Source organism: Streptomyces sp. NPDC051738, assembly GCF_044453205.1.
In the GTDB taxonomy this organism is placed as follows: Bacteria; Actinomycetota; Actinomycetes; order Streptomycetales; family Streptomycetaceae; genus Streptomyces.
The window spans coordinates 56257-109200 of the sequence record NZ_JBITCM010000029.1 but is presented as its reverse complement, the minus strand read 5'-3'; the positions used below and the strand labels follow the sequence as shown (position 1 = coordinate 109200).

The window sequence follows — 52944 nt, the reverse complement described above, 5'->3', positions numbered from 1 at the left end:
GGCGTTGATTTTTGGCACGCTGTTGAGTTCTCAAGGAACGGACGCTTCCTTTGTACTCACCCTCTCGGGCTTTCCTCCGGGCGCTTCCCTTCGGTGTTTCCAACTCTATCAGTGTTTTTCCGGCCCTCTGACCACCGACCTGCAGACATGCAGAAGGTGACCCCGAGATAGGATCTGACAAGTTGGGTGCTGCCGGGCAAGGACGCCAGGTTGCGTCGCTCAGCCCCAAGCAGGAGTACGACTGTACACGCGGCTGCGGAGCGGGTGCAAATCGATTTGAGGTATGGTCTAGACCACTCCGCGACTCCGAAGCGGAACCGGCACTTCATGTGACATACGCTGCTGAACGGTGTGCCGTCCGGCACGGACAGCGACGGCCCATTCCGTTCTCCACCCCTGGGAGGCTTCCCATGACCACCGTGACGTCCCCACTGGCAGGACGCGCCGTCGGCCTGGCATCCGTACCGGATCCTGTCTTCTCCGGGGCCATGGTCGGCCCGGGCACTGCGATCGACCCCGTGCGCGAGCCCTCCGAGGCCGTGTCGCCTGTGGACGGAGTCATCGTCTCTCTCCATCCGCACGCCTTCGTCGTCGTCGACGAGCAGGGTCACGGTGTGCTCACTCATCTTGGGATCGACACGGTGCAACTCAATGGCGAAGGCTTCGAGCTGCTCGTGAACAAGGGCGACACCGTGACGCGTGGCCAGGGCATCGTGCGCTGGAACCCGGTAGCGGTCGAGGAAGCCGGTAAGTCCCCGGTGTGCCCGATCGTGGCCCTCGAAGCCACGGCTGAGGCCCTCTCCGATCTGCGGGACGACGGCGATGTGAAGGCCGGCGACAGTCTCTTCGTCTGGAAGTGACGTCGGCGCCGTCGCATGACGGCAAGTAGGGACGACAACCACCGCGGCGGCGGGACCCGCCGCACTTATCGGAGACGGGTGAGATGGAGACAACGCTGCGAGGCGTCGGTGTGAGCCACGGTGTGGCGATCGGCGAGGTTCGGCACATGGGAACGGCGGTCCTCGAGCCGCCTGCCAAGCAGATTCCGGCCGAGGAAGCGGAGCGTGAGCAGGGGCGCGCCCGCAAGGCCGTGGAGGCTGTTGCAGCCGACCTGATGGCGCGCGGCAATCTGGCAGGGGGCGAAGCCCAGGCGGTGCTCGAGGCGCAGGCCATGATGGCCCAGGACCCCGAGCTGATGGCGGACGTGGACCGGCGGATTGCCGTCGGCAGCACGGCCGAGCGCGCTGTGTACGACGCCTTCGCCGCGTACCGCGAGCTGCTGGCGGGTGCCGGTGAGTATCTGGCCGGCCGCGTGGCCGACCTTGATGACGTGCGGAATCGTATCGTCGCTCGTTTGCTCGGGGTCCCCATGCCGGGTGTCCCGGACAGTGACGAGCCCTATGTCCTTGTGGCTCGCGACCTCGCTCCGGCAGACACGGCGCTGCTGGATCCGGCCCTGGTTCTCGGCTTCGTCACGGAGGAGGGTGGGCCGACCAGCCACAGCGCGATTCTGGCGAGGGCGCTCGGTGTGCCGGCCGTGGTCGCGCTGCCCGGTGCCGGTGAGCTTGCCGAGGGCACGCTCATCGCTGTGGACGGGAGCACCGGTGACATCTTCGTGAACCCGAGCGACGAGAAGAAAGCCGAGCTGGAGGCTGCCGCCGCCGCACGTAAGGCCGCTCTCGCTGCGTCGACGGGGCCGGGTGCCACCGCCGACGGTCACAAGGTGCCGCTGCTGGCCAACGTCGGCGGGCCGTCCGACGTTCCGGCAGCTGTCGAGGCGGGCGCTGAGGGTGTCGGTCTGTTCCGCACAGAGTTCCTCTTCCTCGACGACAGCAAGCAGGCGCCGTCGGAGGACAAGCAGGTCGAGGCTTACCGGCAGGTGCTTGAGGCCTTTCCCGAGGGCCGTGTCGTCGTACGCGTTCTGGACGCGGGTGCGGACAAGCCGCTTGACTTCCTGACGCCGGCCGATGAGCCGAACCCGGCCCTGGGTGTGCGCGGCCTGCGGACGCTGCTGGACCACCCCGAGGTGCTGCGCACCCAGCTGACGGCACTCGCGAAGGCTGCGGAGGGGCTGCCCGTCTACCTTGAGGTCATGGCCCCGATGGTGGCGGACCGGACCGACGCAAAGGCGTTCGCGGACGCGTGTCGTGCGGCTGGGCTGCAGGCGAAGTTCGGTGCGATGGTGGAGATTCCGTCGGCCGCGCTGCGGGCGCGCTCGATTCTCCAGGAGGTCGAGTTCCTGTCGCTGGGGACGAACGACCTCGCGCAGTACACCTTCGCCGCGGACCGTCAGGTGGGTGCGGTGTCCCGTCTGCAGGATCCGTGGCAGCCCGCGCTGCTCGACCTGGTCGCGCTGTCCGCCGAGGCAGCGAAGGCCGAGGGCAAGAGTTGCGGTGTCTGCGGCGAGGCGGCGTCCGACCCGCTGCTGGCATGTGTACTGACCGGTCTGGGTGTCACCTCCCTGTCCATGGGGTCGGCGTCGATTCCCTACGTCCGGGCGACGCTGGCGAAGTACACGCTGGCGCAGTGCGAGCGTGCCGCTGCGGCGGCGCGTGCGGCGGACAGCGCCGAAGAGGCGCGCAACGCGGCTCAGGCGGTGCTGTCCGGCGAGTAGCCGCCGCGAGACGGCTACGGGCCAGGTCGTGTGGGGCGCTCCACCTGCGGGTGGGGCGCTCCTTTGCGCTAGTGGTCGTGGGCCGGAGGTGCCTCCTCGTCGCCGAGATCCGGAGGCGGGCAGTAGTCGACCCCCGATTCCGGGGCGATGAGGTCTCCCGATTCGATGTCGGTGCAGTAGGCGTCGAAGACCTCGCCGGCGGTCAGGGGTTCCAGGCCGTCTCCACGCAGGCGCCATCCGTAGATGCGGTCCGATGTGCCGGGAGCGGTGGTCCGCATGACGAGTCCGCCGGGGCTCCGGGTCGCGAGGCCGAGGGCGAGAACCGTGGTGAACTCCAGTAGTTCGGCTTCGTCGAGGTTGGTGGCGCCCTGGGCGTCCTCGTCGACGTGCAGGACGGAGACGAGTGTTTCCGGTGTTCCCGTGACGCTGCAGACGAGGTGTCGGCTGCCCGGCTGGGCCGTGTCCAGGATGCGGACCAGGAGGTTGGAGGCGCGGGTGAAGGCAGCGCGGCCGATGTCCTCGCCACAGGTGGCGCAGGTGCCGAGGCGTGCCAGGAGTGTGGCCGCGTATTCCCAGGTGGCTTGTCGGACGGCTTCGTCGACGAGGGCCGGGACGAGGTCTGTCAGCGGCTGGCCTTCGTAGCAGATGGTGGGTCCGGTGGTCGCGAGTTCGGCGGTGAAGCGTGTGCGGCTTGACGCGATGTCGGGGTCCAAGCCCCTTGCCGCGCAGAACTCGGCGTACTCCTGCGGATCGAAGAGAGCGATCGTCGTGTGGCTGCCTTGGGAGGCCCGTGTCCTGAGGAGGGCTTCCACCTGTTCCAGATAGATCTTGTGGTCGTCGAAGGTGAAGCTGCGGTAGCGCCGCATGGCACAGAAATCGTGCTCGTCGGTCAGCAGGCCGATCGTGCCGGCGATTTCGCGGCGCAGGACGCGTTGCATCGTCTGGTGGTCGGTGTGCGCCATCTTTCCCCCTGCGTGCAGTCGATCAATTCTCACTCACAGTAACCGGGGGCACTGACAACGACGTCGGGGTAAGGGGGTCTCGGACCCAAGCAGGGGCATTCGTGCAGGTCGGAGACTGGTGGCGCGGTGGCCGGCCTCGGATGTCGCCGTAGTTCACGTCCGAGGCCGGGGCGTCTCGGTCAGGCGCGCTTGCGGGCGAGTTCCTCGTAGAAGTGCAGGAGGTCGAGGTTGTCGATGGAGCCCGGATTGACCGCCCTCTCAAGGGGTGTGCCCTGGAGGAGGCGTTTGACTGGGACCTCGATGCGCTTGCCAGTGAGGGTGTGGGGGACGCCGGGCACCTCGATGATCTCGTCGGGGACGTGACGTGGAGACAACTGTTCGCGGATGGTCTGCTTGATGCGGTTCAGGAGGGCCTCGTCGAGCACCGCTCCGGGTACCAGGTGCACGAACAAGGGCATCCAGTAGCCGCCGTCGGGCTGTTCGATGCCGATGACCAGGGATTCCTTGATCTCAGGGAGGCGCTCCACGGCTTCGTAGATGTCGGCCGATCCCATGCGGACGCCCTGGCGGTTGAGGGTCGAGTCGGAGCGGCCGTGGATGACGACGGAGCCGCGTGAGGTCACGGTGATCCAGTCGCCGTGGCGCCAAACGCCGGGATAGGTGTCGAAGTAGCTGTCGTGGTACCGGCTGCCGTCGGGGTCGTTCCAGAAGTAGATCGGCATGGACGGCATGGGGTTGGTGACCACGAGCTCGCCCACCTCGTCGATGAGGGGTTGGCCGCTGGGGTCCCAGGACTGCAGGTCGGTGCCCAGGCTGGGGGCCTGGAGTTCGCCGATGTACACAGGCAGCGTGGGCACGGCTCCGGCGAAGCAGGAGCACACGTCCGTGCCGCCGCTGACGGAGGCGATCCACAGGTCGTCGCGGACTTCGTCGTGCAGCCAGCGGAATCCGTCGGGTGGCAGCGGTGATCCGGTGGTGGCGACGCACTGCACCTTGGAGAGGTCGAAGTCGCGGCCTGGGCGTACGTCGGCTTTGCGACAGGCCATGACGTACGCGGCCGAGGTGCCGTAGAGGGTGGCTTCCGTGCGTTCGGCGACGCGCCACTGGGCGCCTGTGTCGGGATAGCCGGGGCTGCCGTCGTAAAGGACGATCGTGGTGCCGGTGAGGAGGCCGGAGACAAGGAAGTTCCACATCATCCAGCCCGTCGAGGTGTACCAGAAGAAACGGTCCTCGGGGCCCAGGTCGCAGTGGAGGCCGAGCTGTTTGAGGTGCTCGACGAGGATGCCGCCCTGGGACTGGACGATGGCCTTGGGGAGGCCGGTAGTGCCGGAGGAGTAGAGCACCCAGAGGGGGTGGTCGAAGGGAACGGGCTCGAAGACCGGTTCCTGGTCGGCGGCTGTGAGGGCGGACCACTCCAGCGAGCCCTCGGGGGCCTCGGTGCCGAGGACCGGGATGTGCACCACGGCGCGCAATGTGGGCAGTTCGCTGCGGAGTTCGGCGACGATGTCGCGGCGGTCGTGCTCCTTGCCGCCGTAGCGGTAGCCGTCGACGGTGAACAGCACGACCGGCTCGATCTGCTGGAAGCGGTCCAGGACGCTGCGGGCACCGAAGTCGGGGGCGCAGGAGGTCCAGACGCCGCCTACGGCGGCCGTGGCGAGGAGAGCGACGACGGCTTGCGGGATGTTCGGGAGGTAGCCGCTGACGCGGTCTCCGGGGCGTACGCCAAGGGCGCGCAGCTCGGCGGCGAGGGAGCCGACCTGACGGCGCAGCTCGGACCAGGTCACGGGGCGGGGTTCGTGGGATTCGTCGACGTAGAGGAGAGCGGGCTCGTCGGCGCGGGTCGCGGCGGCGCGCAGGGCGTGTTCGGCGTAGTTCACGGTGGCGCCGGGGAACCATCGGGTGCCGGGCATCGAGCGATCGGCCAGCACGCGCGCGTAGGGGGTGGAGAAGCGTACGTCGAACCACTCGGTGACGGCTTTCCAGAAGGTGTCCAGTTCGTCGACCGACCAGCGGTGCAGGGCCGCGTAGCCGCCCCCTGCGGGAGCGCCGTGGTTTTCTGCCGCCCAGGCCTGGAACTTGGTGACCTGAGCCCGTGAGATGCGCTGCGGATCTGGCTGCCAGAGCGGCTGGGGATTCACGGTCGACATGGGGCGGCTCCCGGACTGTGCGCGTCGTGTGCGTCTTCCGCGCACGGCTGGGGTGTGCGCGCGACGCGGATGACACGGACGATGCCATGTGATCGACTTCTGCACCAGGGTGCGCCCCACATAGTCCGTGTCGTGAAGATGTGGTCCCGGCACGGGTGAACGGCAGTTGAACGACACGCACGTGTGGGGCGGTCAATGGCAGGCTGAGCAGCATGGACGGTCGTGACCTGGTGCGTTCGATGAAGGCGGTCGGTTCGGTGGGAGCGGCCCAGGGGTTGCGTACCGTACGAGCGGCGTGGCGCAGGAAGCGCGCCGACGCCGAGGGGCTGCCGCCCCGGGGCGCCGAGCGCGCTCGGGTGCCCGGGCCCGTGCAGGAGGTGCGGCCCGGTCCGGGCGGTGGCGTCATCCGGTTCAGCCGGTCCGAGCTGCGCGTGGTCGTCACCGTGAACGGGGCTGTCTTCTGGGGGTGGGACGGGGCCACTCCCGAGCCGTCGTACGCGCTCGCGGGCCGCTGTCCGGAACCGGATCCGCGGGCTGTGCTGGAGCCCGACAAGGACGGTGGCTGGCGTGTCGTGGCCGAGCGGGTGACGGTCGTCATCTCGCGGCACGGCGCTGTGGAGGTGCAGACGCCGGGTGGTGTGACACTGCGCCGTGACCTGCCGCCGCGTTGGTGGGAGCCGGTCGACGGTGGGTCGGCGCGCTGGATGCAGCGGTCGGAGGTGGCCGCGGACGCGCGGTTCTTCGGGCTGGGAGGCCGGGCGTCGGGCCCGCGGCTGAAGGACGGGACCTACCGGCTGTGGAACACCGACCCCGGCCGTGCGTTCGGTCCTGGCGACGACCCGCTGTACATCACCATGCCGGTGCAGTTGGTGGTGGCCGACGCGGCCACACATCTGGTGTTCCACGACACTTCGTGGGACGGCACGGTGACGCTGCGGGAGGGTGAGGAGGGCGCGGGCTCCGGGCATGACCGGGCGGGGAACAGCGAGCTGCGCATGGATGGGGGGCCGCTGCGCTGCTGGGTGATCGTGGGCACTCCCGCGCGCGTGCTGCTCGTCTGGGCCTCCCTCACGGGTGCGGCCGCGCTGCCGCCGGCTTGGGCTCTGGGCCACCATCACGCGCGGTGGGGCTTCGGCAGCGAGCAGGAGGTGCGGCGGATCGTTTCGGGCTACCAGGAGCGGGATCTGCCGCTGGACGCGGTCCATCTGGACATCGACCACTATGACGAGCACCAGGTGTTCACGGTCGACCAGGAGGGCTTCCCCAAACTGCCGCAGCTCGCCGAGGACTTGCGGCGGGACGGGATCCGACTGGTGTCGATCATCGACCCTGCCGTCAAGGCCGCCTCGGGCAATGCCGTGTACGACAGTGGGACGGCCGAGGACGCGTTTGTCAGGGGCGCCTCAGGGAGGCTTGTGCGGGGCGTGGTGTGGCCCGGGGAGGCGGTCTTTCCGGACTTCACGCACGCGCGCGTGCGGCAGTGGTGGGGGAGCCTGTATGCGGAGCGGCTGGCGCAGGGTTTCTCGGGTTTCTGGCATGACATGAACGAGCCGACGTCCTTCGCCGCCTTCGGGGAGTCGACCCTGCCGCGTTCGGCCCGGCACTCCCTGGACGGGCGCGACGGGGACCACCAGGAGGCGCACAACGTCTACGGCCTGTGCATGGCCAGGGCGGGCTACGAGGGGCTGCGCACCCTGGCTCCCGAGGAGCGGCCCTTCGTCTTCTCGCGGTCCGGATGGGCCGGCCTGCAGCGCTACGGGGGGACCTGGTCCGGCGATGTGGCCACGGGCTGGCCCGGACTGCGGGCGTCGCTGTCACTGGTCATGGGCCTGGGACTGTGCGGGGTGCCTTACTCGGGGCCGGACGTGGGCGGGTTCGACGGGAGTCCTTCGCCGGAGCTGTATCTGCGGTGGTTCCAGTTGGCCGCGTATCTGCCGCTGTTCCGTACGCATGCGAGTCTGCGGGCGGGACGCAGGGAACCTTGGGAGTTCGGTCCCGAGGTGCTGGAGCACGCGCGCGTGGCGCTCGTCGAGCGGCGGAGGCTGCTGCCGTACTTCGTGACGCTGGCCCATCTGGCCCGGCGCACGGGGGCGCCGTACGTACGTCCTCTGTGGTGGTCGGGGCCCGAGGAGCGCGCGCTGCGCGACTGCGAGGATGCGTTTCTGCTGGGCGACTGTCTGCTGGTGGCGCCCATGCTGGGTCCGGGTGTTGACCGGCGTGCCGTGCAGCTGCCGCGAGGGCGCTGGTACGACACGGCGACGGGGCGGGCGTACGAAGGGCCGGGGCAGATTCTCGTCGACGCGCCCCTGTCCCGGATCCCGGTGCTCGCGCGCGCGGGTGCCGTCGTCCCGGTACGCGGGGACGACGGCGGGCTGGAGCTGGAGGTGTGGGCGCCCGCCCGGGGGCGTACCGGGGGCGGGCTGGTGGTGCCGGACGCGGGTGATGGCTGGGACGAACCGGAGATCGAGCGCTACCTCACCCGCTGGGAGGGCGAGAAGCTGGTCGTGGAGCTGGAGCATGAGGACGGCATGATCGCGTCGCCTCGTCCGGTACGTATACGAGGGCTCGACGAGCGGTGAGCTCAGAGGTAGCGGCCCTCGAAAAATGCCCGTACGGCCAGCGTGTGCAGCGGGAAGGCGAGCTCCTCCGGCCTGCGCAGAAGGTGCCAGCCTTCGGTCTCGTCCGTGGCGGCCGACGTCGGCAGGCGGTCGACGGACCGTTCCGGAAGGAGACCGAACAGCAGCAGGTGCCCGTCCGGGGAGCTCATCGCGTCGACGAGACGTACGTCGCGGCCGGCCGCGTCGATGCCCGTTTCTTCCTTGAGTTCGCGGACGACGGCCTGCCGCCAGTCCTCGCGGTCGTCGATGTAGCCGCCGGGCAGGGCGATGCCTCCGCGCGCGGGGGCGATGGTTCGAGTGATGACGACCAGGGCTGTGCCCTTCGTGTCGTACACGGGCTGGAGCGCGATCGCTACCGGTAGCGGATTGCGGTAGGCCACGGTGCCGCACGCCGGGCAGGTGCGGGGCCAGCCGGAGACGCCCTCTCCGTAGGGCGCGCCGCAGCTCGAACAGTGGGAATCCGCTGCGGAGTTGGGGATGGAGGCTTGAGTTTCGGACACGCGGCGGACTGTATCCGATGAGTGGAAGGGCGTCTTCCGGGGGCCTGTCATTAGGGCTTGGTGAGGGATTTCCAGGACACGGGGAAGTCGAAGTAGGTGTCCGGATAGGGCTCCGGCTTGTAGGTGTAGTGCCACCACTCCTCGGCGAGGTTCACGAATCCGAGGGCTTCGAGGGTGGTCTTGAGGAGCAGCCTGTTGGCGCGCTGTTCGCCCTGGATGCGCGGGTCGAGGGTGTGCGAGAGGGTGTCGAAGCAGTCGAATCCGGTGCCCATGTCGACCGAGTTGTCGGGGAAGCGTTCGCCCTGGGGTGCGTAGCAGGGTACGAGGGGCTCTCCCGGCATGAATGGCCTGGTGGGCTTCGCCGGAAGCCGGACGATCGTCAGGTCCATGGTCGAGCCTCGGCTGTGGCCGGATTTCTCCGCGATGTAACCGTCCTCGAACAGGCGGGTCTTGTCGACGTTCGGGTAGAACTCGGTCTTCATGGCCTGGTCGTCAAGGTTCTTGGCCCAGCGCACGAAGTGGTCGACGGAGCGTTGCGGCCGGTAGCAGTCGTATACCTTGAGCGTGTAGCCCTGGCGCAGCAGCTGCTTCTGGGCCTTGTGGAGCGCTTCCGCAGAGGGTCGGGTGAGGATGCAGAGGGGCTGCCGGTAGCCGTCGATGCGCTCGCCCACGAAGTTGTGCGGGGTGAGGTACCGCATCTCCTGAACGATGGTGGGATCCACGGTTCTCAGCGCCACGAAGTCCTTCGGCGCCTTGGGCTCGGTCTTCGCCTGAGCGGTGGCGGGGACGGGGACGGCGGTCACGGCCAGCAGGGTGGCGAGCGTGGTGACCAGTCCCCGTACCGCGGTCGAGAGTCGTGTCATGTCTCCTGCGTCTATCAGGATTTCGTTCTGCCGGGGAAGCAATCGGATGCAGTTCGCCCTTCGGGCCGCTCTGCCGCTTTTCGGTTGCCCGTGGCACACTTCTGACGTTCCGTCAGATCTGTTGCCGGGAGGGACTGTGCCACGCACGCGCACACCAGTGGTCGCCGGATGGTTCACCGGCGGCGGGGACGACTTCCGACTCCTCGGCACCCGGTGCTCCGCCTGTGCCTCGGTCTTCTTTCCCCGTGAGGACGCTCACTGCCGCAACCCGGACTGCATGGGCGGCGAACTGGAGGAGACCCCGCTGTCCCGGCGCGGGCGTGTCTGGTCGTACACGGACAGCCGGTATCAGCCTCCGTCACCCTATGTGACCGATCCGGAACTTCCGTGGGAGCCGTACACGTTGATCGCTGTGGAGCTGGTGGCCGAGCGCCTCGTGGTGCTGGGACAGGCGGTTCCCGGTGTCACCGTCGCCGATCTGGCGGTGGGCATGGAGGTGGAGGTCGTCCCCGGGGTCCTTCATGAGGACGCGGAGACGATCTGGACGACGTGGCAGTGGCGACCGACGGGGGTGACGGCATGACGGAAGAGGTTGCGGTGCTCGGCGCGGGCATGCATCCCTGGGGCAAGTGGGGGCGCAGTTTCGTCGAGTACGGCGCGGTGGCGGCCCGCGCGGCACTCGCGGATGCGGGACTGAAGTGGCGGGATATCGGGTCGATCGTCGGCGCGGACACCGTGCGGGGCGGCTATCCGGGGTATGTGGCCGGGGCGACGTTCGCCAAAGCGCTGGGCTGGCAGGGCGCCCGGGTCACGAGCGTGTACGCGGCCTGCGCGTCCGGGGCTCAGGCCATCAACGCCGCGCGGACGCAGATACTTTCGGGACTGGCGGACGTCGTGCTGGTGGTGGGTGCGGATGCGGCTCCCAAGGGGTTTTTCCGGCCTGCGGGCGGCGACCGGCCCGATGATCCGGACTGGCTGCGTTTCCGTGTCCTCGGTGCGACCAATCCGACGTACTTCGGGCTGTACGCGCGCCGGCGGATGGCCGTGCACGGGGACACACCGGAGGACTTCGCCCAGGTCAAGGTGAAGAACGCCGCGGTCGGCGCACTGAATCCCTACGCGCGCTACCGCAAGCCGGTGACCGCCGAGGAGGTCGCCGCGTCCGCCGTGGTCGCCGATCCCCTGCGGCTGCTCGACATCTGCGCTACCTCCGACGGAGGGGCCGCTCTCGTGCTGGCCGGCATGGAGTTCGCACGGCGGCACGGGGCCAGGGATCCGGTGCGGATCCGGGCGGTGTCCACCGTGACGCCGCGTTACCCCAACACCGTCCTGGATCTGCCCGACATCGCGACGGACTCCGCGGTGGCGGTGCGACCGGCGGCCGAGACGTTCCGGGAGTCGATCGCGCGCGCGGCCTACGAGGAAGCGGGCGTCGGCCCGGAGGAGCTGTCCTTCGCCGAGGTCTACGACCTGTCCACCGCCCTGGAGTTGCAGTGGTACGAGGATCTGGGGCTGTGCGGCGAGGGAGAGGCCGCGAAGCTGCTGCGGGAGGGCACGACGAGGCTCAACGGCCGTATACCCGTGAACGTGAGCGGCGGCCTGGCCTCCTTCGGGGAGGCGGTGCCGGCCCAGGCGATCGCCCAAGTATGCGAACTCACCTGGCAGTTGAGAGGCGACGCGGGTGACCGGCAGGTCGCCGGGGCGCGCGTGGGGATCTCGGCGAATCAGGGGCTGTTCGGGCACGGGTCGGCGGTGATCGCCGTGCGGTGAGGTGTGGCGGTGCCTCGGGCGCACGGGGGCGGTCCCACAACCGTGGCGCCACCGCCGTAGACCGAGGCCGACCAGGCATGTCTACGGTGTGTGACCAACCCGGAATCCTGCGTGAACGTCTTATGAACTGGGCTCGGGCGTGCTCCAGCGGCGCCATCATGCTGCCGTGGACTCCTGGACGGATACTCTCCGCTTCGCATTCCAACCGGTGGTCAATCTGACGACCAGTGGGGTCGCGGGGCTGGAGATACTCGCCCGGCCGGAGACCGGCGACGTCCTGGCCGAGGCCCGCCGGGATCCCGAACTCGACGGCAGGCTGGCCGTGTTGGCGTTCCGGGCGGCAGCTCGCAGGGAGGCGTTGCTGCCGCTGTACGTCAATGTGTTCGCCGGTACCCTCGCCGACCTCGGTGGACTCACGCCGCTGCACGACGCCGTACGTGCGGCGGGGCGGCTGCCGTGGGAGGTGACGATCGACGTCGGTCCGCCGTACACGCATGTGCCTCAGCCGGCGCTGCTGGAGGCGATCGGTTCGCTGCGGGACCAGGGTTTCCGGATCAGTGCGGACGGCGTCGGCGACGGGGACGTGCCGCTACGGTTGCTCACCGACATGGCGCCCGACCTGGTGAAGCTCGACGCGTCCATGCTGGCACGCCCGGCGGCGGTACGGGCGATGCGGACGCTGTGCGACCAGTTGGCTGCGCTCCTGTGCGTCGAGGGCGTGGAGACGGAGTTGCAGTGCGGGTCCGCGCGGGCGGCGGGCGCACAGCTGGCTCAGGGCGAGCTGTTCGCCCCGCCGGCTCGGCTTCCCGCGGCGGAGGTATACGTTCCGCCGCGCTCCACCGGACTGGCGGTGACACCACGCTCGGGACCGTCGGTGCGGGAGTTCGTGCGGCCGGCCGCGCTGCTGCCGGCCACCGCGTCCGCGGGCCAGGTCCGGGCGCTGCTGACCGGGTCGCCGGAGGTGTCCGGGGTGCTGCTGGTGGACATCAACGGTGTCCCGGTGCGGTCGGTGCATCGCTCCCGGTTCCTGCTGTCGATGTCGGGCCGCTACGGCCATGCCCTGTACGCCGACCGGCCCGCGGCCAAGCTCGGGGATCCGCCGCGCACGGTGGGTGTCGACGCCACCGCGTGGGAGGTGCTGGACGTGGTCGCCATCGGCGGCCGGGACCGTACGTCGGACGATGTGGCCGTGGTCGACCGGTACGGCCGTTGCGTGGGCGTCGTACGGCTCGCCGACCTCGTGCGGGCGCTTGCCGAGACCCGGGTCGAGGAGGCCGCGGGGCTCAATCCGCTGACCCGGCTGCCCGGGTCGGACGCGATCACCGATGAGGTGGACCGGCGGATCGCGGACGGGCGGACGTTCGCATTGAGTTGGCTGGATGTGGACCATTTCAAGCAGGTCAACGACGGGGCCGGGTTCGCGGCGGGTGACGAACTGATCCGGTCGGTGGGGCGGGTGCTTCAGCACGGGGCGTCGGACAGCACCCGTGTGGGCCACATCGGCGGAGACGACTTCCTGGTGCTGGCGGATCCGGAAGGACTGAGTCCACTGGCCGTCTCCGTGCTGGACGCACCCTGGTCGGCGGGTGGGCGTCCGGTCACGTTGTCCCTGGCCACGGTGTTGTGCGAGCCCGGGAGCGTGACGGACCACCGGCAGGCGGCCTCCTGTCTTGCGCCGCTGAAGAAGGCGGCGAAGTCCCTGAGCGGGGCGAGCTGGGTGCTGGGCCGCGCGGGGCTGCCCGGGCACGAGATCCTTCGCGGAGTGGAGGCGGCCACGGCTCCGGCCGAGTGCGCGGTGGCGGAGCCCGGCAGGGGGTGAGACGCTTTCCCCACGAGGTCGGCGGTGGCCGAAAGGTGACCGTAGCCCTCAGCGCATCCATGACCTTCGGCCACTGCCGGGTCCAGCAGGAACGGGCCTGCCTGCCGGCCTCAGCAGGGCCCCGGTGTCAGTTGCACCCCACCATGGGCATGCCCGGAGCACGATCGGCGTGGGTCCGTGCCCCAACGGCACGCCCTCAACCGTTGGCGTCGGCGACCTTGACGCCCCCTGGACGCCGGTGAACACTTCCCGGTGTCAGCCGACATCGCCGTACATTCTCGGCGTATCCACGCACTGCGCCGCGCGTTTCCACCTGTACCAAGGCCCCTCCCCCACGGGTGATTCGGCTGCGACGGCACGCTCGTCACGGACGCCGGGCGGGGCGCGGGACCTTCCTGCCCTTCGGCTGATGTCGCCATGGGAAACGCACCCCGCACGGAGAACCGGGGCCGATCGTCCCGGCCAGGGCCTAGGAGCCGCAATGACAAACGGAGACATATTCCTCGGTGAGGTCATCGGTACCGCGATTCTGATCCTCTTCGGGGCCGGAGTGGTCGCCGCGGTCGTACTCAACTACTCCAAGGCGAAGGACGCGGGCTGGGTCGTCATCGCCTTCGGCTGGGGATTCGGCGTGATGGCCGGCGCGTACACCGCCGCTCCGCTGTCCGGCGGGCAAATCAACCCGGCCGTGACGGTCGGGATCGCCATCGACACCGGGGTGTGGGACAAGGTCCACATCTACATCGCCGGCCAGATGGTCGGTGCGATCCTCGGTGCGGTGCTGTGTTGGCTGGTCTACTACGCGCAGTTCCAGGCCAATGCCGAGGAGGACAAGGCACAGCCGACCCTCGGGATCTTCTCCACCGCGCCGACGATCCGCAATCCCGTGGCGAACCTCCTCACCGAGATCATCGCGACGATCGCGCTGGTGCTGCCGATCCTCGCCTTCGGCCTGACCAAGGGGCTCGGCGAGAACGGCACCGCGATCCTGATCGTCTCGTTCCTGGTGGTCGGCATCGGTCTGTCGCTCGGCGGTCCCACGGGATACGCCATCAACCCGGCCCGTGACCTGGGCCCCCGCATCGTCCACGCCCTGCTCCCGATCCCCAACAAGGGCACCTCGGACTGGAGCTACTCGTGGATTCCGGTGGTGGGACCGCTGATCGGCGCGGTGCTGTCCGGGCTCATCTTCAACGCAGCCTTCTGAAGGACCCGACGAAGGGGACGTCATGACGGACAAGTTCGTCGCCGCTATCGACCAGGGCACGACCTCGAGCCGCTGCATCATCTTCAACCAGGACGGCGCGATCGTGGCCGTCGACCAGCGGGAGCACCGCCAGATCTTCCCCAAACCCGGGTGGGTGGAGCACGACGCCACCGAGATCTGGTCGAAGGTGCAGGCGGTGGTCGCCGGCGCGATCGCCAAGGCGGGGCTGCGCACCGACCAGCTCAGTGCGCTCGGCATCACCAACCAGCGCGAGACGACGGTCCTGTGGGACCGAGCGACGGGCAAGCCGGTCCACAACGCGATCGTGTGGCAGGACACCCGTACGGCGGCACTGTGCAACCAGCTCGGTGGCTCGGACGGGCAGGATCGTTTCCGCGAGCAGACCGGGCTGCCGCTGGCCAGCTACTTCTCCGGCCCCAAGGCTGCCTGGCTGCTGGACAACGTGCCCGGCCTGAGGGCGCGCGCCGAGCGCGGGGAGATCGCCTTCGGCACCATCGACTCCTGGCTGATCTGGAACCTCACCGGCGGCACGGACGGCGGACACCACGTCACCGATGTGACCAACGCCGGCCGCACCATGCTGATGAACCTGGAGACCCTTCAGTGGGACTCCTCGATCCTGTCCGCGATGAACGTCCCCGAGGCCGTCCTTCCGGAGATCAAGTCCTCCGCCGAGGTGTACGGGACCGCCGTCGGACAGCTGGCCGGTGTGCCGGTCGCCTCGGCCCTGGGCGACCAGCAGGCGGCGGTGTTCGGACAGGCCTGCTATGACGTGGGCACGGCGAAGAACACGTACGGCACGGGCAGCTTCCTGCTGCTCAACACCGGCAACCGGCCGGTGCCGTCCAAGAGCGGGCTGCTGACGACCATGGGCTACAAGATCGGCAGCGAGGCGCCCGTGTACTGCCTGGAGGGGTCGATAGCCATAACGGGCGCGCTGGTCCAGTGGTTCCGCGACCAGCTCGGCATCATCCGCACCGCCGACGAGATCGAGCCCTTGGCGGCGAGCGTCGAGGACAACGGCGGCGCGTACATCGTGCCCGCCTTCTCCGGCCTGTTCGCGCCGTACTGGCGCTCGGACGCGCGCGGCGTCATCACCGGGCTGACGCGGTACGTCACCAAGGCGCACCTCGCCCGCGCGGTGCTGGAGGCGACCAGCTGGCAGACGCGCGAGGTCGTGGACGCGATGTTCCAGGACTCCGGGGTGCAGATCACGACCCTGAAGGTCGACGGCGGCATGACGAAGAACAACCTGCTCATGCAGCACCAGGCCGACGTGCTCGACGTGCCGGTGATCCGGCCGAAGGTCTCCGAGACGACGTGCCTGGGCGCGGCGTACGCGGCGGGGCTGGCCACCGGGGTGTGGAACGACCTGGACGAGCTCAAGGCGCACTGGGCGAAGGACGTCGAGTGGACACCCTCCATGTCCGCCCAGGACCGTGACCGCGAGTACCACAACTGGCGCAAGGCGGTGGAGAAGAGCTTCGGCTGGCAGGAGGACGGCGAGGGCTGAGACAGACGGCCGGAGCCGAAGCAGGACGGACGGCCGGAGCCGAAGAACGGTCCACGCGCGCGTGCGACCCGCGTGAGCCACGCGCGCGTGCCATGAGCCGCGGCCCGTACCCCGGTCGGCGGGGGTACGGGCCGTGCCCGTGCGCCGAGGGTCAGCCCATGCGCCGAGGATCAGGTGGTCACGGTCTGCCGGCGGTCCGCCTGGTAGGCCATCGCGTGCTGGACGACGCCGATGAGGATCTCCTTGACGGACTCCCGGTCGCGGGCGTCGCACAGCAGCAGCGGCACGCCGTCGTCGAGGTCGAGGGCCCGCCGGATGTCCTCCGCCGGGTAACGGGCGGCTCCCTCGAAGCAGTTGACGCCGACGAGGAAGGGTATGGAGCGCCGTTCGAAGTAGTCGACGGCCGCGAAGCAGTCCTCGAGCCGACGGGTGTCCGCGAGGACGACGGCACCGAGCGCGCCTTCCGAGAGCTCGTCCCACATGAACCAGAAACGCTCCTGGCCGGGTGTGCCGAAGACGTACAGCACCAGGTCCTCGCGCAGGGTGATGCGGCCGAAGTCCATGGCAACGGTGGTGGTGCGCTTGCCCTCGACACCGCTCGTGTCGTCGACCGGGCGTCCGGCCTCGGTGAGCAGTTCCTCAGTGCGCAGCGGCCTGATCTCGCTGACCGCGCCGACGAGGGTGGTCTTGCCCACGCCGAAGCCGCCGGCCACCAGGATCTTGAGCGTGACGGGCTCGACCGGAGGCTTCCCGCGCTCAGAACGCCCGAAGATCATCGATCTCTTCTCCTGCTTGATGGGGGTCGCGCGACGGTGGGCCGTAGCCTCCGCCGCCGGGGGTTTCGATGACGAGTACGTCGCCGGGTTCGACGTCCGCCGAGTCGCTGCCGGCGAGTGCGGTGACCGTGCCGTCCGCGCGCTCGACGCGGTTGGCTCCCAGCGCTCCGGGTTCGCCGCCCGCCATGCCGTACGGCGGCACTCTGCGGTGCTGGGACAGCGTGGAGACGGTCATGGGCTCGTGGAACCGGATGCGGCGCACGGCGCCGTCCCCACCGCTCCACTGCCCGGCTCCGCCGCTGCCGCGCCGTACGGCGAACTCGTCGAGCTGCACCGGCAGTCGCCACTCCAGCACTTCGGGATCGGTGAGCCGGGAGTTGGTCATGTGGGTCTGGACGACGGGCGCGCCGGGGAACCCGTCGCCCGCGCCGGACCCGGAGGCCACGGTCTCGTAGTACTGGTGGCGTTCGTTGCCGAAGGTGACGTTGTTCATGGTGCCGGAGCCCTCGGCCTGGACGCCCAGGGCGGCGTAGAGGGCACCGGTGATCGCCTGGGAGGTCTCCACGTTGCCCGCGACGACCGCTGCCGGCGGTTCGGGCGCCAGCATGGAACCGGACGGCACGACGATCTCCAGGGGCCGCAGACAGCCGTCGTTGAGCGGGATGTCGTCCGCGACGAGGGTGCGGAAGACGTACAGGACCGCCGCGTTGACGACCGCGAAGGGGGCGTTGAAGTTCGTGGCCAACTGTGGGGACGTTCCGGTGAAGTCGACGGTGGCGGAGCGCTTCTCGCGGTCCACACGCACGCGTACCCGGATGACGGCGCCGGAGTCGGTCTCGTAGGCGAACGCGCCGTCGTCCAGGGCGTCGATGACGCGACGCACCGCTTCCTCGGCGTTGTCCTGGACGTGCCTCATGTAGGCCTGGACGACGGCGAGGCCGAAGTTCTCGATCATGCGGGCGACTTCGTCGACGCCCTTCTGGTTGGCGGCGATCTGGGCGCGCAGGTCGGCGAGGTTGGTCTTCGGGTTGCGGGAGGGGTAGGTCGCCTCGGTGAGCAGGCGGAGGGTCTCCTCCTCGCGGAAGCGGCCGTCCTCGGCAAGCAGCCAGTTGTCGAAGAGGATTCCCTCCTCCTCGATGGTGCGGCTGTCCGCGGGCATGGAGCCGGGGGCGATGCCACCGATCTCGGCATGGTGGCCGCGTGAGGCGACGTAGAAGAGGATCTCCGGGTCACTCTCCGTGTTCGCGGTACTTCCCGCGTCGAAGACCGGGGTGATCACGGTGACGTCGGGCAGATGGGTGCCGCCGTGGTACGGGTCGTTGACGGCGTAGGTGTCGCCGGGGCGCATCCGGGAGCGGCGGCGCCGGATGACCTCCTTGACGCTCGTGCCCATCGAGCCCAGGTGGACGGGGATGTGCGGGGCGTTGGCCACCAGGTTTCCGTCCGGGTCGAAGAGCGCGCAGGAGAAGTCGAGCCGTTCCTTGATGTTGACGGACTGCGCTGTGGACTCCAGGCGTGCGCCCATCTGTTCGGCGATGGACATGAACAGGTTGTTGAAGACCTCCAGAAGAACCGGGTCGGCTTTCGTGTCGATCTCGGAACTCTGCGTAATCGCCACGCGTTCCATGACCAGATGCCCGTCGTCGGTCGTCGCGGCTTGCCAGCCGTGGTCGACGACGGTCGTCGCACTGGACTCGGTGATGATCGCCGGGCCAGTGACGGTTTCGCCGGGAGGCAGATCCTCGCGGCGATGGAGGGGTACGTCGCGCCAGGTGCCGCCCGTGTGGAGGGGGACGGTCTCCGGGGCGGCCGGGGCGCCTTCAGGGGTGGCCTCGTAAGGGGCGAGAGCAGAGAGATCGGGGGGTTCGGTGATGCCGGTGGCTTCGACGGAGAGGGCTTCGACGACGATCGGGCGGTCGAGGGTGAAGGAGTACGTGGCGCGATGACGTTCTTCGAAGGCTCGCCTCATCGTGTCGGGCTCGGTGAGCTCGACGGTGAGGGTGGTGTCGGTGCCGTCGTAGCGGAGTTGGGCACGGCGGGTGACCTCGATGCGGTCCTCGGGGACGTCCTCGTCGAGGAGCTCGGTGCGGGCAGCGGCCTGCAGACCCTCCGCCGTCTTGAGGACGCCGGGCATCGAGGCCGCCTCCAGGGGCGCCTCGACGGACTGTTCGCGCATGGCGGTGGTGTCGGCGAGGCCGATGCCGAGGGCGGAGAGGACGCCGGCCATGGGCGGCACGAGGACGGTGCGGATGCCGAGCGAATCGGCGACCATGCACGCGTGCTGGCCGCCGGCGCCACCGAAAGTGGTGAGGGCGTAGCGGGTGACGTCGTGGCCCTTCTGGACGGAGATCCGCTTCACGGCGTTGGCGATGTTGGCGACCGCGATCTGCAGGAAGCCCTCGGCGACCTGCTCGGGGGTGCGGTCGTCGCCGGTCTGCTCGCGGATCTCTCGCGCGAGCGCGGCGAAGCGGTCCCGGACGAGGGTGTCGTCCAGGGGCTGGTCGCCGTCGGGGCCGAACACCCTGGGGAAGTGGGCGGGTTGGATTCGGCCGAGCATGACGTTGGCGTCGGTGACCGCGAGCGGGCCGCCGCCCCGGTAGCAGGCGGGCCCCGGGTCCGCGCCCGCCGAGTCCGGCCCTACGCGGTAGCGGGAGCCGTCGAAGTGCAGGACGGAACCACCGCCGGCCGCGACGGTGTGGATGTCCAGCATGGGGGCGCGCAGCCGGACGCCGGCGATCTGCGTGGTGAAGACACGTTCGTACTCGCCCGCGAAGTGCGAGACGTCGGTGGAGGTACCGCCCATGTCGAAGCCGATGACGCGGTCGAAGCCGGCGAGCTGCGACATGCGGGCCATGCCGACGATGCCGCCGGCGGGTCCGGAGAGGATGGCGTCCTTGCCGCGGAACTGCCCGGCTTCGGCGAGACCGCCGTTGGACTGCATGAACATCAGCCGTACGCCTTCGAGCTCGTCGGCGACATGCTGGACGTAGCGGCGCAGTACGGGCGAGAGGTAGGCATCGACGACGGCGGTGTCCCCGCGCGGGACGACCTTCATCAGGGGGCTGACCTCGCTGGACAGCGAGATCTGCGGGAAGCCGATGCGGGCGGCGAGGCGGCCGACGGCCTGTTCGTGGGCGGGATGCAGGTGGCTGTGCATGCAGACGACGGCGACGGCGCGGATCCCGTCGTCGTACGCCTCCTGGAGCGGCGCGGCGAGGGCATCCAGGTCGGGCGCGTGCAGGACGGTGCCGCCGGCGGTGATGCGTTCATCGACCTCGACGACCCGTTCGTACAGCAGCTCGGGGAGTTCGATGCGGCGGGCGAAGATGCGGGGCCGGTTCTGGTAGGCGATGCGCAGTGCGTCGCGGAACCCGCGGGTGATGACCAGCAGGGTCCGCTCGCCCTTGCGTTCGAGGAGGGCGTTGGTGGCAACCGTCGTGCCCATGCGGACGGCCTCGATGGGGTCCTCGGAGCCCTCGAGCAGCTCGCGTACGCCCGCGACGGCCGCGTCGGAGTAGCGGGCCGGGTTCTCCGACAGGAGTTTGTGGGTCAGGAGGCGGCCGTCCGGGCGTCGCGCGACGATGTCCGTGAAGGTGCCGCCTCGATCGACCCAGAACTGCCAGCCTGTCACGTCACTACCCCGCTTCCACGCCGCTCACAGCGCCCGCAGGCCGTTGATCACGTCGCGCAGAATACTCTCGTCCACCAGCTCGGCAGGCGGTACGGGCCGGTTCACATGGACGAATTCCCCGTCCACGAGGTCCCCGATGAGGACCCGTACGACTCCGATGGGCAGGTCGAGTTCCGCGGAGAGTTCGGCCACGGACTGCGGGACGTCACGGCACAGCTCGACGATGTCCACGTGTTCCGGGGACAGCGTCGAGTCCGCTTCCGGATCGTCCGCCTGCGGCTCCGCGACGACCACCGCGATCAGGTCGAGACGGTGCTGGGCCGCACTGGTGGTGCGGCCGCGTGTCATCGCGTAGGGGCGGACGACCGGCCCGGCGTCGTCGTCGAACCAGTGGCTTCTTCCCTGACCCTCAGCGCTCATGCCATCCCACTACCCGCCCGAGGACAGATCGGTGCGCGGAGCGGTCCCCAGATGCACACCGACCCGCTTGACGAGCAGCGTCATCTCGTACGCGACCAGTCCGACGTCCGAGTCGGCGTCGGAGAGCACCGCGAGGCAGCTGCCGTCGCCGGCGGCCGTGACGAACAGGAAGGCGTCGTCGAGCTCGACGACCGTCTGCCGGACGTTGCCCGCCTCGAAGTGGCGGCCCACGCCCTTGGCGAGGCTGTGGAAGCCGGACGCGACGGCGGCCAGGTGCTCGCTGTCCTCGCGGGTCAGGTCCTTGGACACCCCGGTCGGCAGGCCGTCGCCGGAGAGGACGAGGGCCTTGCGGATGCTGGCGACGCGCTCCACCAGGTCGTCGAGGAGCCAGTTGAGCTCGCCGGACTGGCTGGTCGCGGTGTGGCCGGTCGCCTTTGGTGCGGTCATCGACCGTCCCCCTTATTCGTTCCCTGTGGTGCTGTGCCGCTGTGGGCGTCATCGCCCGCGGCGTTCTCCTGGCGGCCGCGCTGCCAGCCGCGCTGGAGTGAGGCCATTCGGCTGCGTACCTCGTCCGCGTCCCGCTCGGCGAGCTCCGTCCCCTCCTCGGTGCGGCGTGCGGGGCCCTGCTTGAGCTGCGGAGCCAGGTTGGCCTGTCGTACGCGCCTGGGCAGCGGCGCCGAGCCGGAGCCGCTCTCCCGCGGGACGGCGGCCGTGCTCGATGTGCTGTCGTCGGAGCTGCTCGATGCGATCGCGGGCCGTCGTGTGCGCCTCGGAAGGGCCGCGGGCTCCGGCCGCTCACCGCGGTCGTGCCCGGCGGAGGGCTGCGTGTCGGCACGGTCACCGTTCCGGTCCGGGGTGCCGGGCAGCTCGCCGCGGGCTTCCGTACCGCGACGGCGGGTCGGCAGCGGAGCGAGGCCGCCTGGCTCCGGGCGGCTCGGGCCGGTGGAGGGCTCCGGGTCCGCTTCCTCCCGACGGGAACGCTGCTCGGTGACCGGGCGTCCGTGTGAGCTGACCAGCTTGGGTGTCCTGCGGCGGGGCAGCGGGACGGGGGCGCTCACCTCGTCGTTCGGGTCTGTCCGGTCCGGTCCGCTGTGGATACCCGAGACCGGGTGGGCGCCGAGCGGGCCTTTCGCCTCGTCCTCGCCATGGCCGAGGGTGCGCCGCGGGCGGAAGAGACCGCCGCGTTCGGCGTCCTCTTCGTCGAGCGGGTCCGGGAAGTCGCTGAGGGCGTCGAGGTCGACCGGGGCCTCCAGCTCTACCGGGCCGTCCAGCAGCGAGGCAGGGAGGCCGGGCACGCGGACCGGTACATGAGCGAGGGCGGCGCGGCGCGACTCCTCCAGCTCGGCTTCCTTCGAGGGCGTGGGCCGGTCGAGGCGGAACCCGATGCCGTTGGTGTCCGGGATGTCGTCGGTGAGCAGTGGGTCGGGGATGAAGACGACGGCGGTGGTGCCGCCGTAGGGAGAGGGCTGCAGCGAGACGCGGACGTTCTGCCGCTGGGCGAGCCGGCTGACCACGAACAGGCCGAGCCGGTCGGTGTCGGACAGTTCGAACTCGGGCGTCTCGGCGAGTCGGAGGTTGGCGTCCAGCAGGGCGTCAGCGGCCATGCCGAGGCCGCGGTCGTGGATCTCGAGGGTGAAGCCGTTGGCGACCCGCTCGCCCAGGACCTGGACGGCGGTGTGCGGCGGGGAGAACACCGTGGCGTTCTCCAGGAGTTCGGCCACGAGGTGCGTGAGGTCCGCGACGGCCGGGCCGGTGACGGCGACGCGGGGCAGACGGCGGACCTCGATGCGCTCGTAGTCCTCGACCTCGGCGACGGCGGCCCGCACGACGTCCATGAGCTGGACGGGTTTGCGCCACTGCCGGGAGGGGGCGGCGCCCGAGAGGATCACCAGGCCCTCGGCGTGCCGGCGCATTCGGGTGGTCAGGTGGTCGAGGCGGAACAGGTCGGCGAGTTCGTCGGTGTCCTCGGTCCGGCGTTCCATGGTGTCGAGGAGGGTGAGCTGCTTGTGGAGGAGGACCTGGCTGCGGCGGGCGAGGTTGACGAAGACCTCGGAGACACCGGCGCGCAGTTCGGCCTGCTTGACGGCCGCTTCGACGGCGGCACGCTGCAGGGTGTTGAGGGCCTGGCCGACCTCGCCGATCTCGTTCTTGTCGTACTCCAGCCGCGGGACCTCGGTCTCCACGTCGACCTGTTCGCCGGCGGAGAGGCGGCGCATCACGCTGGGCAGCCGTACGCCGGATGCCTCGTGGGCCTCCAGTCGCAACTGCCGCAGATCGCGGATGAGGCCGCGGCCGATGCGCACGGACAGGAAGACGGACAGCAACAGGGCGAGCAGACCGAGGACACCGGCGATGGCCGCCTTCAGGATGACGCCCACGGCGACGGGGCTGACCCGGTCCTGATAGCGCGCGCCCGCCTCGTCGTTGAGTTTGCTGAGCTCGTCGAGGACGCTGCCGGCGACGGTGTCCCAGCTCTTGGCGTCGACGGAGCTGGGCCTGCCCGCCTGGGAGGAGATGACGGCCTGTTCGGCGACGCGCAGCGGAGCGGTGGAGGCGTTCCTCCAGAACCGCTCGAAGCGTTCCCGCTCGGAGGAGGGCAGGTCCGTCAGGCTGATGTCGTACATGAGGGAGCGCTGGGCGACGAGGTCGGAGACATCGCGTATCTCCTCGCGCGAGAGCTTGCCGACCACCAGGGCGGAACTGAGCAACGCGTCCTCGCGGGAGAGCAGTTCGCGGGCGCGGGTCACGTTGAGAAGGGCGCGGGCCTGCTTGTCCATCGCCACGCTGTCGATCCCGTCGAGGGAGCCGAGCAGGGCATAGCAGGGGTCCACGAGAAGGTTGTACTGGTTGAGGGCCGCGACGCGGGTCACCGTTCCGTCCTCGACACTGCGGCGCAGGGGGTTGATGCTGTCGAAGGCGTCCAGGACGGCGGTGAGTCGCTCGCTGTCGGCCTCGTCCATCCCGTCGCGGACATCGGGGTCCTTGGCGTTCTTGCGGATCTCGGCGACGGCGGTGTCGGTGGCGTTCCGGGTGGCCCGCAGTGCGGACAGTGCGTCCGAGGCCCGGCGATCAGCGAGGTACACCAGCGCCTGGCGGCGTTCCTGCTGCAGGACGCGGACAGCATCCTCGGTGGAGTAACCGATCTTCTCGACGAGGGACGACACCGTGAACAGCTGGGCCACACCTCGCCCCGTGAGTACCGTGGCGAAACCCCAGATAGCGGTCAGGGACACCAGCGGCACGAGAAGCAGCGCCACCATCTTCCGGCGGATCGACTTCCCGCGAAAGTGCATGGCCTCCCCCAGCTCAAACCCCCCACCGGTCAGGGGGCACACCTGTGCGTCAACAATTGGCGCGAGCCTACTACCGACGCACAAGTAACTCGAAGGGACATCCGGAATCTGAACTTCCGCGCCGGTGGCGAGACATGGGGAGTTGTCCGGCCATTGCGGGAGATTGCCTCCCGCAAACCCTCGGCGGCCCCGAGGAGCGATCTGGCCGAGCCCTCAGGCCAGTTGGCCGGAATTTTATCTTTCACGGGAATCTTCGGGACGTGTCGATCGTCCTTCTGTACGGGAAACGGAGGCGGAATGGGCCACAGGAGCCGCATCCCGTCCCCGGGCGGCGTAATACAGCGCAAGCCGGGCAGTCGCTGGGGAGCCGAGTCTTCGGGACACGGGCGAGTGGTCTGCCGGCGGTGGGGAGTGACACGTGATGGGCACGGCGGAGCGGCGGGAGACACCCGAGGACGGGGCGACGACGCTTACGACAGCAAGGCGCGGCCTCGAAGCGCAGGACCGTGACATTTCAGCCAGCTCCGGCGGCGCGACACCGAAGGGCGGGAGAACGGCCCCGGCCGTCGGCGACAGAGCGGACCGAGAGCCTTCGGCGTACCGGCCCTTGTGGGTGGAGGAGGCCACCCGGCGGCGCCGGATGCCCGATCCGGTGCGCACGGCGGCGGTGCGGGCGGTGCTGATCATCGCGGTGACGATGATCCAGGCCATGGTGGCCTTCCTGTGCACGCTGGCGGAGTCATGGCTGGCGTTCCCCATGGTGATCAGCAGTGTGGTCAGCACGGTGGTGGCCACCTGGGGCGCTCTCGACGTCTGGGTGACCCGGCAGGTGTGGAACCAGCGGCATGGCGTGGTCTCGACACCGAGCAGCACAGCACGCGTCCTGCGACGCGAGCGGCGTCTGGCGCGCCGTCAGGCGCGGGAGGCCAAGCGGGCGCAGGCGCGAATACGCCGCCGGGGTGGGGCCGGCCAACTGTCGCATTCCTGAGCACGGCGGGACGGCGGCGCGGGGAAAAGCGGGAGACGTAGTACATCTGGCGTGACACATGCCGCTCACACCAAGGTGGGTTCGATCAACCCGCCCCAGTGATCCCGGCAAGCCCAGGAGCCGCCCCCTCCCCGCCCACCAGGAGTCCGCTCATGTCACCCACGGAGCAGTCAACCAGTCCCCAAGGTCACGACGACGACGAACTCGCCGAGTTCGGCTACCGCCCCGAACTCAGGCGCACGCTCGGCAACTTCCACACCTTCGCGGCCGGGATCAGCTATATCTCGATCCTGACCGGCACGTTCCAGTTGTTCTACTTCGGCTACGCCAGCGGTGGCCCCGCATACTGGTGGTCGTGGCCGATGGTGTTCGTCGGCCAGTTCATGGTCGCCCTCTGTTTCGCGGAGCTCGCCGCCCGCTACCCCGTGGCGGGGTCGGTCTACAACTGGTCGAAGAAGATCGGCAATCCGCATCTGGGCTGGCTGGCCGGCTGGTTGATGCTGACCGCGTCCATCGTGTCCATCGCGGCCGTGGCGCTGGCATACCAGCTGACGCTCCCCCAGATCTCGTCGACGTTCCAGTTCGTGGGGGACGGCACCGGCAAGTACGACGTGGCCACCAACGCGGTCCTCCTGGCCGCGGTGCTGATCCTGTTCACCACGCTGGTGAACGCCTTCGGAGTGAAGCTGATGGCGAGGATCAACTCGGCGGGGGTGCTCATCGAGTTGGTCGCCACCGTCGTACTGATCGTCCTGTTCGCCGTTCACATCACGCGCGGCCCGCAGGTGGTCCTGGACACGAACGGAACCGGCGCGGACTACGGCACCGGCTACCTCGGCGCGTTCCTCGTGGCCTCGCTGGCGTCCGCGTACGTCATGTACGGCTTCGACACCGCATCCTCTCTCGGTGAGGAGTGCCTGGACCCGTCCCGCAACGCGCCACGCGCCATCATCCGGGCGATCGTGGCCTCCTTCGTCCTGGGTGGCCTGATCCTGCTGCTCGCGCTGATGAGCGTCTCCAGCCTCGAGGGCGACAAGCTGTCCACGGACGGCCTGCAGTACGTCGTGCTCGACGTGCTCGGTCCGACGGCCGGCAAGGCGATGCTGTGGTGCGTGCTGATCGCCGTCACCGTGTGCGCCCTGGCGGTCCACACGGCGGCGATCCGGTTGGCGTTCGCGATGGCTCGGGACAACAATCTGCCGGCGTCCGCGCGGCTGGCGCGGGTCAGTCCACGCTTCCAGACGCCGGTGCTGCCGACCGTGATCATCGGGATCCTGGCGCTGGCGATCCTGGTGGTCAACATCCGCCAGCCGCAGATCTTCACCGTGGTCACCAGCATCGGCATCATCATGATCTACCTCGCCTACCTCGGTGTCACCGCGCCGTTGCTGGTGGCCCGGCTGCGTGGGAAGTGGCGGCCCGCCGGTGACGGCAAGTTCTCCCTGGGGCGGTGGGGGCTGCTGGTCAACGTTGTCGCCGTGGTGTGGGGCGCGGGCATGACGATCAACCTGATGTGGCCGCGCGCCGCGGTCTACAACGCGACGGCCCCCTACCACTGGTATCTGCGCTGGGGCGCGGTGCTGTTCGTCGCGGTCATCGGCGGCGGCGGCTTCGCGTACTACTGGTTCGTCCAGCGGCACCGGACGGGCGTCCTCGCCGAGCACCGCCTGACCGCCTCGGATCCGAAAGCTGACGTCTGATCAGCCTGTCGTCGGTGCGGGCCGTTTGAACATCCGGGTCGCCGTGATCTCACTGTGCACCACTTCCCCGGCCGGGGTCTGCTGCGGCAGTCCCGGCCGGAGGTGTTCCTCGACGCTGATGTACTTCAGCCCGGCGCGGAGGTCGGCGTCGTTGCGCAGTCGGATGACCAGCGGAAACTCCGCCAGCGCGGTGGTGTCGAAGAGGCCGGTGGTGTAGAGGAGCTGGACACCCAGCGCATCCGACACGGCTCGCTGGAGCTCCAGCAGATAGGTCGCGTTGGCGCGTCCGATCGGGTTGTCCAGGAACAGTGTGCCGGCGTGCCGGTGCTTGTCCCGGCCCCGGTCGTTCGACCGCAGGGCGGCCATCGTGCAGTACAGGGCGATGGCCGCCGTGAGCAGCTGACCGCCGGAGAACACGTCACCCATCTGCCCGACGGGCACGCGCTCGGCGCGCAGTACGGCATCCGGCTTGAGGATCTCGACGGCGACGCCCTTGGGCTGAAGAGCCGCGGCGACGCCACGCAGCAGCAGGGACATACCGTCCCGCCTCAGGTCCGAGTTCTTCTTCACCGCTGCCCGTGTCGCCTCGTCGATGACCTCGCCCAGCCGTTCGGTGAGCGTGGCCTGGTCGGGTTCCTCGAAGCGGATGCGGAGGAACTCCTGTCCGGACCACTCGCCGAGTCCCTCGGGCAGCCGGGAGAGCCGCTGGGCGGACCGCAGGGTCGCCAGCGCCGACTCGACCAGCCCGCGGAGCCGGTCCACGATCGAGTCGCGGTTGCGTTCCAGTTGCGCCAACTCGTCGGTGAGGACGCGGAGTCGGGGCGCGAAGGCGTCCGCCCACTTCTGGGCGTGCTCGGGCAGCGCCGAGGCAGGCAGCTCGCGAATCTGCTGGCGAGCGGGGGTGCGGACCTGTTCGTAGCGCGTGGAGTTGGCGTGCCGGACGAGGACGTCGCTGGCCTCGCGGACAGCGGTCTCGGCGGCGGACAGGTCGGCGGCGCAGCCGCGCAGCGACCGGCGGGCCTCGGCGGCGGAGTGCCGGGCCTCCTCCGGGCTGCCCGGGTACGGCTCCGGCGTCTCCTGCTCCTCGTCCGGGGCGTGTTCTCGCAGCAGGTCGCGCAGCATCGCGGCGATCTCGTCGAAGCCACCGGCCGCGTCCTCGGCGGCACGGTGGGCTTCGAGGAGCTCCGCGTGGGCCTCCCGTGCCTGCGTCAACGCCTCGGTGCGGGAGGCGAGTTCGGCGGTCGCCGTGCGCAGCAACGCCTGCGCGTGCTCGGCGTCGCGCGGTTGGAGTTCCTCGGACAGCTCGGTGTGCGCCGCACCGTCCCCGGGCGCGTGCCGCTCCGCCTCACCGCGGAGCCGGCCGAGCTGCTCGCTCGCGCTGGACATACGGGTCTCCAGGAGCTGGACCAGCTCCTCAGCACGTGCGGCCGCCGCCTGCCGGGACGGCCCGTCGGAGCCGTCGGGCGACTCCAGCAGCTGCTCGGCCCGGGTACGGACCTTGTTGCTCAGCCGGTCCAGGTCCGCGCGCGCCGCGCTCTCGTCGCTCTCCGCACGGGCCTGCTCGGCACGCAGGTCGGCGTCGACACCGACCTTCTCGTACAGCTGGGAAGCAGCCCGGTACGCCTCCCGGAGCGCGGGCAGGGACGCCTTCGGGGCGTCGGCATCGGTGTCCGGTACATCGTCGGGGGCGCCCGCGATCTCCGAGCGCTCGGCGCGCAGGGCGCGGGCGGTGCGGCGCGCGTCGTCGGCCGCGCGCTGGGCGGCGCGACGGTCCTCGTCGGCGGCGCGGGCGCGCTCCAGGCAGGTCTGGGCGCGGGCCTCGGACTCGGTGGCCTCGTCGGCGAGTTCGCGCACCTTGACCTGCCAGCCGGCCCGCTCACGCAGCCGGAAGGCCAGCCCGGCCAGGGCGTCGGCGGCCCGACGGGCCTTCTGCGCGCCCTCCTGACGCTCGTCGCGGACCTGGGCGGCCTCGGCGGCTGCTTCGTCGGCCTCGGCCCGCACGGTCCGTGCCTCGGCCAGCTCGGCCTCGGACTCCTCGGCGAACGCGCGTGTGTCCCGGGCCGCCTGCGCCAGCTCGACGAGCCGTCCGGCCGGGCAGCCCGTCCGCCACGAGGCGAGCCGCGCCGCCAGCTCACGGTCCTTGCCGAGCCGCGCGGCGAGCGTGCGGATCTCCTCGTCCCGCTCGGTCGCCCGCGCACGCAGGGTGTGCCGCTCCTCGTCGGCGGCGTGCTCGTCGTGCATGGCCGGGTTCGGCGGTACGAGGAAGACGTCACCGCTCTGCGCGTCGGCGGCCGGGGTCGGGGCGAGCAGGGCGGCTGCCGTGCCCACCGCCACGGCCGACCGGGGCAGCAGTGCCGCGTCGCTGAGCACCTCGCGGGCACGCGCGTGCGTGTCCGGGTCGGTGATGATCACACCGTCGACCAGTTCGGGCCGGGCGGCGAGCACGCGCGCGTGGTCGGCGGGATCGACGGCCTGGGCGAGGTAACGCCAGCCCGGCAGCGCGGGGATGCCCTGCTCGCCGAGGAACTCCACGGTGGCGAGCACGTCCGGGCCGGGCGGCAGCAGCCCGCCGTCACCGAGCGCGCCGAGGATCCGGGAGTCGTCGGCGGCTGCCGTACGCAGGTCGAAGAGCTGCCGCTCGGCGGCGGACACGGCGTCGTCGAGCAGTTCGCGCAGCTCGTCGGCAAAGCGGTCGAGCTGCTCCGGGGTGAGGCCGCCTTCGGCGAGGGCGCTCGGGGCGATCTGCGCGCCGTCGCGCGCGGACGTACTCCCCTTGCCACCATCACCCCCACTGCCCTTGCCATCGTCGCCCGCACTCGACCTGCCGTCATCACCCGCGCGCGGCGCGGGCACGGACCCGCGCTTCGCACCGGACTCCCCGGGCAGGCTGAGCAGTTCCGCGAGCCGCTCCTCCACCGCCAGACCCTCGGCGAGGCGGCGCTCGGCGTCGTAAGAGCGCTCTGCGGCGGTCGCCGCGTCCGCCGCGCGGGCGGCCGTCAGCTCCGCGCGGGACTCGGCGGATGCCGCCTCGCGCGCGTGTTCCGAGGCGCGCCGGGAGGCCTCGCGGGCGGTGTCCCAAGCGGCGACAGCCGCCTTCTCGGCGTCGCTCGCGGCGAGGGCCGCGCGGGCCGGGTCGGCGTCGGGGGCGCTGTCGTCGAGCCAACCCGCGCGGACGGCTTCGGCGGTCTCCTGCTCGACCTCGGACAGCCGCTGCCGCAGGTGCCCGACCTCGCTGCGGGCCCGCTGCGCCTCGGTGGCCGCGGCAGTGGAGTCCCGGTAGGCGGACTCGCTGACCTCCTGGAGCGCCGCGGACCGCTCCTCCCCCTCGTTCGCGAGCGTCTCGGCGCTCTCCGCGGCCGCGTGCAGGGCTCGTACGAGATCGACGGCGGCCTTGGCCCGGGCGGCCAGCGCAGGTGCCGCGTCCCGCTCGGCCTCCTGGATCGCGGCGGCCACGCGCGCGACGCGGTCGGCTGCGGCGCGGTGCCGCAGTACGGCCTCGGCGGCCTGCCAGGCGGAGTGCAGGGTGCGTGCGTCGGCCAGCTCGCGCTTCTGCGCCGCCGCGGATTTCTCGGCCGCCGCGAGCGCCAACGAGGCGTGCCGGTAGGCGAGTTCGGCCGCGATCAGCGCGCTGCGCTCTCGCGCCGCCTCGGCGTGGGTGACGGCGTACGCGGCGGCGGTGACCCGCTGGGCGAGATCGGAGGCGCGCACGCGCTCCTGGGCGCCCCGTGCGGACAGTCGCCGGGCCAGAGTCCGCGTCCGCCGCTCGGCACCGGAGTGGATGTCACGCGCGCGTGAGCGAGCCTCGGCGGCCTCCACGATCCGCCCGAGCAGATCGACGGATCCGGCGGTGAAGTCCCGTTCGGCGATCAGCTCGGCGCGCCGGCCCAGCTTGTTCCCGAATCCGCTGACCAGGTCGGCGAGGCCGTCGGTGTCGCGCGTGTCCGTGACGGCCCGCAGCAGCAGGTCGGTGAAGTCGGAGTCCTTCTTGACGGCGAAGAGGCCGGCCGCCTCACCCTCGTCGGCGTTCATCTCCCGCTGGTAACGGAAGAGTTCGGGGTCGAGGCCGAGGTCGCCGAGGTGCTCGATCCAGCGGTCGTGGATCTCCTCCCAGTGGACCTCCAGATGCGGGTAGGCCTTGCCCGCCTCCGTGATGGCGTCCCGGAAGCCCTTCATGGTGCGACGGCGTCCCTGCGCACCTGACTGGCCCTCGACGTGCGGCCGTACGGCGGTGGACTCGGCGACGGGCAGGTTGTCCAGGCTCAGCCCGGGCCCCGGCCGGAAGGAGTACCAGGCCTCGGCGAACTTCCGCGGGTCGTTGGAGACCTGGCGCCCGCGCCACTCGCTGACCTTGCCGACCACGACGCACTCGCCGGTGAGCGTGTGCTGCCATTCCAGCGCGACATGCCCGCAGTCGTCGGCGAGCAGGAACTTCCGCAGCACACCGGAGCTGGCGCCGCCGAGGGTGTTGCGGTGGCCCGGCAGCATCACGGAGAAGATCAGCTTGAGCAGGACCGACTTTCCGCCGCCGTTCTCCAGGAAGAGCACCCCGGCGGGCGCCGGCCGGCGCGGCGGACCGACGGGCTCCTCCTCGAAGAACTCCGCCTGCGTCGGGGCGGGGTCGGGCACGGGCTCGCCCACACCGCGCAGGTCCAGCACGGTGTCGGCGTAGCGCGCACCGGCCGGTCCGATGGAGTAGAGGCGGACCCGGGACAGCTCGTACATGGCGGACTCTCGTAAGTCTTCGTCAGATCAGGGAAGTTCGGGGCGGGGCGTCAGGCGGAGTGGAACGGCAGCCCGGCGTCGGCCACCAGGTCCAGGTCGTCGGTGTCCTCGGCGGGCAGCAGGGTCGGCGTGCCGTCGGTGACCGGGACCACGCCCAGCTCCAGCAGCTCGGCCATGGCGGCGGTGCCCGCCATGTCACGCACCTGGAGCTGGTAGCGGGCGGTCGTGCGGTACGTACCGCCGTTGTCGTCGCCCGTCCGCTGCAGGAAGCCGGAGTCGGTGAGGAAGGCCACCGCCTTGCCGATGATGCCGGTCGTGGAGCCCGCGAGCCGGCGCGCGTCCTTGGTGGCGCCGGTGGCGCTGCGTCTGACCCAGATCCGCCACGCGGCCTCCAGCCCCGGCGCGTCCGTCGCGGGGTCGGTGTTGTCCCCCTGTTCGGCCGCCCGCTCCTCCAGCCGCCGGCATGCCTGCCGTACGAAGGCGTCGACGCCGTTGACCGTGACCCGCCCGATGTATCCGTCGTCGGCGAGGTCCTCGGGCCGCGGGAACGCCATGGCGGCGACGGCGAGATGCGCCAGCCCGTGCAGGAACCGGTCGCTGCCGTCGGCCGACGTACGACGTGCGTAGTCCCCCATGCGCACGGCGAACACCGAGTCCTCGGCGGCCGTCACGGCCATCCCCGCGCGCGGGGACACCTCCAGCACGACCAGTCCGAGCCCGGCGGCCACGGCGTCCGCGAGCCGCGCGAACGGCGGGTCCTCGCGGTAGCGGCGCAGCAGATCCGCGTACTCCTGGTCGCGCGCGGGCTGCAACTTCGGCTGCAGTCCGAAGGCGACGAGCCGGGCCGCGTCGGCGGCGTCGGCGGGCGTGACGGTGGCGGTCGCCGACAGGGCGGGGGCCTCCGGGTCACTCCGATCGACGTGCTCGGTCACGGTGTCGGCTCCTTGCTGCGGTGGTGCTCGTACGTACGGTCGTCGGTGGGCCTCATGCCGCTGCCGTAGGTGGGCCTCATGCTGCTTCCGTCCGGTCGGCGGCCATCCCGGCCGCGTCCAGCAGCGCCATCCCCACGATCAGGTCGGCCCCGCCGAACTCGGGATCATCCAGCTCCGTCCCGTCGTCCACGGCGAACAGCAGCTTCTCCTCCCCCTGTCGATAGGCGGTCCCGACCGGTGGGCTTGCCGCGTGAACCGCCATCAACGCCACGAGATACGGGAGGTCCGGGTCCTGGCGGCGCGCCTGCGCCAACAGACCCGACAACCGGCGCGGCGCATCGGCCGGCAGGTCCAGCAGATCCGTCGCCGCGGCCAACTGCTCCTCGCTGAACCGGCTGTCGTCCGGCGTCGCGATGAGGTCCGGCTCGGGCATCTCGGCACCGAGATGCTCCCGCTCCACGGGCGGCGTGAGCAGTATGTCCACGAGATCACCGACCCGCACGGACACGGGCGTACGCAGGCCCGTCCCGCGCGCGAAGAAGGCGTCCGTGACCCAGACGGCCTGCTCCAGGGGCAACGGCAGGAGGGGGGCGACGAGATGGCCGTACAGGTCTGTCCCCGATGTCGTCATGGGCGTCGCGAAGGCCTGCCGGTCCTGCTCGGCGCGGAACAGGGGGCCGGCCTCCAGCAGGCGGGACTGCAGCTGGGTGTGACGTCGGATGCAGTCCTTGACGATGTCGACGAGCTCGGCGGCGCGGCGCTTGTGCTCCGGGTCCTCCGTCTCGTCGCGGGCCTTGCGGATGTTGGTGAGGATCGCGTTCTCGTGGCGGTACCGGTCGGCGACGTGGTCGAGCGCCTCGGCGATCATGTCCGGCACGGCGTTCATCCAGTCGACCGCCCGGACATTGCGGCGGGTCGCGTCCAGGGCCCGGCGAAGGGTCTCCGAGTACTGCACGGTCCGGTACCGGGCCTGTTCGGCGGCCAGCTGCGCGTCGGCGAGGCGGCCGCGGTTGATCAGGACCTCCAGCTTGACCTCGGCGGCGATCTGCGCGCTGGTCACGTCGGTGTCGAGGGCGCCGACGAGGACGTTGACCGCCTCATCGGTCGTACGGAGGTACACCGTGCCGCCCGGCCCCGGCACCTCCTCGATCAGCTTGAAGTCGTAGTCACGGCGGACATAACTGCCGTCCGGCGCGAATGTGCCGTACACGGCCCGGAAGCCGCGGTCCACGCTCCCGACGTTGATCAGGTTCTCCAGGACCCAGCGGGCCACCCGCTCGTGCTCGGCGACGGGACGCTGCGAGGCCTGGGCGGAGATACGCGGGATGAGCCGGGCGACGATCTGGTCGTGGTCGGCGCCGGTGTCGAAATCCATGTTGAGGGTGACCAGATCGATGGCGGCGAGCGCCACCTCCGCCATGCCGTACACCGAGTACTCGCCCGCGAGGTTGGCCTTGCGCGCATCGAGGTCGTGCAGCGGCGCGGTGCAGGCGAGCGCGCGCAGCCGCCGCGCCAGTCCCTCGTCGGCGGCCGGGCCCGGAGCAGGGCGCGGCCCCGCGCTGAGCTGGGGCGGAACACGGTCCGTCGATGCGGGTGAAGTCACGATGCACAGACTAGGTCCTAGGTCTGACAACGACCCAAACGAACGCGTACCGCCGGGAGCCTGAACCGCAGGTCGTGCCCTGCGGGGTGCCCACCCGCCATCGGCCCTCCGATGCGCTCACCCGCCGCCGGCCCTACGGTGCGCTCACCCGCCGCCGGTAGACCTCCACCACTCGTTCCAGCGAGTCGTCGAGATAGACCGCGAGCAGCTTCTCCGCCTCGCCCGTGTCGCCCGTCTCCAGGGCCCGGAGGATCTCCCGGTTGCGCGCGAGGTACGGCTCGTGCAGCCGTTGTGGATCGTCCACGACGTGGAAGGCCAGACGCAGCTCCGCGAAGACGCTGCGCATCAGCTCGTCGGTTCGGGCGCTCCCGGCGAGGGAGACCAGCTCCCGATGGAAGTGGATGTTGGCCGTCCCCAGCCCTTTCCAGTCACCTTCGCGCACCGCGCGCTGCCCTTCGGCGACGGCTTCGGCGGGCCCCTCCAGGGGGTACGGCGGTTCGCCGAGCCCGCGTACGACGGCGCACTCGACGAGGCGTCGGGTGCGGTAGATGTCTTCGACGTCCTCCACCGCCAGGACCCGTACGAAGACGCCCCGGTTCAGTTCGTGGACGAGCAGCCGTTCATGGGTGAGCAGCCGGAACGCTTCGCGAAGTGTGTTGCGGGACACACCGAGCGCCCCTCCGATGCTGTCTTCCGACAGCCGGGTGCCGGGCGGGAAGAAGCCCTCGGCGATACGGCTTCTGAGGATGTCCGAGACCCGCTCCGCCGTGCTCGTGCGCCCCAAGAGGGCACGGTCGTCGGCCAGTCCGCCCAGCTGCTCTGCCATGCCCGGAATTCAACCGCAGACACGAGAACGAAACAACACGGGTATTGAAGGATCGTTCAACGATCCTCTACCTTGCTGCTCACCGTTCAGCTCAGTTCCGCACCCTCCGTCCCCTCACTGCGAGGTGCCCATGAGCACGACCCCTCCACCGCAGGCCCCGACCGACACCCAGCCCACCGCTGACGAACGCGCCGCCGACGACGGCGCGTTCGCCTGGCTGCGCGCCCTGGGTCCACGCGGCCGCCGCGCCTTCGCGGGCGCTTTCGGCGGCTATGCCCTGGATTCCTACGACTACTTCACGCTGCCGCTGAGCATGGTGGCGCTGGCCGCCTACTTCGGCCTCGACAGCGGCCAGACCGGCCTCTTCACCACCGTCACGCTGGTGGTCTCCGCGATCGGCGGCGCACTCGCGGGTGTGCTGGCCGACCGGATCGGCCGGGTCAAGGCGCTGATGATCACGGTCATCACCTACGCGGTCTTCACCGTCGCCTGCGGGTTCGCGCCCAGCTACGAATGGCTGCTGGTCTTCCGCGCCCTCCAGGGCCTCGGCTTCGGCGGCGAGTGGGCGGTCGGCGCGATCCTCGTCGCCGAGTACGCGAGCGCCAAGCACCGCGGCCGCACACTCGGCGCGATCCAGAGTTCGTGGGCCGTCGGCTGGGCACTGGCCGCGATCATGTACACGCTGGTCTTCTCGCTGGTCGACGAGGACCTGGCCTGGCGCGTGATGTTCTGGACCGGCGCACTGCCCGCGCTGCTCGTCATCTGGATGCGACGCCGTGTGCACGACGCCCCCGAGGCGGTCGCCGTGCGCGAACAGAGCGCCGAGAAGGGCTCGTTCACGGCTATCTTCAAGCCCGGCCTGCTGCGTACGACGATCTTCGCGGGGCTGCTCTCCACGGGCGTCCAGGGCGGCTACTACACCCTCGCCACCTGGGTGCCGACCTATCTGAAGACCGAGCGCGACCTGTCGATCGTCGGCACCGGCGGCTATCTGACGTTCCTGATCTCGGGCGCCTTCATCGGCTACCTGACCGGCGGTTACCTCACCGACCGGCTGGGCCGCCGGCGCAACATCTGGCTGTTCGCGCTGCTGTCGGCGGTCTGCATCCTGGCGTACGCGAACATACCGAGCGGCGCCAACACCCTGCTCCTGGTGCTCGGTTTCCCGCTCGGGTTCTGCATGTCGGCGATCTTCAGCGGCTTCGGCTCGTACCTGAGCGAGCTGTACCCGACGGCGGTGCGCGGCACGGGACAGGGCTTCACGTACAACACCGGCCGCGCGGTGGGCGCCATCTTCCCCACCACGGTCGGCTTCCTGGCCGACAGCTGGGGCGTGGGCGGTGCGCTGGTCTTCGGCGCGATCGGCTACGGCATCGCCGCACTGGCCCTGCTCGGGCTGCCGGAGACGCGCGGAAAGGAGCTGGTGTGAACCGTGCGGAGGACTGCCCTCTCACCGTCGTGGCGGACGACCAGCAGCTCACCGTCGCAGCCGACGACCCGCCGCTCACCCTCGTCGACGAGCACGCGCACGCGTGGAGCCCGAAATCGGCACGCGCCCGAATCCGCGAGGGCCTCACGGGCCCCACGGCCGGAGTCGCGGCGGGCCACACCCAGGCCAACCTGATCTCGGTGCCCGCCGACTGGGCGTACGACATGCTGCTGTTCTGCCAGCGCAACCCCAAGCCCTGCCCTGTCCTCGACGTCACGGACGCCGGCTCCTGGACGACCCCGCTCGCCGAGGGCGCGGACCTGCGCACCGATCTGCCGCGCTACCGGGTGTGGCGGGACGGCGAGTTGGTGGACGAGCCGACGGACGCAACCGAGCACTGGCGGGACGATCTGGTGTCGTTCCTGATCGGGTGCAGCTTCACCTTCGAGTGGGCGCTGGCCCAGGCGGGCGTCCCGATCCGCCACGTCGAGCAGGGCCGCAACGTCCCGATGTACCTGACCAACCGCCAGTGCCGCCCGGCGGGGCGGCTGCACGGCCCGATGGTGGTGTCGATGCGCCCGGTGCCGCCGCGACATCTGGCGGCGGCCCTGCGGGAGACCGGCCTCCTGCCGGCGGTGCACGGCAGCCCCGTGCACTGCGGCGATCCCTCCGCACTCGGCATCGCCGACCTCGGCCGCCCCGACTTCGGCGATCCGGTGGACGCCGAACCGGACGACATCCCGTTGTTCTGGGCCTGCGGAGTGACCCCGCAGGCCGCGGTGATGGCCTCGCGCCCGCCGTTCGCCATCACGCACGCACCGGGCCAGATGTTCCTGACCGACGCCCGCGACGATCAGTACCGCATCGCCGCCTGACGGAAGAAGCCACGGACCCATGATCTCCATCGATCTCAACGCCGACCTCGGCGAGGGCTTCGGCCGCTGGCAGCTCACCGACGACGAACGGCTGCTGTCGGTCGTCACCAGCGCCAACGTGGCCTGCGGCTTCCACGCCGGGGACGCGGCCACCATGCGGCGGGTGTGCGAGCAGGCGGCCGAGCGCGGGGTGCGGATCGGCGCCCAGGTCTCCTACCGGGACCTGGCCGGGTTCGGGCGGCGCGCGATGGACGTACCGCCCGCCGAGCTGGCGGCCGAAGTGGCCTACCAGATCGGCGCCCTGGAGGTCTTCGCGCGAGCGGCGGGCACGCGCGTGTCGTACGTCAAGCCGCACGGCGCGCTCTACAACCGCGTCGTGCACGACGAGGAGCAGGCAGGCGCGGTCGTCGACGGCGTGCTCCTGGCGGACGCCACGCTGCCGGTGCTCGGCCTGCCCGGTTCGCGGCTGCTGGAGCTGGCCGCCAAGTCCGGGCTGCCGGCCGTCACGGAGGCGTTCGCGGACCGCGCGTACACCGAGCGGGGCACGCTCGTGCCGCGTGGCCAGGACGGCGCCGTGGTCACCGACCCTGAGGCCGTCGTGGAGCGTTCGGTGGGCCTGGCCCGCGCGGGCGTGGTCACCTCCCACTCCGGAGTTCCCGTGGACGTACGCGCGCGTTCCCTGTGCCTGCACGGGGACACGCCCGGCGCCGTCGAGCTGGCCCGTCGGGTGCGGGCTCGGCTGGAGGAGTCGGGTGTCCGGGTGGAGGCCTTCGTATGAGGGCGCTGCCCGTCGGCGACGACGCCCTGCTCGTCGAGGTGTCCTCGGGCGAGGCGGCCCAGGCACTGCACGCGGAGCTGCTGCGGCGCCGCGCCGAGGGCTCGCTTTCGGTCCGCGAGATCGTCCCCGCGGCCCGGACCGTCCTGCTCGACGGCCTCGTCGACCCGGCCCGCGTCGCCGCCGAACTGGCCACGTCCGAAGTACCGCCCGCTCCCCCACGCGCGCGTGAGGTCGTCGAACTCCCGGTGCGCTACGACGGGCCGGACCTGGCCGACGTCGCCGCGCACTGGGGCGTCTCCCCGCACGAGGTGGCCCGTGTCCACGCGGACACCGAGTTCAGTGTCGCCTTCTGCGGTTTCGCGCCCGGCTTCGGCTACCTCACCGGACTGCCGCCGCGCTACGACGTCCCTCGCCGGGCCACTCCACGCACGGCCGTACCTGCGGGTGCGGTGGCGCTGGCGGGCCCGTACACGGGCGTGTACCCGCGCTCGTCGCCGGGCGGCTGGCAGCTGATCGGCACCACGGACACCGTGCTGTGGGACCACACGCGCGTGCCGGCCGCGCTGCTGTCACCGGGCACGCGCGTGCGCTTCGTTCCGGTGGGGAGCTCATGACCGACGTTCCGGTGGGAAGCTCATGACCGACGTTCCGATGGGGAGCTCATGACCGACCGCGCGCTCTTTGTCGTCCGCGCCGGGGCGCTCACCACCGTGCAGGACCTCGGCCGTCCCGGGCACGCCCATCTCGGCGTGCCACGTTCGGGTGCCCTGGACGGGCCGGCGGCGGCTCTCGTCAACCGGCTGGTCGGCAACGCCCCGGAGGCGGCCGTACTGGAGACCACGCTGAGCGGTTGCACGGTGCGGCCCCGTTCGACGGTCACCGTGGCGGTCGGCGGCGCGCCCTGCCGGGTCACGGTGGACGGACGCCCGGTCGCCTGGGGCACTCCGGTGCGCGTGCCTGCGGGTGCGCTCCTGGATGTGGGCGCGGCCCTCTCAGGCGTACGGAGCTATGTGGGCGTCTCCGGCGGAATCACCGTCGAGCCGGTCCTGGGCAGCCGCTCCACGGATCTGCTGTCCGGCCTCGGCCCACCGCCCCTCACGGACGGCGCGGTGCTGCCGCTGGGTCAACCGACGCTGCTCCACGCGCGCGTGGACGTCGCTCCGCAGCCGGCGCCCCCCGCCGAACTCGTCCTGCGCGTGACGCCGGGACCGCGCGACGACTGGTTCACGCCCAGTGCCGTGCGTGACTTCACCTCCCGCGTGTTCAGCGTCTCCCCCGCGAGCAACCGCATCGGGCTGCGCACCGAGGGCCCCGCCCTGGAACGGGCGCTCACCCGCGAACTCCCCAGCGAGGGGGTGGTCCTGGGCGCGGTCCAGGTGCCGCCCGACGGCCGGCCGGTGGTGTTCCTGGCCGACCATCCGACCACGGGCGGCTACCCGGTGATCGCCGTCGTCCGCGCGGCCGACCTCCCGGCCGCCGCCCAGGCGGTACCGGGCACCCCGGTCCGCTTCGTGGCCGTACGCCGTCGCTGACACCCGCCACATCCCGGCACACGGACTCCCGCCACATCCCGCCGCATCCCGCCGCACAAACTCCTGCCGACATCCCTCCACGCACGCGTGCCGACATGCCGCCACGCACGCCGACATACCGCCACGCACGCGTGCGCTACGCCGCCTCCGGTGCGAGATGCTGCTCCGCGACCCGGCCACTGTCCGGGCAACCAGCCGCCTCCGGCGCGGGCTTCGGCTCCGGGACCGAGCGCTGTCCGGGCACGGGCACCGACCGTCCGTCCGGCAAGGACAGGTGCTCCGGCACGGGCCGATGGTCAGGGACCAGCCGACATTCGGAGACGGTCGGGCCCTCCAGCACGGACCGGTGCTCCGGCAACGCCATCGCCTCCGGCAGCCACCGGTGCTCAGCCAACGCCATCGCCTCAGCCGACCGATGTTCGGGCAGCGCCGCCGCCTCAGCCGACCGACGCTCGGGCACCGCCATCGCCTCAGTCACCGACCGACGCTCGGGCAACCCCATCGACTCCGGCACCGACAGCGAGGCCAGCGCCCGCGACACCGACTGTGCCGCCCGCAGGTCGAGCCGATCGCTGGTGCCCTTCGCGCGGTGCCGCATCTCCACGGCGGCCAGGCGCACCAGCTGCGGCAGCAGGTCGTTGCACCGCCGGATCACCCAGGCGGTACCCGCGGTGGCCAGCCACAGCACGCTCGCCGACTTGGTGGGCGGCGGGAACTCGGGCTCGGGCGAGGGCGAGGGCGCCGTCGCGAGGCCCCGGTGCGCCAGCATCGCGTGGAAGCGCAGGGCGATCTGCCGGTGCCCGCGCTCCCCGGGATGCAGCCGGTCCGAGCTCCACATCGCGCGGTCCATGATCCAGGCGTCGTCGACCGCGTGCAGATGCACCGCCCCGTACCGCTCGGACAACGTGTGGACCACCGTGTTGACGGCCCGCTGCCGCCGAGCCAGCGGGTTGCCGAGGATCCCCGGCAGTCCCAGCATCGTGCCCGGGTCGGGCAGGCAGGCCGTGAGCACGGCCGTGCCCTGGCGGGCGAAGGACGCGTAGACCCGGTCGAGGCGTTCGGCGATCTTCTCTATGTCGAAGGTGCTGCGCAGGGTGTCGTTGACGCCCACCAGGACGGAGGCGACGTCCGGGCGCAGGGCCAGCGCTGCGGGCAGCTGGGTCTCCAGCACGTCCCGCGTCTGTGCCCCGCTGACCGCGAGGTTGGTGAACTCGGCGGCCGGTTCGGACAGCCCGCCGGCGAGCAGCGCGGCCCAGCCGCGCCACCCGTTCGCCACGGGATCGCCCACGCCCTCGGTCAGCGAGTCCCCGAGGGCGACGTAGCGGAGCGGCCTCATGCCGCGCCCTCCGCACGCACGAAGGGACGCACCGGCACCGCCGCGTCGTGCGCGGTGAGGAAGGCGTCCACGGCCGTGCCCCACCCGAAGCACTCCGCACGCGCGCGTGCCACTTCGCGGCGCTCGCGCTCGGGACGGTCGAGGATCATCTCCACGGCGTCCGCGAAGGCGTCCCCGTTGTCCGCGGCGATCGCCCCGGCGGAACCGATCACCTCCGGCAGCGCGGAGGACGCGCTCGCCACGACGGGTGTGCCGCAGGCCATGGCCTCCAGCGCGGCGAGCCCGAAGGTCTCGGCGGGCCCGGGGGCCAGGGCCACGTCGGCGGAGGCCTGGAGCGCGCCGAGCAGGCTGCGGTCGGCGACATGCCCGAGGAAGGTCACCGGCAGGTCCCGCTCCTGCGCCCGCTTCTCCAGCCCCGCGCGCAGCGGCCCGTTGCCCGCCACCACCAGCACGGCGCGCACTCCACGCCGGCGCAGCGATTCCAGGGCGTCCAGCGCGGTGCCGGGCCGCTTCTCCACGGAGAGCCGGGAGCACATCACCAGCAGCGTCTCGTCGGCACGCGCGTGCGTGGCACGCAGCGCCGCGTCGCGCAGGGTGGGACGCCGGTTCATCAGGTCGACGCCCAGCGGGGCCCGTACGACGTTGCGGGCGCCGATCCGCACGAACTCCCGCTCGGCGAACTCCGTGGTGCACACGACCTTGGAGTACGTGTGCGCCGTACGGACGTTGAGGGCGTCGGCCGCGCGCCGTGACATGTTCTCCGACAGGCCCCACGTGCGCAGCACGCCGTCGGCGGTCTCGTGGGAGACCATCACGGCGGGGACGCGGGCGCGGCGGGCCCACCTGCCGGTCCACCGCAGCGTGGTGCGGTCGGAGACCTCCAGACGGTCGGGGGCGAGCTCCTCCAGCAGGGCCGCGACCCGCCGCTTGTCGAGGAGCACGCGGTAGCCGCCGGTGCCGGGCAGCATCGGACCGGGCAGGGTGATCACCCGACCCTGCTCGGTCTCGCAGTCGCTGTACTTCTCACCCGGCACGATCAGCACGGGATCGTGGCCCGCCAGCTTGAAGCCCTTGCCCAGCTCGCGCAGCGCGGTGCGCAGCCCCCCGGAGGCAGGCGCGACGAAGTTCGCGAGCCGGACGATGCGCAGGCCGTTCATGCCGCCACCACCGCTCATGCCGCCATCACCGCCCGGCGCGCGGCGACCACGTCCGCGTAGTGCCCGATCAGCTGGTCGCCGATGGCCGCCCAGGTGCGGCCTTCGACCGTGGCATGCCCGGCGGCGCCGTACGCGGCCCGCAGCGCCGGGTCGGCGACCAGGGACTGCACCGCGTCCCGTACTGCGGCGGCGTCGCGCGGCGGCACCAGCAGGCCGGTGCGGCCGTGGTCGACCAGGTCGAGCGGGCCACCGGCGGCGGGCGCGACGACGGGCACGCCGCTGGCCATGGCCTCCTGCACGGTCTGGCAGAAGGTCTCGAACGGACCCGTGTGCGCGAAGACGTCGAACGAGGCGAAGATCCGGGCGAGGTCGTCACCACCGCGTCGGCCCAGGAAGACCGCGCCGGGCAGCGCCTCGGCGAGCGCGGGCTGGCTCGGCCCGTCGCCGACGATCATGACCTTCACGCCCGGCAGGCGGCAGGTGTCGGCCAGCAGCTCGATGTGCTTCTCGGGAGCGAGCCGGCCGACGTATCCGACGATCACCTCGCCGTTCGGGGCGAGCTCGCGGCGCAGCGCCTCGTCCCGGAGCTCGGGGCGGAAGCGGGCGGTGTCCACGCCGCGTGCCCACAGCTTGAGCCGGGGAACCCCGTGCGCCTCCAGGTCGTTCATGGAAGCGCTGGACGGGACGAGAGTGAGGTCGGCGGCGGAGTGGACGGAGCGTATGCGGCGCCAGGCCGCGGCCTCGCCGGCGCCCATGTAGGTGCGGGCGTAACCGGCCAGGTCGGTCTGGTAGACGGCGACGGCGGGGACACCGAACTTGGCGGCGGCGGCCATGCCACGGACGCCGAGGACGAAGGGGCTGGCCAGGTGCACGATGTCCGGGCGGTGCTGGACGATCGCCGCGGCGAGGCGCCGGCTGGGGAGGGCGACGCGGACCTGGGGGTAGCCGGGGAGCGGGAGGGAGGGGACATGGACGACCGGGCACGGCGCCGTCAGGGCGGCGAGCTTGTTTCCGGGCGCCGGGGCGGGTGCGACGACGAGGGGAGCGTGACCGCGATCGACCAGGTGTCGGGCGGTCTGGAGCGCGCAGTGGGCCACGCCGTTCACATCGGGGGGAAAGGATTCGGTCACGATGACGACACGCATACCGGTGTTGTCGCCGGGCTGGACGTGGCCGCGTCAACGTGGATCTTTCCGAACAGGGAACGTCCCATGAGCGTTACGCTGCGCACCCGGGCGGGTCAGATCACGTCCATGCGCGCCTGACCCGCAGGTCATCCCGCGTTCACCTGGCGGGCGGATCTCCCCGACATTCACAGCGTGAACACATGGCCCGCCCCATGATCAGCGTTCAGCCGATCGTCGCGGCCCGATGGATGTTCAGCCGCCTGTCACGCCCCGATCGACGATCGGCCGGCGGTCGTGGCCCGCCCGATGATCAGCCGGTGGTCGCATCCGGCCCGATCCGGCTGCGTACGGCCGTCTGGACCTCGGCCTCCTCCGCCGGATCTGCGGCGAGCCGGCGCAACCGCTCGACGACGCGCGTGTCACCGGTCTCGGCGTGCCGGGCGGCGATCTCGCGGGTGGTCTCCTCGCAGTCCCACAGGCACTCGACGGCGAAGCCGGACGGGAAGGAGGGATCGGTGGCGGCCAGGGCGCGGGCGGTGCGGCCGCGCAGATGGGAGGAGGCGGTCTCGCGGTAAATATGGCGCAGCACGGGGGCGGCGCAGGCGATGCCGAGCCGTCCGGTGCCGTCGACGAGGGTCCACAGCGTCGGCGCGTCGGGGCCTTCGCCGCGTACAGCCTCTCGTAGCGCCGCGAGGACCAGGTCCTTGTCCTCGGCCCCGCCCCGGCAGGCCAGCATGCGCCCGGCGGCGGCGCCCAGCGGATCGGGCCGTCGGGCCCAGCCCCGCGCGCGGTCGACGGCGGCAATACTGCGCATGCGTTCGAATGCGTCGAGGGCGGCTTCCACGACGACCGACGATCCGGTGACCACGGCCGCCTCGATCAGGTCGAGGGCGTCCGGATCATTGCTGTCAGCGAGGTAGCGCAGGGCCGTGCAACGGGCGCCGTCGGTGCCGTCCTCGGCGGCGGCGACGATCTCCGGGCGGTCCTCGGGGCCCGCGACGGCGCTGAGGCACCGAGCGGCGGGCACATGCAGCGCGGCACCGCGCTCGATGCCCTGCTGGGCCCACTCGAAGACGGCCTGCACGCTCCACCCCGGACGGGGCCCGGTAGGTCGCATCTGGCGTTGCCAGCGGTCGAAACAGCCGGCCTCGTGAGCGGCACGCACGCGCGTGGCGATCGATTCGCGCGGATCCTCGGCCCACAGCCGCCACGGCCGTGGCTCAAAAGCATCGCGTACGGCGACGGCCAGCTCGGCCTCGCCCTCGGAGTCGGCCGGGAAACGCGCCAGCACGGGCGCGGCCAGGGCGCGCAGCCCGCCGTCGTCGTCCCTGAGCGCCAGTTCGTCCAGCGCCCAGGCCCAGTTGGAGCCTGACGCGGCGTACCTGCGCAGCAGTTCGAGGGCGTCCCGCCTGCCGTAGGAGGCGAGGTGGCCGAGGACGGCGAGGGCCAGCCCGGTGCGTGACTCGTCGGTGTCGAGGGCGTCCTCGACATCGAAGAGGTGGGCCTCGATCTCGTCCAGTTCGCCGTTGAGGTCGAGGTAGAGACGGGCGTAGTACAGCGAGCGGTTCTCCACCTGCCAGTCGTGGCGGGGGTCTCGCAGCACGCAGTGGTTCAGAGCCGCGAGCGCTTCGGCGCGCGGGGCGGTGAGCGCGTGCAGTGTGCCGTCGCCCCGCCCCCGCTGGAGCAGGCCGAGCAGCGTACCGCTGGGCGCTATGACCGGTTCGAACATGGGAAACAGCCTCACATCAAGCGTCGACGCAACCGGGGTTCTTGCTTCACCTGGCCGCGTGACAACACGTCGGGGCGCCCGCCGTTTCCTGCTTGCTGTAGACCATTTTCCTCTGCCTCTCGTCAGTGGCCCATGCGGGCCGCATCACGGCCCGCATGGTGCGGCAACACCTGCCCAGCCATCGCGTCCGTGAATCACGACGTCATGATGACTCGGCACTTCCATCTGCCGCGACCGAAATTTCGGCGGCCCTGTACCGCCTCCCCCGTTTTCTGTGTTTTAGCTGGTCAGAACATTCGGATCAGTGTGCGCCGAACAGCGCGAGCAGTTCCGTCTTGCCGAACATGCGGGCCGTGTCGACGGCCGAGGGGGTGCCCGCGGCCGGGTCGGCGCCGCCCTCCAGGAGAGCCTTGATCACTTCCGTCTCACCCTTGAAGACGGCACCTGCGAGTGGAGTCTGGCCTCGGTCGTTGACATGGTCCGCCGCGGCGCCCCGGGCGAGCAGCGCGCGCACGGCCTCGGCGTGGCCGTGATAGGCGGCGAGCATCACGAGCGAGTCACCGCGGTCGTTGGTGAGGTTGGCCGGTACGCCCGCGTCGACGTACGCCACGAGCGGCTCGGTCTGCCCCTGCCGGGCCAGATCGAAGATCTTGGTCGCCAGCTCCACGACCTCGGGGTCGGGGGCTTCACTCATCGGCCGGACCGCCTCTCACTGCGAACACGGGGACTGCGGGGAACCATGGGAACTACAAGAGCTGCTGAAACTGCTGAAACTGCGGGGAGCACGGGCACGGCCTGCGAGCGATGCTCGGCCGTACGAGTGATTCGCCAGGGTACTGGCTCGCGCGGCACATGACCCGACGCGCCCGCGGCAAAGATCATCGCAGACACGGCCGGGCGCACCACCCAAGCTCATCCGGCCCAGGACACTCCGCCACCCGAGGGAAATCCAGCGGTTTTCACCCAGTTGCACCTTTTATCATATGGATACATCCTGTGATCCTGGAAGTACTCATGGTGACTGTCCCCACCAATCCAGGAGCACTCTCATGATCCTCTCCATCTCAGGCGTCGTCCTACTCGGCATCGTCGTCTTCATCTTCTTCCGCAAGGACGGACTGAAGGCGTCGCACGCCTGCATCTGCGCCCTGTTCGGCTTCTACCTGGCGAGCACGGCCATCGCTCCGAGCATCAAGGCCGGCGGCGAGAGCCTGGCGAGCCTCCTGGGCGGCATCCAGTTCTGACGCCGCCCCACCCACCCGTACGCACCTGTAGGAGACAGCAGTGGCCCGCCGCCCCCTCCCCCGCATCCTGAGCACAGGCAGCGCGCAGATCACCCGGAGCCGGGAGCTGGCCCGGGCGCAGTTCGCCCGCAGCCGGGAGCTGGCCCGGACGGCGACCGACAGCGCCTCTGACGTCCTCCATCCGCTGATCACGATCACGCGCGGGCTGCGCCGGCTGGCCTCGGCCGGGCGGCGCAAGTGGGCCGACACGCCCAAGGACAGGCGCGGCATGCTGCTGTTCATGGTGGCCGCGGTGATCCTGGTCGTGGCGCTCGTTCCGTACGGCCCGCTGCTCGCCGTCATCACGCTGATGGCGGCGGCGGCCTGGCAGGGCCGGGACCGCGAGCCATCGGCACCCGACGGCCCCGACGAGTCGCAGACGGAGCGGCTGAGGTCGCTGTACGACGCACTGGTCCCCTACTTCTCCGCCGCCGAGGACCCGGCACCGCTCTACGCCCACGGCGGCGAGTGGGAAAAGGCCTTCCCGGAGTACGAGTTCGACGGCACGGGACGCATCAGCGGTCTGCTGATCCGCTACCCCGCCTACTTCACCGACGGCGAGGCCCAGGCCCGCGCGCGGATCGAGCACCTGCTGACCGCGAAGTCCGGCCGCGGCCGGGAGTACCACTTCACCTGGGACGAGGAGGGCAACGAGCTCACCGTCACCGTCCTCGCGCCGCTGCCCACCGACATCGCCGCCCAGCGCTTCGTCACGACCCCCGGCGAAACGGTCCTGGGCTTCACCGACCTCACCCAGGTCCAGCGCACGCTCCCGCTCACCCACGGCGCGGAACAGCGCGACGTACCGCCGGTCGTCTGGCGCACCGGCATCCGCTCCACCGAGCCCCACCTGCTGGTCATGGGCCAGCCCGGCAGCGGCACCTCCACCCTGCTGCGCTCCATCGCCCTGCAGGCCCTGCAGTACGGCGACGTCGTCATCGTCGAGGGCGGCAGCACCGGCGAGTACGCCTGCCTGATCGGGCGGGACGGCGTCCTGGCCGTCGAGTGCGGGCTGGCCGGGGCGCTCGCGAGCCTGGAGTGGGCGGCGACGGAGACGGAGCGGCGCCTGATCGCCATCAACCGGACCCGTCAGGCGGGCAATCCGCCGCCGGACGACACCAAGCGCCCGCTCTGGATCCTCCTGGACCGCCCGACCGCGTTCTCCCACCTCGCGGCGGCGGACAACCGCAAGGATCCCCAGTCCCTGCTCCAGGTGCCCCTGCGGCACGGCCGCGCGGCGAATGTCACGGTGGTCGTCGCCGACCAGTGGGACGCCATGGACACGCTCAGCGACGCCGTACGCCAGCACACGCGCGCGCGTGTCGCGCTCGGCCCCGCGACGGCGGAGCAGTTGGAGACGGTCCTGGGCGCTCCCCCGCACACCACCCCGGTCACCGACGTCCCACCCGGCCGCGGCTACGCCCGCCTCGGTACGGGCCCCGTCCATCGTCTCCAGGTCCCGGCGACCCCGGACCCGTACGACGACGCGACGAGCGACGCGCACCGGCAGGCGGTACTGGACCTGCTGCCGGAGCGGACGACGCCGGTGGAGGTGGCACCGCCGGCAACGACGGCCAAGACGACCAAGACGGAGCAGGAACAGCAGCCGGAGCCGGAGCCGGTACCTGCGGACGCCGTGGTGGTCGAGACCTCGTAACCCGGCCATTCCGCGGGCGGCCGGCGCCGGTCAGGCGACGAACGTACGGAGCCCTTCGCTGCCCCCGGTCGCCCCGCCCTCCACCAACCGCGCCGCCGCCCCCAGCCTCACCGCGGCCTCCTCGGCCACCGCACCCCCCACAGTGAACGGCAACCGCACATACCCCTCGAAGGCGCCGTCCACCCCGAACCGAGGCCCGGACGGCACCCGGACCCCCACCCGCTCCCCCACTTCCGCGATCCTCGACCCCGACAGGCCCCCCGTCCTCACCCACAGCGTGAGCCCGCCCCGCGGCACCTCGAACTCCCACTCGGGCAGTTCCCGCCGCACGGCGGCGACCAGCGCGTCCCTGTTCTCCCGGGCCTGCGCGCGTCGCACCTCCACCGCCTGCTCCCAACCGCCCGTGCCGAACAGCCAGTTCACGGCCAGCTGCTCCAGAACCGGCGTCCCCAGATCGGCGTACGCGCGCGCGGACACAAGACTGCGGATCACATCCGGAGCCGCCCGCACCCAGCCGATCCGCATCCCCGCCCAGAAGGCCTTGCTGGCCGACCCGACCGTGATGACGGTCGACCCCGCGGGGTCGAAGGCGCACACCTGGCGCGGCATCTCGACATCGGGGTCGAGCCAGAGCTCGCTCATCGTCTCGTCGGCCACGAGCACCGTCCCCGCCGACCGCGCCGCGTCCACCAGCCGCCGCCGCTGGTCCTCGTCGGCGAGCGCCCCGGTCGGGTTGTGGAAGTCGGCGACGACATAGGCGAGCCGCGGCGCGGCCTCCCGCAGCACCTGCCGCCACCGGTCCATGTCCCAGCCGGCCAGCCCGTCCGCCATGGCGACGGGCACGAGCCTGGCGCCCGCCTCCCGCATCAGCTGGAGGATGTTGGCGTACGACGGCGACTCGACCGCGATCCGCTCACCGCGGCCCCCGAACAGATGGCAGATCGCGTCGATCGCGCCCATCGCCCCGGTCGTCACCATGATCTGCTCGGGCATCGTCGGAATCCCGTGCGCCGTGTACCGCTCGGCGATCATCGAGCGCAGCGCGGGCAGCCCGGCCGGATAGTCACCGTGCGTATGGGCGTACGGGGGCAGCTCCTCCAGCGCCCCTTGGACCGCACGGGTCAGCCACGGCTCGGGCGCGGGCAGCGCCGCGGTGCCCAGGTCGATCATCGAACCGAGCGCCTCGGGCGGCAGCGGTTCAAGGCCGCGCGCGGGCAGCGGGTTCCCGGCCGGTACGGCGGTCCAGCTCCCGGCCCCGCGCCGGGACTCCAGGAACCCCTCCGCGCGCAGCGCCTCGTACGCCGCCGCCACGGTCGTACGACTCACGGACAGCGCGAGGGCCAGCTCACGCTCGGCCGGCAGCCGCGCGGCGACCGGGACACGGCCCTCCAGCACGAGCAGACGAATACCGTCGGCCATGGCTCGGTACGCGGGCGGGCGCCTGGTGCCGGGGCCGGCGGGTCGGTCCTGCTGTGAGGTGAGGAGCCGGGCGAGCTGCGTGGCACCCACCGCTGAAGTCCACTGCGCCATGATTTCCAGTCCACCTTCCCCGAATTGGCCATGGATGGCATCGCATCCCAAGCCACAGGGTGTCATGCATCAGTCCACTACCACCACAGGGGGGCACGTCTTGTCCACGCAGGGGCATCTCCTACAGCGGCTCACGCAGGGGCATCTCCTACGACGGCTGTCACAGCTCTACATCGGGCTCGCGCTCTACGGCGCGAGCTCGGCGATGCTCGTCGAAGCGGGCCTCGGCCTGGAGCCCTGGAACGTGCTGCACCAGGGCCTCGCCGAACGCACCGGCCTGACGATCGGCGTCGTCTCGATCATCATCGGCGCCGCGGTACTGCTCCTGTGGATCCCGCTGCGCCAGCGCCCCGGCCTCGGCACCGTCTCCAACGTCTTCGTCGTCGGCATCGCCATGGACGGCTCCCTCGCCCTGCTCCCCGAGGCGCACTCCCTGGCCGTACGGATCCCGCTCCTGCTGGCCGGCATCCTGCTCAACGGCGTGGCCACCGGCCTCTACGTCGCCGCCCGCTTCGGACCGGGCCCCCGGGACGGCCTGATGACCGGACTGAACCGGCGTACCGGCCGCTCGATCCGGCTGATGCGCACGGCCGTCGAGATCGCGGTCGTCGTGACCGGCTTCGCCCTGGGCGGCACCGTCGGCATCGGCACCCTGCTCTACGCGCTGTCCATCGGCCCGCTCGCCCAGCTCTTCCTGCGGGTGTTCGCCGTTCCCCCGGCATCCGACGGCAGCACGGTCGTTGCCACCGGGCAACCCCGGCGAGCCATACTGCGTCCGTGAGCACCACGCGGATACGCCACCCGTACCTCGACCACCCCGGCCCGATCCCCTTCGCCCATCGGGGCGGGGCGGCGGACGGCCTGGAGAACACCGTGTTCCAGTTCCGGCGCGCGGTCGACCTGGGCTACCGGTACATCGAGACCGACGTCCACACCACGCGCGACGGCAAACTCGTCGCCTTCCACGACTCGACCCTGGACCGGGTGACGGACGGGGCGGGGCGGATCGCGGACCTGCCCTGGGGTGACGTTCGGCACGCGCGCGTGGCGGGCAAGGAGCCGGTGCCCCTCTTCGAAGAGCTCCTGGAGACCTTCCCGGACGTCCGCTGGAACGTCGACCTCAAGGCGGAGCCGGCCCTCCATCCCTTCCTGGAGCTGATCGAGCGCACCAACGCCTGGGACCGCATCTGCGTCGGCTCCTTCTCCGAGGCCCGCGTCATGCGAGCCCAGCGCCTGGCCGGACCCCGCCTGGCGACGTCGTACGGCACCCGGGGCGTCCTCAACCTGCGGTTGCGCTCCTGGGGCGTGCCGGCCGCGCTGCGCCGCTCGGCGGTCGCCGCCCAGGTGCCCGAGACGCAGTCCGGGATCCAGGTGGTCGACCACCGCTTCGTACGGGCCGCCCACGCGCGCGGGCTGCAGGTGCACGTGTGGACCATCAATGATCCCGATGCGATGCACCGGCTCCTGGACCTGGGAGTGGATGGCATCATGACCGATCACATCGACACGTTGCGCAAGGTCATGGAGGACCGGGGCGTCTGGGTCTGACCCCCGTCCGGACTCCGCCCCTCGCGCGGGGATCACCACGGAGAAGCGAGGGCGCGGGGTGGGCACCGATACCGTGCGGACGGATCCGGCCGACGAGGCTGCGGGCCGCCGACGCGAGCAACGCGGCTGGTATTTCTACGACTGGGCATGCTCCGTCTACTCGACGAGCGTGCTCACCGTGTTCCTCGGCCCCTATCTGACGTCGGTCGCCGAGAAGGCGGCGGACGCGGAGGGGTTCGTCCACCCCTTGGGCATCCCGGTGCGCGCCGGCTCGTTCTTCGCGTACTCGGTGTCCCTGTCGGTGATCGTCGCCGTCGTGGTGATGCCCCTGGTGGGCGCGGCCGCCGACCGCACGGGCCGCAAGAAGCCCCTCCTCGCGGCTGCCGCCTATCTGGGGGCCACGGCCACCCTGGCGATGTTCTTCCTGGACGGCGACCGCTATCTGCTCGGCGGCGTCCTGTTGATCGTGGCCAACGCGGCCCAGTCGGTCGCGATGATGCTCTACAACTCCTACCTCCCGCAGATCGCCCCACACGAGGAGCGCGACGCGGTCTCCTCCCGCGGCTGGGCCTTCGGCTATGCCTCGGGCTCGCTGATGTTGATCCTGAACCTGGTCCTGTATCTGGGGCACGACTCCTTCGGGGTCTCCGAGAGCATGGCCGTCCGGATCTGTCTGGCGTCGGCCGGCCTGTGGTGGGGCGCCTTCGCCCTCATCCCGCTCCTGCGGCTGCGCGACCGACGGTCCACGACGGACGACCGTACGGCCAGGGAACCGAGCGCGATGGGCTTCCGGCAGCTCGCGGCGACGGTCCGCGACATGCGCCGCCACCCGCTCACGCTGGCCTTCCTCCTCGCCTACCTCGTCTACAACGACGGCATCCAGACGGTGATCTCCCAGGCGTCGATCTACGGCTCCGAGGAACTGGGCCTCGACCAGTCCACGCTCATCGGCGCGGTCCTGCTGGTCCAGGTCCTCGCGGTGGTGGGCGCGCTGACGATGGGGCGGCTGGCCCGGACCTACGGCGCGAAGCGGACGATCCTCGGCTCGCTGGTCGCGTGGACGGTGACGCTGGCGGCCGGGTACTTCCTGCCGGCCGGGGCACCGGTGTGGTTCTTCGTGCTGGCGGCGGGCATCGGGTTGGTCCTGGGCGGCAGCCAGGCCCTGTCCCGGTCCCTGTTCTCCCATCTGGTGCCGCCGGGGAAGGAGGCCGAATACTTCTCGGCGTACGAGATGAGCGACCGCGGTATGAGCTGGCTGGGCCCACTCCTGTTCGGGCTGACCTACCAGCTGAGCGGAAGTTACCGAGACGCGATCATCTCCCTGGTTGCCTTCTTCATCATCGGATTCGCCCTGCTCGCGAGGGTTCCGGTGCGGCGGGCGATCAGCGACGCGGGCAATCCGGTCCCGACAAGGATTTAGCGTTCCCGGTGAAAGGGCGGTAGTGTACGCGTTTGGCCTGCCAGGCGTACCGTTACTGCGCGTCAAAGATGCCGAAACGCTGTGTGACATCTGCTAGCAGATGTGACAAACCGGGCGCCGGTGGGTACGACATTGGTCAGCAAGGCTGCGGCTACGACGGCGACGCATCACCCAGAACGGGACACGGGACGGGAATCTTTACCGCCGACCGGACGTTGACCGGATGACGACGACAGCGACACCTGTCCTGTGGGCGACAAGCCCGGGAGGCACGATTCATGAGTGAGCGAGCTCTTCGCGGCACGCGCCTCGTGGTGACCAGCTACGAGACGGACCGCGGCATCGACCTGGCCCCGCGCCAGGCCGTGGAGTACGCATGCGAGAAGGGGCACCGGTTCGAGATGCCCTTCTCGGTCGAGGCGGAGATTCCGCCGGAGTGGGAGTGCAAGGTCTGCGGGGCCCAGGCACTCCTCGTGGACGGCGACGGCCCTGAGGAGAAGAAGGCCAAGCCCGCGCGTACGCATTGGGACATGCTGATGGAGCGGCGTACCCGAGAGGAACTCGAAGAGGTCCTTGAGGAGCGACTTGCCGTTCTCCGTTCGGGGGCGATGAACATCG

At 70.9% G+C, this 52944-nt stretch carries 39 protein-coding genes and 1 pseudogene (1 of these 40 only partly in view); 21 read left to right on the top strand and 19 right to left on the bottom strand.

Annotation, left to right across the window (positions count from 1 at the left end):
- The first annotated feature begins 410 nt into the window (after window positions 1-410).
- Window positions 411-860 (top strand): PTS glucose transporter subunit IIA, encoded by a 450-nt coding sequence (locus tag ACIA8X_RS42725; protein WP_031486169.1) that lies wholly within the window; start codon window positions 411-413, stop codon window positions 858-860.
- 83 nt (window positions 861-943) lie between these two features.
- Window positions 944-2614, top strand: a complete 1671-nt coding sequence (gene ptsP / locus ACIA8X_RS42720) for a phosphoenolpyruvate--protein phosphotransferase (protein ID WP_393461396.1) — start codon at window positions 944-946, stop codon at window positions 2612-2614.
- A gap of 68 nt (window positions 2615-2682) precedes the next feature.
- Here ptsP and ACIA8X_RS42715 read toward each other — a convergent pair whose 3' ends face one another.
- Window positions 2683-3576, bottom strand: coding sequence for a hypothetical protein (locus tag ACIA8X_RS42715; RefSeq protein WP_393461398.1), 894 nt, complete (start codon window positions 3574-3576; stop codon window positions 2683-2685).
- Window positions 3577-3755: 179 nt separating this feature from the next.
- Window positions 3756-5723, bottom strand: a complete 1968-nt coding sequence (locus ACIA8X_RS42710; RefSeq protein ID WP_393461400.1) for an acetoacetate--CoA ligase — start codon at window positions 5721-5723, stop codon at window positions 3756-3758.
- Window positions 5724-5935: 212 nt separating this feature from the next.
- Between ACIA8X_RS42710 and ACIA8X_RS42705 the strand changes: the two genes are divergently transcribed.
- Window positions 5936-8302 carry a TIM-barrel domain-containing protein gene (locus ACIA8X_RS42705; RefSeq protein ID WP_393461402.1) on the top strand — a complete coding sequence of 789 codons (2367 nt, stop codon included), beginning with the start codon at window positions 5936-5938 and terminating at the stop codon, window positions 8300-8302.
- Between the two features lie 2 nt (window positions 8303-8304).
- On the opposite strand, the gene ACIA8X_RS42700 is transcribed toward ACIA8X_RS42705, so the two are convergent.
- Window positions 8305-8841 (bottom strand): NUDIX domain-containing protein, encoded by a 537-nt coding sequence (locus ACIA8X_RS42700; RefSeq protein WP_393461404.1) that lies wholly within the window; start codon window positions 8839-8841, stop codon window positions 8305-8307.
- A gap of 50 nt (window positions 8842-8891) precedes the next feature.
- Window positions 8892-9704, bottom strand: a complete 813-nt coding sequence (locus ACIA8X_RS42695; RefSeq protein WP_393461406.1) for a M15 family metallopeptidase — start codon at window positions 9702-9704, stop codon at window positions 8892-8894.
- A 157-nt stretch (window positions 9705-9861) separates the two neighbouring features.
- On the opposite strand from ACIA8X_RS42695, the gene ACIA8X_RS42690 reads away from it, so the two are divergent.
- The 5 genes from ACIA8X_RS42690 to glpK all read left to right on the top strand — a co-directional run bounded on the left by ACIA8X_RS42690 (window position 9862) and on the right by glpK (window position 16034).
- The gene (locus ACIA8X_RS42690) at window positions 9862-10287 is read left to right on the top strand and encodes a Zn-ribbon domain-containing OB-fold protein (RefSeq protein WP_393461547.1); all 426 of its coding nucleotides are present in this window, start codon (window positions 9862-9864) and stop codon (window positions 10285-10287) included.
- Window positions 10284-11474, top strand: coding sequence for a lipid-transfer protein (locus tag ACIA8X_RS42685; RefSeq protein ID WP_393461408.1), 1191 nt, complete (start codon window positions 10284-10286; stop codon window positions 11472-11474). Before ACIA8X_RS42690 ends, ACIA8X_RS42685 begins: the two co-directional genes overlap by 4 nt.
- A 166-nt stretch (window positions 11475-11640) precedes the next feature.
- Window positions 11641-13293: an EAL domain-containing protein gene (locus tag ACIA8X_RS42680; RefSeq protein WP_393461410.1), complete on the top strand. Its 1653-nt coding sequence runs from the start codon at window positions 11641-11643 to the stop codon at window positions 13291-13293.
- A 481-nt stretch (window positions 13294-13774) separates the two neighbouring features.
- Window positions 13775-14500, top strand: a complete 726-nt coding sequence (locus tag ACIA8X_RS42675) for an MIP/aquaporin family protein (RefSeq protein ID WP_393461412.1) — start codon at window positions 13775-13777, stop codon at window positions 14498-14500.
- Window positions 14501-14522: 22 nt separating this feature from the next.
- Window positions 14523-16034 (top strand): glycerol kinase GlpK, encoded by a 1512-nt coding sequence (gene glpK, locus ACIA8X_RS42670; protein ID WP_393461414.1) that lies wholly within the window; start codon window positions 14523-14525, stop codon window positions 16032-16034.
- Window positions 16035-16204: 170 nt separating this feature from the next.
- Here the strand turns inward: glpK and ACIA8X_RS42665 are convergent, their stop codons facing one another.
- Genes ACIA8X_RS42665 through ACIA8X_RS42645 form a run of 5 tightly spaced genes read right to left on the bottom strand, consistent with a single transcriptional unit; the run spans window position 16205 to window position 24154 of the window.
- Entirely contained in the window at window positions 16205-16810 is a 606-nt protein-coding gene (locus tag ACIA8X_RS42665; protein ID WP_393461416.1) for an ATP/GTP-binding protein, read from the bottom strand.
- The gene (locus tag ACIA8X_RS42660) at window positions 16791-20441 is read right to left on the bottom strand and encodes a hydantoinase B/oxoprolinase family protein (RefSeq protein ID WP_393461418.1); all 3651 of its coding nucleotides are present in this window, start codon (window positions 20439-20441) and stop codon (window positions 16791-16793) included. The genes ACIA8X_RS42665 and ACIA8X_RS42660 overlap by 20 nt, the downstream gene beginning before the upstream one ends.
- 24 nt (window positions 20442-20465) lie before the next feature.
- Window positions 20466-20861, bottom strand: coding sequence for a DUF742 domain-containing protein (locus ACIA8X_RS42655; protein WP_093908819.1), 396 nt, complete (start codon window positions 20859-20861; stop codon window positions 20466-20468).
- A 9-nt stretch (window positions 20862-20870) separates the two neighbouring features.
- The gene (locus ACIA8X_RS42650; RefSeq protein ID WP_393461420.1) at window positions 20871-21308 is read right to left on the bottom strand and encodes a roadblock/LC7 domain-containing protein; all 438 of its coding nucleotides are present in this window, start codon (window positions 21306-21308) and stop codon (window positions 20871-20873) included.
- Window positions 21305-24154, bottom strand: coding sequence for a nitrate- and nitrite sensing domain-containing protein (locus tag ACIA8X_RS42645; protein WP_393461422.1), 2850 nt, complete (start codon window positions 24152-24154; stop codon window positions 21305-21307). Before ACIA8X_RS42645 ends, ACIA8X_RS42650 begins: the two co-directional genes overlap by 4 nt.
- A 421-nt stretch (window positions 24155-24575) precedes the next feature.
- Here ACIA8X_RS42645 and ACIA8X_RS42640 point away from each other — a divergent pair, with 421 nt between their 5' ends.
- Window positions 24576-25142, top strand: a complete 567-nt coding sequence (locus ACIA8X_RS42640; protein ID WP_393461549.1) for a hypothetical protein — start codon at window positions 24576-24578, stop codon at window positions 25140-25142.
- A 152-nt stretch (window positions 25143-25294) separates the two neighbouring features.
- Window positions 25295-26842 (top strand): APC family permease, encoded by a 1548-nt coding sequence (locus ACIA8X_RS42635; protein ID WP_393461424.1) that lies wholly within the window; start codon window positions 25295-25297, stop codon window positions 26840-26842.
- Here ACIA8X_RS42635 and ACIA8X_RS42630 read toward each other — a convergent pair whose 3' ends face one another.
- The 4 genes from ACIA8X_RS42630 to ACIA8X_RS42615 all read right to left on the bottom strand — a co-directional run bounded on the left by ACIA8X_RS42630 (window position 26843) and on the right by ACIA8X_RS42615 (window position 34925).
- Complete coding sequence (locus tag ACIA8X_RS42630) at window positions 26843-31564, bottom strand: hypothetical protein (protein ID WP_393461426.1); 4722 nt, start codon at window positions 31562-31564, stop codon at window positions 26843-26845.
- 50 nt (window positions 31565-31614) lie between these two features.
- Window positions 31615-32496 carry a hypothetical protein gene (locus ACIA8X_RS42625; RefSeq protein ID WP_393461428.1) on the bottom strand — a complete coding sequence of 294 codons (882 nt, stop codon included), beginning with the start codon at window positions 32494-32496 and terminating at the stop codon, window positions 31615-31617.
- A 76-nt stretch (window positions 32497-32572) separates the two neighbouring features.
- Window positions 32573-34099: a hypothetical protein gene (locus ACIA8X_RS42620; protein WP_393461430.1), complete on the bottom strand. Its 1527-nt coding sequence runs from the start codon at window positions 34097-34099 to the stop codon at window positions 32573-32575.
- 133 nt (window positions 34100-34232) lie between these two features.
- Window positions 34233-34925 carry a GntR family transcriptional regulator gene (locus tag ACIA8X_RS42615; protein WP_393461432.1) on the bottom strand — a complete coding sequence of 231 codons (693 nt, stop codon included), beginning with the start codon at window positions 34923-34925 and terminating at the stop codon, window positions 34233-34235.
- 130 nt (window positions 34926-35055) lie between these two features.
- Here ACIA8X_RS42615 and ACIA8X_RS42610 point away from each other — a divergent pair, with 130 nt between their 5' ends.
- Genes ACIA8X_RS42610 through ACIA8X_RS42590 form a run of 5 tightly spaced genes read left to right on the top strand, consistent with a single transcriptional unit; the run spans window position 35056 to window position 39539 of the window.
- Window positions 35056-36354: an MFS transporter gene (locus ACIA8X_RS42610; protein WP_393461434.1), complete on the top strand. Its 1299-nt coding sequence runs from the start codon at window positions 35056-35058 to the stop codon at window positions 36352-36354.
- A gap of 29 nt (window positions 36355-36383) precedes the next feature.
- Window positions 36384-37229, top strand: coding sequence for a putative hydro-lyase (locus tag ACIA8X_RS42605; protein ID WP_393461551.1), 846 nt, complete (start codon window positions 36384-36386; stop codon window positions 37227-37229).
- Between the two features lie 19 nt (window positions 37230-37248).
- Window positions 37249-38007, top strand: coding sequence for a LamB/YcsF family protein (locus tag ACIA8X_RS42600; protein WP_393461436.1), 759 nt, complete (start codon window positions 37249-37251; stop codon window positions 38005-38007).
- A complete protein-coding gene (locus ACIA8X_RS42595; RefSeq protein WP_393461438.1) occupies window positions 38004-38621 on the top strand; it encodes an allophanate hydrolase subunit 1 in 618 nt (205 codons plus the stop codon). The genes ACIA8X_RS42600 and ACIA8X_RS42595 overlap by 4 nt, the downstream gene beginning before the upstream one ends.
- 48 nt (window positions 38622-38669) lie before the next feature.
- Window positions 38670-39539, top strand: coding sequence for a biotin-dependent carboxyltransferase family protein (locus ACIA8X_RS42590; protein WP_393461440.1), 870 nt, complete (start codon window positions 38670-38672; stop codon window positions 39537-39539).
- Window positions 39540-40044: 505 nt separating this feature from the next.
- On the opposite strand, the pseudogene ACIA8X_RS42585 reads toward ACIA8X_RS42590, so the two are convergent.
- From ACIA8X_RS42585 to ACIA8X_RS42565, 5 genes and pseudogenes are all read right to left on the bottom strand, one after another.
- Window positions 40045-40875 (bottom strand): annotated as a pseudogene (locus tag ACIA8X_RS42585) (SGNH/GDSL hydrolase family protein); the annotation flags it as partial.
- Complete coding sequence (locus ACIA8X_RS42580; protein ID WP_393461553.1) at window positions 40872-42032, bottom strand: glycosyltransferase; 1161 nt, start codon at window positions 42030-42032, stop codon at window positions 40872-40874. The pseudogene ACIA8X_RS42585 and the gene ACIA8X_RS42580, both read right to left, overlap by 4 nt.
- 14 nt (window positions 42033-42046) lie before the next feature.
- The gene (locus tag ACIA8X_RS42575) at window positions 42047-43177 is read right to left on the bottom strand and encodes a glycosyltransferase family 4 protein (RefSeq protein ID WP_393461442.1); all 1131 of its coding nucleotides are present in this window, start codon (window positions 43175-43177) and stop codon (window positions 42047-42049) included.
- Between the two features lie 292 nt (window positions 43178-43469).
- The gene (locus ACIA8X_RS42570) at window positions 43470-44888 is read right to left on the bottom strand and encodes a HEAT repeat domain-containing protein (protein ID WP_393461444.1); all 1419 of its coding nucleotides are present in this window, start codon (window positions 44886-44888) and stop codon (window positions 43470-43472) included.
- Between the two features lie 301 nt (window positions 44889-45189).
- Window positions 45190-45582 (bottom strand): ankyrin repeat domain-containing protein, encoded by a 393-nt coding sequence (locus ACIA8X_RS42565; RefSeq protein WP_393461446.1) that lies wholly within the window; start codon window positions 45580-45582, stop codon window positions 45190-45192.
- 355 nt (window positions 45583-45937) lie between these two features.
- Between ACIA8X_RS42565 and ACIA8X_RS42560 the strand changes: the two genes are divergently transcribed.
- Together ACIA8X_RS42560 and ACIA8X_RS42555 are read left to right on the top strand one after the other, a co-directional pair.
- On the top strand, window positions 45938-46132 hold the full coding sequence (locus ACIA8X_RS42560; protein WP_345007819.1) for a hypothetical protein: 195 nt from the start codon (window positions 45938-45940) through the stop codon (window positions 46130-46132).
- 40 nt (window positions 46133-46172) lie between these two features.
- Window positions 46173-47828 carry a hypothetical protein gene (locus ACIA8X_RS42555; protein ID WP_393461448.1) on the top strand — a complete coding sequence of 552 codons (1656 nt, stop codon included), beginning with the start codon at window positions 46173-46175 and terminating at the stop codon, window positions 47826-47828.
- Between the two features lie 30 nt (window positions 47829-47858).
- On the opposite strand, the gene ACIA8X_RS42550 is transcribed toward ACIA8X_RS42555, so the two are convergent.
- Window positions 47859-49358 carry a PLP-dependent aminotransferase family protein gene (locus ACIA8X_RS42550; protein WP_393461450.1) on the bottom strand — a complete coding sequence of 500 codons (1500 nt, stop codon included), beginning with the start codon at window positions 49356-49358 and terminating at the stop codon, window positions 47859-47861.
- Between the two features lie 64 nt (window positions 49359-49422).
- Here ACIA8X_RS42550 and ACIA8X_RS42545 point away from each other — a divergent pair, with 64 nt between their 5' ends.
- The 4 genes from ACIA8X_RS42545 to ACIA8X_RS42530 form a co-directional block, all read left to right on the top strand.
- Window positions 49423-50139 (top strand): YitT family protein, encoded by a 717-nt coding sequence (locus tag ACIA8X_RS42545; RefSeq protein ID WP_399460562.1) that lies wholly within the window; start codon window positions 49423-49425, stop codon window positions 50137-50139.
- On the top strand, window positions 50136-50906 hold the full coding sequence (locus tag ACIA8X_RS42540) for a glycerophosphodiester phosphodiesterase (protein WP_393461454.1): 771 nt from the start codon (window positions 50136-50138) through the stop codon (window positions 50904-50906). The genes ACIA8X_RS42545 and ACIA8X_RS42540 overlap by 4 nt, the downstream gene beginning before the upstream one ends.
- A gap of 58 nt (window positions 50907-50964) precedes the next feature.
- Window positions 50965-52326: an MFS transporter gene (locus tag ACIA8X_RS42535; protein WP_393461456.1), complete on the top strand. Its 1362-nt coding sequence runs from the start codon at window positions 50965-50967 to the stop codon at window positions 52324-52326.
- 278 nt (window positions 52327-52604) lie between these two features.
- Window positions 52605-52944, top strand: partial view of an RNA polymerase-binding protein RbpA gene (locus tag ACIA8X_RS42530; protein WP_003977404.1) — the 5' portion only. Its footprint extends 35 nt past the window's final position; only the first 340 of its 375 coding nucleotides appear in the window; its start codon is at window positions 52605-52607; its stop codon lies beyond the right edge, outside the window.

What these genes read in the sequence shown, in the direction of transcription:
- ACIA8X_RS42725 (WP_031486169.1), top strand. Translation starts at nt 411, where the DNA reads ATGACCACCGTGACGTCCCCACTGGCAGGACGCGCCGTCGGCCTGGCA.
- ACIA8X_RS42570 (WP_393461444.1), bottom strand. Translation starts at nt 44,888, where the DNA reads ATGTTCGAACCGGTCATAGCGCCCAGCGGTACGCTGCTCGGCCTGCTC.
- ACIA8X_RS42610 (WP_393461434.1), top strand. Translation starts at nt 35,056, where the DNA reads ATGAGCACGACCCCTCCACCGCAGGCCCCGACCGACACCCAGCCCACC.
- ACIA8X_RS42615 (WP_393461432.1), bottom strand. Translation starts at nt 34,925, where the DNA reads ATGGCAGAGCAGCTGGGCGGACTGGCCGACGACCGTGCCCTCTTGGGG.
- ACIA8X_RS42640 (WP_393461549.1), top strand. Translation starts at nt 24,576, where the DNA reads ATGGGCACGGCGGAGCGGCGGGAGACACCCGAGGACGGGGCGACGACG.
- ACIA8X_RS42545 (WP_399460562.1), top strand. Translation starts at nt 49,423, where the DNA reads ATGCATCAGTCCACTACCACCACAGGGGGGCACGTCTTGTCCACGCAG.
- ACIA8X_RS42695 (WP_393461406.1), bottom strand. Translation starts at nt 9,704, where the DNA reads ATGACACGACTCTCGACCGCGGTACGGGGACTGGTCACCACGCTCGCC.
- ACIA8X_RS42705 (WP_393461402.1), top strand. Translation starts at nt 5,936, where the DNA reads ATGGACGGTCGTGACCTGGTGCGTTCGATGAAGGCGGTCGGTTCGGTG.
- ACIA8X_RS42595 (WP_393461438.1), top strand. Translation starts at nt 38,004, where the DNA reads ATGAGGGCGCTGCCCGTCGGCGACGACGCCCTGCTCGTCGAGGTGTCC.
- ACIA8X_RS42715 (WP_393461398.1), bottom strand. Translation starts at nt 3,576, where the DNA reads ATGGCGCACACCGACCACCAGACGATGCAACGCGTCCTGCGCCGCGAA.
- ACIA8X_RS42575 (WP_393461442.1), bottom strand. Translation starts at nt 43,177, where the DNA reads ATGCGTGTCGTCATCGTGACCGAATCCTTTCCCCCCGATGTGAACGGC.
- ACIA8X_RS42650 (WP_393461420.1), bottom strand. Translation starts at nt 21,308, where the DNA reads ATGACCGCACCAAAGGCGACCGGCCACACCGCGACCAGCCAGTCCGGC.
- ACIA8X_RS42710 (WP_393461400.1), bottom strand. Translation starts at nt 5,723, where the DNA reads ATGTCGACCGTGAATCCCCAGCCGCTCTGGCAGCCAGATCCGCAGCGC.
- ACIA8X_RS42600 (WP_393461436.1), top strand. Translation starts at nt 37,249, where the DNA reads ATGATCTCCATCGATCTCAACGCCGACCTCGGCGAGGGCTTCGGCCGC.
- ACIA8X_RS42565 (WP_393461446.1), bottom strand. Translation starts at nt 45,582, where the DNA reads ATGAGTGAAGCCCCCGACCCCGAGGTCGTGGAGCTGGCGACCAAGATC.
- ACIA8X_RS42635 (WP_393461424.1), top strand. Translation starts at nt 25,295, where the DNA reads ATGTCACCCACGGAGCAGTCAACCAGTCCCCAAGGTCACGACGACGAC.
- ptsP (WP_393461396.1), top strand. Translation starts at nt 944, where the DNA reads ATGGAGACAACGCTGCGAGGCGTCGGTGTGAGCCACGGTGTGGCGATC.
- glpK (WP_393461414.1), top strand. Translation starts at nt 14,523, where the DNA reads ATGACGGACAAGTTCGTCGCCGCTATCGACCAGGGCACGACCTCGAGC.
- ACIA8X_RS42655 (WP_093908819.1), bottom strand. Translation starts at nt 20,861, where the DNA reads ATGAGCGCTGAGGGTCAGGGAAGAAGCCACTGGTTCGACGACGACGCC.
- ACIA8X_RS42665 (WP_393461416.1), bottom strand. Translation starts at nt 16,810, where the DNA reads ATGATCTTCGGGCGTTCTGAGCGCGGGAAGCCTCCGGTCGAGCCCGTC.
- ACIA8X_RS42685 (WP_393461408.1), top strand. Translation starts at nt 10,284, where the DNA reads ATGACGGAAGAGGTTGCGGTGCTCGGCGCGGGCATGCATCCCTGGGGC.
- ACIA8X_RS42550 (WP_393461450.1), bottom strand. Translation starts at nt 49,358, where the DNA reads ATGGCGCAGTGGACTTCAGCGGTGGGTGCCACGCAGCTCGCCCGGCTC.
- ACIA8X_RS42580 (WP_393461553.1), bottom strand. Translation starts at nt 42,032, where the DNA reads ATGAACGGCCTGCGCATCGTCCGGCTCGCGAACTTCGTCGCGCCTGCC.
- ACIA8X_RS42590 (WP_393461440.1), top strand. Translation starts at nt 38,670, where the DNA reads ATGACCGACCGCGCGCTCTTTGTCGTCCGCGCCGGGGCGCTCACCACC.
- ACIA8X_RS42645 (WP_393461422.1), bottom strand. Translation starts at nt 24,154, where the DNA reads ATGCACTTTCGCGGGAAGTCGATCCGCCGGAAGATGGTGGCGCTGCTT.
- ACIA8X_RS42560 (WP_345007819.1), top strand. Translation starts at nt 45,938, where the DNA reads ATGATCCTCTCCATCTCAGGCGTCGTCCTACTCGGCATCGTCGTCTTC.
- ACIA8X_RS42630 (WP_393461426.1), bottom strand. Translation starts at nt 31,564, where the DNA reads ATGTACGAGCTGTCCCGGGTCCGCCTCTACTCCATCGGACCGGCCGGT.
- ACIA8X_RS42675 (WP_393461412.1), top strand. Translation starts at nt 13,775, where the DNA reads ATGACAAACGGAGACATATTCCTCGGTGAGGTCATCGGTACCGCGATT.